The sequence below is a fragment of the Agromyces sp. NPDC055658 genome (assembly GCF_053618155.1).
The window spans coordinates 1-57,671 of the sequence record NZ_JBSHHD010000027.1; the positions used below are offsets into that span (position 1 = coordinate 1).

Below are 57,671 nucleotides of genomic sequence, written 5' to 3' on the forward strand. Positions count from 1 at the left end.
GGCGTCGCCGTGCGGCCTCAGCGCAGGATCTCCTCGAGCGCCGCGCGCTGGTGGCGGTGGCCGACGGTCTCGTAGCCGACCACGACGACGATCGGCGCGCACGCGGCGATGACGATGCCGACGGGCAGGCTCGCGCCGGCCGCGACGGCGACGAGCGCGAGTGCGAGCACGACGATGCTGCCCAGGAAGAGCCCGATGTGGAAGGGGTCGAACCGACCCATCAGGAAGCTGTAGAGCGTGAACAGCGCCGTGAGGAAGATCGCGACCGGCACGACGACGGTGCCGAGTGCCGCGACGTCGTCGATCGACGCATGGCCGGCGATCTCGTTCGCCGCGACGTGCAGTCCCGCGCCCGTCGCCGCGAGCGCCCCGAACACGATCATGTGCCCGTAGCCCCACACGTACGACCGGCGACGGAACCGGGCGAGCAGCTTGCCGGAGGGCATCGTGAAGTAGGTCCACCACAGGCCGAACGCGAGCAGGGTGCCGCCGAACGCGACGAGGCCCGCGTCGAGCGACCATCCCTCCGCCTCGACGGCCGCAGAGATCGCGAGGATCGTGCCGAGCACGACCTCGCCGAGCGTGATGATGACGAGCAGCCCGTAGCGCTCGGCGATGTGGTGCGGATGCCACGGCGTCGAGCCGCCGCCGCGCTCGGCGAGCGGCGGGATCGCCATCTCGCAGATGCCGAGCAGCAGCCAGATCCACAGCGTGAGCGCGAAGGGCAGGTTCACGACGATGAGCACGATCCACGCCGCCTGCACGATCGCGAGATAGCCCGCGTAGCGCAGCGCCGTGCGCCTGGAGGACGGGTCGTGCCGGGCGATGCGCAGCCACAGGGCGATCGTCGCGAGGCGCATGATGACGTACCCCGCGATGATGACGCCGTTGTCGACGTGCTCTCCGCCCTCGATCGAGTGGAAGAACTCGGGCATGCCGAGCGCCATCACGAGCACGCCGACCATCTGCACCATGGTGGCGACGCGCACGTAGGCGTCGTCGTTGTCGTACGCGCTCGCGAGCCATGTGTAGTTGATCCACGCCCAGCAGATCGCGAAGACCGCGAGCGAGAACGCGATGATCGCCGAGGAGAAGTGCCCGAGCTCGAGCAGGTGCGCGGCCTGGGTGCCGGCCTGGCTGAACGCGACGACGAAGGTGAGGTCGAAGAGCAGCTCGAGCGGGGTCGCGGCGCGATGCGGCTCCGACGGGTCGCGCCCGACCATGCGGCGCAGGCGGTGGTCGAGCGGGGGGTGCGCTGGCGTCGTCATGCGCCTATCGTTTCAGGATTTCGCAGGCTCGTCAGGACGATTCGGCCGGGATCGTGCTCAGCGGTGGACGATCCCTTGAAACGGTGTCGTGATGGATGCCTCGGCGCGGGGCCGAGGCACCCATCACGATCGTGTCAGCGGCTGAGCAGGAGCGCCTCGCCCTGCCCGCCGCCGCCGCAGAGGGCGACCGCGGCGTTGCCGCCGCCGCGGCGGGAGAGCTCGAGCGCCGCGTGCAGCGCGAGTCGCGCGCCCGAGGCGCCGATCGGGTGTCCGAGGGCGATCGCGCCGCCGTGCACGTTCACCCGTTCGAGGTCGAGGTCGAGGTCGCGCGCCGACTGCAGCGACACGGCGGCGAAGGCCTCGTTGATCTCGACGAGGTCGAGGTCGCTCGCCGCGACCCCGCCCTTCTCGAGCGCGGCGGCGATCGCGTTCGACGGCTGCGAGTGCAGCGAGTTGTCGGGCCCCGCGACCTGGCCGGCCGAACCCACGAGCGCGAGCCACGGGAGGCCCCGCGACTCGGCCCACTGGCGGCTCGCGACGACGACCGCCGCGGCCCCGTCGGAGAGCGGCGAGGAGTTGCCCGCAGTGATGGTGCCCTCGGCGGCGAACGCCGGACGCAGCTTCGCGAGCACCTCGACGGTCGAGTCGGGGCGAACGCCCTGGTCTTCGGCGACGACCACGGGGTCGCCCTTGCGCTGCGGGATCTCGACCGCGACGATCTCGTCGGCGAAGACGCCAGAGGCCTGCGCGGCGCCGGCGCGTGCGTGCGAGGCGGCGGCGATCTCGTCCTGCTCGGGACGCTCGATGCCGTAGCGCGTGTTGACCCGCTCGGTCGAGGCGCCCATCGACTCGTGGTCGAACGCGTCGGTGAGGCCGTCGTGCGCGGCGTGGTCGACCATCGTCCAGTCGCCGTAGGTCTTGCCGGCCCGGGAGCCGGGCAGCAGGTGCGGCGCGTTCGTCATGGACTCCTGGCCGCCGGCCACGACGACGTCGGCCTCGCCGAGCCGGATGAGGCGCGCCGCATCGGTGATGGCCACGAGCCCCGAGAGGCAGACCTTGTTGACGGTCGTGGCCGGCACGCGCCAGGGGATGCCCGCAGCGACGGCCGACTGCTTGGCGGGGTTCTGGCCCGCACCGGCCTGCAGCACCTGGCCCATGATGACGGCGTCGACGTCGTCGGGGGAGACGCCGGCCCGCTCGAGCGCGCCGCGGATCGCGACGGTTCCGAGCTCGACGGCGGACTGCGAGGCGAGGTTGCCGTTGATGCGGGCGAACGGGGTGCGGGCGCCGGCGATGATGACGACGTCGGGCGTGCTCATGGTGGGTGACTCCTTCGTCAGCAGGTGGGGTGTGCTTCCAGTCTAGGTTCCCCGGGCGGGGCCGCCGCCGCTCGGGCGATGTGCAGAGCTGCACATCGAGGCTGCGATTCTCGGCATCGACGCTGCAGGCGTGCGCATCGAATACTGGGGAGCGCAATCCGGGCGCCGCACCTGTCGCGGGCCCGTCACCACAGCCGTTCACCGTTGAGAGGCACACACACCATGCGGGTTACGAAGAGGTATCTCGCGACGGCCGTCATCGCCGCCGCATCCATCGCCCTGGTCGGTTGCGCACCGACCGCCACCGCGGGCGGAGGCGATGCGTCGGGCGACGCAGCTGTCGTGAAGGTCGCGATGATCACGAGCCAGTCGGGTCCGCTCGCCGCCTACGGCGAGGCCTACACCGCGGGCTTCGAGGCCGGCCTCGACTACGCCACCGACGGCACGGGCGCCGTCGACGGGCGCGAGCTCGACATCGAGTGGCTCGACGACCAGGGCAACCCCGACACGGCCGTCTCGCTCGCGAAGGACGTCATCGGCCAGGGCACGCAGATCATCGCAGGCACCGTCGTCTCGGGCATCGCGACCGCGCTCGCCGAGCAGGCCGAGCAGAACAAGATCCTCTACATCTCGGGCCCCGCCGCGGCCGACGCGATCACCGGTGTCAACGACTACACCTTCCGCTCCGGCCGGCAGACCTACCAGGACGTCGCGACGGCCGGCACCTTCATCGGCGACCCGGCCGGCAAGAAGGTCGTCGTGTTCGCGCAGGACAACGCGTTCGGCCAGGGCAACCTCGCAGGGGTGCAGGCGGTGCTCGGCGGCCAGGGCGCGACGGTCGAGGGCGTGCTCGTCGCCGAGGACGCCACCGAGTTCACGCCCTTCGCCCAGCAGCTCGTCGCCGCCTCTCCCGACCTCGTCTTCGTCGCGTGGGCCGGCGCCTCGTCGGGCGCGATGTGGACGGCACTCGCCCAGCAGGGCGTCTTCGACGCCGCGCCCGTCGTGACCGGCCTCGGCGACGTCGCGACCTACGGTGCCTACGGGGATGCCTCGAGCGACATCTCGTTCCTCAACCACTACTTCGCCGGCGCGTCGGGCACCGACGTCGAGACCGCCATGATCGAGCACCTCGACGAGGCCGGAGCGACGCCCGACCTGTTCTCGCCCGACGGCTTCGTCGCCGCGCAGATGCTCGTGCAGGCGGTCCGCGAGGGCGGCGACTCGGTCGACGGCATGGTCGACGCGCTCGAGGGCTGGACGTTCGACTCGGTCAAGGGCGAGATCACCGTCCGCGAGGAGGACCACGCGATGATCCAGCCGATGTACCAGGCGAAGCTCGTGCAGGACGGCGACGCCTGGGTGCCCGAGCTCGTCGACACCGTCGACGCCGAGACGGTCGCCCCGCCCGTCGCCGGCGAGTGACCGCATGAGGAGCGACCACGCGATGCTCGCACTCGAGGGGATCGGGCTCCGCATCGGCGGGGCCCGCATCCTCGAGGGGGTCTCGCTCGAGGTGCCCGCGGGCCAGATGCTCGGGGTGATCGGGCCGAACGGCGCCGGGAAGACGACGCTCTTCAACGTCGTCTCGGGCGTCGTCCGCCCCACCGCCGGGCGGGTGGTCCTGGACGGCGTCGACGTCACCCGCGAGCCCGTCCACCGACGAGCCACGGCCGGGCTCGGCCGCACCTTCCAGACCTCGAGCCTCTTCCCCGAGCTCAGCGTGCTCGAGAACGTGCGGCTCGCCGCGCAGGCCCGCCTCGGCGGCGCCACGAGCCTCGTGCGCATCCCGCGCGCCGGCGACGCGGCGACGACGCGCGCCCTCGACTGCCTCGAGGAGGTCGGCCTCGCGCACCGCGCCGACGCCGAGGCGTCGGGTCTCGCCCACGGCGAGAAGCGCAAGGTCGAGATCGCGATGCTCCTCGCACAGGACCCGAAGGCGATCCTGCTCGACGAGCCGATGGCCGGCGTCGCCTCCGGCGACGTCCCCGCGATCACCGAGGTCATCCGCCGGCTGCACCGCGGCGGGCGCACCGTGCTCATGGTCGAGCACCACATGGAGGTCGTGCTCGGCCTCGTCGACCGCGTCGCGGTCATGCACCACGGCGAACTGCTCGCCGTCGACACCCCGGAGGCCGTCATGGCGAACCCCACCGTGCAGTCCGCCTACCTCGGGGAGGCGATGTGACCGAGTCGATCCTCGACGTCCGCGGCCTCACCGGGCGCATCGCCGGGCAGCAGGTCATCGAGGACGTCACGTTCGAGGTGCCCGCGACCGGGGTCACCGCCCTCCTCGGGCGCAACGGCGTCGGCAAGACGTCGACCGTGAAGTCGGTGCTCGGCCTCATCGAGCGTTCGGGCGAGGTCCGACTCGCGGGGGAGCGCATCGACGGCCTTCCGACCCATCGCATCGTGCAGCGCGGCGTGGGCTACGTGCCCGAGGACCGCGAGGTGTTCGGCGGCCTCACGGTGGCCGAGAACCTCCGGCTCGCCGAGCGCGACGCGGCACCGCGGCGCGAACTGGTCGAGCGGCTCTTCCCCGACCTCGTCGAGCGCCGCGCGCAGCGCGCGGGCACCCTCTCGGGCGGGCAGCAGCAGATGGTCTCGCTCGCCCGGGCCCTCGTGAACGACAACCGGCTGCTGCTCGTCGACGAGCCCACGAAAGGGCTCGCGCCGCGCATCGTCGACGAGGTCGCCGCGGCCCTCGCGACGGCGGCCGAGACGGTGCCGATCCTCCTCGTCGAGCAGAACCTCCACGTGATCCGCCGGCTCGCCGAGCGCGTCGTCGTGCTCTCGGGCGGCACGGTCGTGTTCACGGGCACGGCGCACGAGTTCCTCGACGACGAGGCGCTCGTGCAGCGCCACCTCGGGGTGCACGACGCGAGCGAGGCCGCCTGATGAGCACCGTCGTCCTCCTCGTCATCACCGGCCTCGGACTCGGGGCCCTGTACTTCCTCGTCGCGAGCGGGCTCTCGCTCATCTACGGGCTCATGGGCGTCCTGAACTTCGCGCACGGCGCGTTCCTCACGATCTCCGCGTTCCTCGGCTGGGAGGCCGGGCGGAGGGTCTCCGACGGAACATGGTGGGGACTCGCCGTCTCTGCGCTGGTCGGCATGGCCGTCGGCGCGCTCGTCGCGGCCCTCACCGAGTACTTCCTGATCCGGCGGCTCTACGAGCGGCACATCGAGCAGGCGCTCGTCACCGTCGGGCTCTCGCTCGCCGCCGTCGCCCTCTTCGAGGGCATCTGGGGCACCGACCCGATCTACACCGCGAAGCCCGAATGGCTCACGGAGACGACCGAGATCCTCGGCGCGAGGATCCCGAACGACCGGTTCCTGCTCATCGCGTGCGCCCTGGTCGTGCTCGGCGGCATCGTGCTCTTCCTGCACCGCACCCGCTACGGCCTCATCATCCGGGCCGGCGTGGAGAACCGGCAGATGGTGTCGGCGCTCGGCATCGACGTGCGGCGGTCGTTCACGCTCGTCTTCGCGATCGGGGGCGCCGCAGCCGGACTCGGCGGGGTGCTCGCCTCGGTCTACTACGGCTACGTGTCGGCCCACCTCGGCAGCGTGCTGCTCATCTTCGCGTTCATCGTGACGGTCATCGGCGGGCTCGGATCGCTCACGGGCGCGGCCGTCGCCTCGGTGCTCGTCGCCGTGCTGCAGCAGTTCGCCAACTTCTACCTCGGCGGCACCGGCGACCTCGTCGTCGTCGTCGCGCTCGCCGTGGTGCTGCTCATCCGCCCGCGTGGGCTCATGGGGAAGGTCGCATGATGTCGAGACGGACCCGTTGGCAGAACACGGCCCTCCTGCCGGTGATCGGCGGCGTGCTCGCCGTCGTGGGGCTCGCCGTGCTGCCGCTGCTCGCGATCGACGTCCCGGGCGTCCTGCCCGGCCCCACCTACACCCCGGGCACCCTGCAGCTCCTCGCCTACGCGATGCTCATCGCCGCACTCGCCCTCGGCTACCGCATGATGTTCGGCCTCGCCGGCCTGTTGTCGTTCGGGCACGCGCTCTTCTTCGCCGCGGGCGCGTACGGCCTCGGCATGACGCTCGAGGCGTTCGCACCGCCCGAGTGGCCCGGCGACCTCATCTTCGTCGTGTCGATCCTCGTGACGCTCGTCGGCGGGCTCGTCCTCGCGATGACCGTCGGCGCGCTCGCCCTGCGGGTCACCGGCATCTCGTTCGCGATGGTGACCCTCGCGTTCGCCCAGGCCGGCTCGGTGCTCATCCGCCGCAACCCCGGCGGGGCGACGGGCGGCGACGAAGGGCTGTCGCTCGACATCGAGCACGTGCCCAGCGCGCTCGTCGGCGTGGTGAACACCCGCAACCTCTACTGGCTCGCGCTCGCGGTGCTCGTCGTCGTGTACCTCGTCGTGCTGTGGGTCGAGCGGAGTCGCGCCGGGCACGTCGCCGCTGCGACGCGCGAGAACGAACTGCGCGTGCGCGTGCTGGGCCTCCGCCCCTACACCGTGAAGCTCCTCGTGTTCGTCGTGGCCTCGGTGCTCGCCGTCGTCGTCGGCATGGCCTACCTGCTGCTGCAGTCGGGCGCGTCGCCGCGCATCGCGACCGCCGACTTCACGCTCACGCTGCTCGTCATCGTCGTGCTCGGCGGAGTCGGGTACCGCTGGGGCGCGATCGTGGGCGGCATCGTCTACACGCTCCTCGACCAGCGGCTCACCGCGCTCGCCGGTTCCGACGCCGTCGCCGGCCTGCCCGCCGTGCTGCGGGTGCCGCTCAGCGAGCCGCTGTTCATCCTCGGCACGTTGTTCGTCCTCGTCGTGCTGTTCCTGCCGGGCGGCATCGCGGGCCTGCCGCAGCGCATCCGGTCGGGCCGCGTCCGGCATCCGCTCGAGGCGGAGGAGGCGACCGATGCGTGAGCACGAGACATCCCACCAGACCCACGACGCCGCGCGGGAGCGCGGCCGACAAGGAGGAAACGTGACCGATCTCACTGGGCGACGCGCCGTCGTCACCGGGGGAGCGAGCGGCATCGGCGCCGCCTGCGCGCGTGCGTTCGCGAGCGCGGGTGCGCACGTCGTGATCGCCGACCTCGACGCCGACGCCGCCGCCGCGCTCGCGGACGAGCTCGGCGGCGAGTCGTGGGCGGTCGACCTCGCCGACACCGCGGCGCTCGCCGGCCTCTCGCTCGAAGCCGACATCCTCGTCAACAACGCGGGCATCCAGCACGTCCGCCCGATCGAGGAGTTCGAGCCCGAGCGGTTCTCGTTCATCCTCCGGCTCATGCTCGAGTCGCCGTTCCTGCTCATCCGCGCCGCGCTGCCCGGCATGTACGAGCGGGGCTTCGGACGGGTCATCAACCTCTCGAGCGTGCACGGCCTGCGAGCGTCGCCGTTCAAGTCGGCCTACGTGGCCGCCAAGCACGGGCTCGAGGGGCTCTCGAAGGTCACCGCGCTCGAGGGCGGCCCGCACGGCGTCACGTCGAACTGCATCGACCCCGGCTACGTGCGCACGCCGCTCGTCGAGAAGCAGATCGCCGACCAGGCGCGGCTGCACGGCATCACCGAGGAGGAGGTGCTGCCGAAGATCATGCTCACCGAGTCGGCCGTCAAGCGGCTCGTGGAGCCCGCCGAGGTGGCGAGCCTCGCGCTCTGGCTCGCGGGGCCCGACGCGGGCATGGTGACGGGAGCGAGCTACACGATGGACGGCGGATGGAGCGCACGATGACAGGCGCCGCCTTCACCGCCGCGGTCGCGGGCGGCGCGCTCGCGGGCGGCCAGTGGCACGAGGATGCCTCGGGGCTGCCGATCCTCGCGGTGCACGGCATCACCGCCAGCCATCGCGCATGGGACCTGCTCGCCGACGGCCTGCCCGACCGCCGGGTGATCGCCCCCGACCTGCGCGGTCGCGGTCGCAGCAACCGGCTGCCTGCGCCGTACGGACTCGAGCAGCACGCCGACGATCTCGCGGGCGTGCTCGACGCGCTCGGCGTCCCGCGCGCGTTCGTCGTCGGGCACTCGATGGGCGCGTTCGTCACCGTGCGCCTCGCCGAGCGCCACCCCGACCGCGTCGCGGGCATCGTCCTCGTCGACGGCGGACTGCCGATCCCGGCGCCCGCGGGCGTCGCGCCCGAGGACCTGCCGGCGCTCCTGCTCGGCCCGGCGCTCGAGCGGCTGGCGATGACGTTCCCCGACCGGGCGGCGTACCTCGCGTTCTGGCGGCGCCATCCCGCGATGGGTCCGTACTGGAGCGACGCGATCGAGGCGTACGTCGACTACGACCTCGAAGGGGAGCCGCCGGCACTGCGCAGCGCGGCGAATGCCGATGCGGTCGCCGTCGACGCGCTCGAACTCGACGGGTCGGCGGGGTACGCCGAGGCGCTCGCCGCGCTGCCCGGTCCGGTCGACTTCCTCAGGGCGCCGCGGGGCCTGCTGGACGGCGCGCCCCTGTACGCCGCGCCGCTCGTCGCTGCGGCGACGGAACGGCTCCCGCAGCTCGTCGTCGACGAGGTCGACGACGTCAACCACTACACGATCCTCATGACGGCCCTCGGCACCGGTAGCGTGATCGATGTGATCCGCACCCGCATCCAGGCCGCGGAGACACAGGAAGGTGCATCGTGACACTCGACAAAGTCGTCGGGTCCGCCCAAGAAGCGGTCGCCGACATCCCCTCAGGAGCCAGTCTCGCCGTCGGCGGGTTCGGGCTCTGCGGCATCCCGATGGTGCTGATCCAGGCCCTGCTGGACGCAGGGGTCGACGGGCTCTCCGTCGTCTCGAACAACTGCGGCGTCGACGATTGGGGGCTCGGCGTGCTGCTCGCGAAGCAGCGCATCGCCAAGATGACCTCCTCGTACGTCGGCGAGAACAAGGAGTTCGAGCGGCAGTACCTCTCGGGCGAGCTCGAGCTCGAGCTGACCCCGCAGGGCACGCTCGCCGAGAAGCTGCGGGCGGGGGGCAGCGGCATCGCCGCGTTCTTCACGCAGACCGGCGTCGGCACGCAGGTCGCCGAGGGCGGCCTGCCGCGGCGCTATCACGCCGACGGCACCGTCGCCGTCGCGAGTCCGCCGAAGCCCGTGCAGACCTTCGAGGTCGCGGGGGAGCCGCGCGAGTTCGTCATGGAGGAGGCGATCACGACGGACTTCTCGCTCGTGCACGCGCTGAAGGCCGACCGGTTCGGCAACCTCGTCTTCGACAAGTCGGCGCGAAACTTCTCGCCGCTCGCGGCGATGGCCGGGCGCATCTGCATCGCCCAGGTCGAGGAGCTCGTCGAGCCCGGCGACATCGATCCTGACGCCGTGCACCTGCCCGGCGTGTACGTCGACCGTGTGGTCGTGGTCGGCCCCGAGATCGAGAAGCGGATCGAACGCCGGACGGTGTCGGTCGAGAAGGCGGCATCGCGCGAGATGCCGGAAGGAGCCTGAGCCATGGCACTCACCCGCCTCGAGATGGCGGCCCGCGCCGCCCGTGAACTCAGCGACGGATCGTACGTGAACCTCGGCATCGGCCTGCCGACGCTGGTGCCGAACTACGTGCCCGAGGGCACGACGATCCTGCTGCAGTCGGAGAACGGCATCCTCGGCGTCGGGCCGTACCCGACGGAGGACGCGGTCGACCCCGACCTCATCAACGCCGGCAAGGAGACCGTCACCGTGCTCCCCGGCGCCGCGTACTTCGACTCGGCCCTGAGCTTCGGCATGATCCGCGGCGGCAAGATCGACGCCGCCATCCTCGGCGCCATGCAGGTCTCGGCGCGCGGCGATCTCGCCAACTGGATGATCCCCGGCAAGATGGTGAAAGGACCCGGCGGCGCGATGGACCTCGTGCACGGCGCCCGCCGACGCATCGTGCTCATGGAGCACGTCGCGAAGGACGGCTCGCCGAAGATCGTGGACGAGTGCTCGCTGCCGCTCACCGGCAAGGGCGTCGTCGACCGCATCATCACGGACCTCGCGGTGATCGACGTCACGGCCGACGGGCTCGTGCTCGTGGAGTGCGCGCCGGGCGTCACCGTCGACGAGGTCGTCGCCGCGACGGAGCCGCCCCTCGACACCTCCGCGGTGGGGTAGCCGTGGTCGACACGATCCTGCCCGGCATCCTGGCCCGGCAGGTGGCCACGCCGCGCCTTCGCGCCGGGGTGCTCGAGCGCCCCGCGGTGCCGGGCGAGCAGTCCGCGACCGTCGTCGTCGTCCACGGCAACGTCTCGTCGTCGTTGTTCTGGCAGCCCGTCATGCTCGCGCTGCCGGCCTCGGTGCGCGCGATCGCGATCGACCTCCGCGGCTTCGGCGACAGCGAGACGCTGCCGGTCGACGCCACGCGAGGGGTGCGCGACTTCTCCGACGACGTCGCATCGGTGATCGACGAGCTCGGCCTCGGCGCCGTGCACCTCGTCGGCTGGAGCATGGGCGGCGGGGTCGCCATGCAGCTCGTCATCGACCGCCCAGAGCTCGTCGCGAGCCTCACCCTGCAGTCGACGGTCTCGCCGTACGGCTTCGGCGGCACCCGGCTCGACGGGACGCTGCTGGTCGACGATGCGGCGGGCACGGGCGGCGGGGGAGCGAACCCCGATTTCGTCGCCCGGCTCGCCGCGGGCGACCGCACCGAGGAGTCGCCGACCTCGCCGCTCACGGTGTACCGGTCGAGCTACGTCGCGCCCGGTTTCGCCTCCGAGCTCGAGTCGATCTGGGTCGCCTCGATGCTGTCGACCGCCACCGGCGTCGACCACTACCCCGGGGATGCCTCGGGCTCGGCGAACTGGCCGGGGTTCGCGCCCGGCGGGCGGGGCGTGCTGAACACGATGGCGCCGACCCACTTCGACACCTCGGCCATCGTCGACGTCGCCGAGAAGCCGCCCGTGCTGTGGATCCACGGTGCACAGGACGCGATCGTCGGCGACGCCTCGTTCTTCGACCTCAATCAGCTCGGCAAGGCCGGCATCATCCCGGGCTGGCCGGGCGACGAGGTCGCACCGCCGCAGCCGATGGTGTCGCAGACCCGCGCCGTGCTCGCCCGCTACGCCGAGCGCGGCGGGGCGGTCACCGAGGTCGAACTGGACGGCTGCGGGCATTCGCCCCATCTCGAGCGGCCGGCCGAGTTCCTGGAGGCGCTCGTCGCGCTCATCGCGACTGAGGGCGAAGGGATGCCTCGGGCTGCATCCGCCTGAGGCATCCACTCGCGGCCGACGCTCGGCCTCGCGCAACTAGACTTGCCTCGTGCCTGCTGTGAATCTCGGAATGCCGAAGGTCCCCGAAGTCCTGGCCCCCCGACGCAAGTCGCGCCAGATCAAGGTGGGCAAGGTGCTCGTGGGCGGCAACGCCCAGGTGAGCGTCCAGTCGATGACCACGACGCCGACGACGAACATCAACGCGACGCTCCAGCAGATCGCCGAGCTCACGGCGTCGGGCTGCGACATCGTGCGCGTCGCCGTGCCGAGCCGCGACGACGCCGAGGCGCTGCCGATCATCGCGAAGAAGAGCCAGATCCCGGTCATCGCCGACATCCACTTCCAGCCGAACTACGTGTTCGCCGCGATCGACGCCGGCTGCGCCGCGGTGCGCGTCAACCCGGGCAACATCCGCAAGTTCGACGACCGCGTCGGCGAGATCGCGGCCCGTGCGAAGGCTGCTGGGGTGTCGCTCCGCATCGGGGTCAACGCCGGCTCGCTCGACCCTCGCCTGCTCGAGAAGTACGGCAAGGCGACTCCCGAGGCGCTCGTCGAGTCGGCCGTGTGGGAGGCGTCGCTCTTCGAGGAGCACGACTTCCACGACTTCAAGATCTCGGTCAAGCACAACGACCCGATCGTCATGGTGAAGGCGTACCGCATGCTCGCCGAGCGCGGCGACTGGCCGCTGCACCTCGGTGTCACCGAGGCGGGTCCCGCGTTCCAGGGCACGATCAAGTCGGCGACGGCGTTCGGCATCCTGCTCGGCGAGGGCATCGGCGACACCATCCGCGTCTCGCTCTCCGCGCCGCCCGTCGAAGAGGTCAAGGTCGGGCTGCAGATCCTGCAGTCGCTGAACCTGCGCGAGCGCAAGCTCGAGATCGTGTCGTGCCCGTCGTGCGGGCGTGCGCAGGTCGACGTGTACACGCTCGCCAACGACGTGACCGAGGGCCTCAAGCACGTCACCGTGCCGCTCCGCGTCGCCGTCATGGGCTGCGTCGTGAACGGCCCCGGCGAGGCGCGCGAGGCCGACCTCGGCGTCGCGAGCGGCAACGGCAAGGGGCAGATCTTCGTGAAGGGCGAGGTCATCAAGACCGTGCCCGAGGCCGAGATCGTCGAGACGCTCATCGCCGAGGCCCAGCGCATCGCCGACGAGATGGGCACCGACGCCCCGGTGGGCGCACCGACGGTCGTCACGCCCTAGCGTCGTTCGGCACGCACTGCGCGTGAGCTGTCGCCCGTTCGGTGCCGCCGCTTGTGGGAGTGCTCACGCCGCGCCGAACCGCACCGTGCCGGTGCCGATGTCGGCCGCCTCGAGCACGACCTCGATCGCGCCGCCCGGCGCGGCGTCGGCCGGCGCGGGGCAGCTCGCCGTCACCGCGGGCGTCTCGAGCTGGAAGACCGCGCGCTCGCCCCTGAGCTCGAGCACGGTCGCGGTGAACCGCTCGCCGACCCGGTCGCGCAGGAGCGCCGCCTCGACCCGTGCGATCGACTCCGCGCCGAGGCGCCCCGCCCGCTGCTCGGAGGCGGCCATGATCGCAGGCAGCTCGGCGAGCGACGCACGCGCCCAGGCGGGCACCTCGCGCCCGGCGACGATCGCCTCGCACACGACGAGGCCCCATCGGTCCACGAGCCGGCGGATCGGCGCCGTCACGTGAGCGTACGGCGCGGCGAGCGCCGCCTGCATCGTCTCCGCGGGCGGTGCGCCGTCGAACGCGGCGTAGCCGGCACCGCGGAAGAGCCCGCTCGCGGCCTGCAGGACCGCGAGCGCCACGGGGTCGGCGCGGTCGAGTCGACGCAGGTACTCGCCGTACGACTCGTCCTCGGGCCACGGAAGCCCGAGCGCGACGGTCTGCCGGCGGAAGGCGGCGAGCCGCTCGTCGTCGGGGCTCGGCATGGTGCGCAGGATGCCGACACCCGCACCCAGCATGATCGACGCGGCGGCCATGCCGGTCAGCAGAGAGAGCTGCGCGTTCCAGTCCTCGACCGGCAGCGGCGTGCGGCGCGCGAGGTCGTAGCCGCCGTCGCTGCGCACGATCTCCTCGTCGGGGGTGTTGAGGCTCGCGCCGCCGCGGCGGCGTTCCTGCTCGATGCGGGCGCGCCCGATCTCGCCGAGGAGGGCGACCGGCGACTCCCGGTCGCCGTCGTCGATGAGCGCCTGCGCCCCGGAGTAGTCGAGGCGCGCCCGGGAGCGAACGAGCGCTCGCTCGACCGCCGTCGTCCCGAGGGTGCCGTCGGCGGCGAGCTCGAAGCGCCACACGTACGCGGTACGGTCGACGCCGGGCAGGAGGGACGCCCGGTCGTCGCCGATGACCGGCGGGTGCAGGGGCACCCGACCGTCGGGAGCATAGAGCGTCTGCCCGCGCTCACGCGCAGCCCGGTCGACCGATCCGCCGGGCCGCACGAAACCGGGCAGGTCTGCGATCGCATAGTGCACGAGGAAGCCGTCGCCTCGGCGCGCGAGGTGCATCGCCTGGTCGAGGTCGGTCGACCCCGCCGGGTCGATCGTCGCGAACGGCAGGTCGCGCAGGTCGCGACCGGGTGCCTCGGGCCGGGATGCCTCGGCCTCGGCCACGACCTCGGGTGCGAAGCCGTCGGGCAGCGCCATCGACGCACGCAGGTCGGCGAGGGACGCGGCGAGCTCGCTCTGCGCGACGGACGGAGCCAGGTGCGGTCGGCGGGCGGGCATGCGCCCAGCCTACGAGTCGCCGGACGGACCGAGCACCCGCGAGAGGTGCCGCAGCACCGCCTCACCCCACTCCGCGGTCTCGTCGTCGGTGGCCTGCGCGAGGCATCCCCACCACGTGTGCGCCCGGTTCACCGCGTGCGTCGTCTCGGCCGCGGCGACGAGCCGGGCCCACTCGGCGTCGTCGAACCGCGCGACGTCGGCCCAGGCCTCGCGGAATCCCGCGACGACGGGCTCTGGGTCGATGCCGCGGTACTCCATCACGGCGCGGGGCACGAGCAGGGCCTCGACCGGGTGCGCCCACTGCGCGTCGCCGAAGTCGAAGAGGCGCAGCCCGTCAGAGGCGTCGTCCGAGGCGAACACGTTGCCGGGGTGCAGGTCGCCGTGCTGGAGGGTCGCGGGCAGGCCGCCCTCGTCGAGCGCCTCGGCGGCGAGCGCCACGCGGTCGGCCGCGGCCACGAGCGAGGCCGCGGTCGCCGCATCGGGCGCCGAGGGATGACCGGTGGGCAGGGCGAGCACGAGCCCGAGCAGCTCGGTGAAGCGGGCCGGCACGGTTCCGGGGGAGCAGTCGGGCACGCCGGCGCCGAGCACTTCGGCCGAGCGCCCGGCCAAGGAGCGCTGCACGCGCGCCCACTCGTCGATGACGCGCGACCAGTCCTCGGCGGCGGGGTCGTGCCGATCTGCGAGCGTCGCTCCGCGGTCGGCGGTGAGCATCCAGCCCCTGGAGGGGTCGGCCGCGATCGGGGCGTCGACATCGCCCGGAAGGAGCGTTGCGAGTCGCGCTTGGAGGGCGGGCTCGAACGACTGCGCGCGGCAGTTCGCCTTGAACCAGTACCGGGCGGCTCCCGACGGTCCTGCCACCTCGACGACGAGTTGCGTCGACCACGGGCGCACCCGCGGCTGTCGGGTCCCGACGACGACGACGTCGCGCCCGGCGAGCGACTCCGCGATCCAGCGGTCGGCTTCGGCCCGCCAGGCCTCGGAGGAGACCTCGACGGAGAACGGTGCGTTCGACTCACCCATGCGAGCACATTAGGCCATGCGCGAGCCGTCGGGTCGAGGCCTGAGGTCAGGGGTGCCTACGCAGTCGCCTACGCAGGATTGCGAATGCGGTCGTCCGCCCCGACCCCTACCGTGTGCGCTGGCGCGGGGCGTCCGCGCCGAGGCACTCGATCGAAGGAGCACGTCATGAAGCATCCGCGTCGCCTGGCCCTCGTCATCGCCCTCGCAGGAGGGCTCGTCCTCCCGTTCGCCGGCGCCGCCGCCGCGAGCGGCCACGGCTGGGTCGACGACCCGCCGAGCCGGCAGGACTACTGCTCGCAGGGGCTGACCTCGTTCGCCTGCGGTCAGGTCGAATACGAGCCGCAGAGCGTCGAGGCGCCCAAAGGGTCGCTCCGGTGCAGTGGCGGCAACCCTGCGTTCGCGATCCTCGACGACGCGACGAAGCCGTGGCCGCGCAAGGGCGTCGACGACACCGTCACCATCCAGTGGCACCTCACCGCGCGCCACGCCACGGAGAGCTGGGAGTACTTCGTCGACGGTGCGCTGTGGAAGCGCGTCAACGACTTCGGCGCCCAGCCGGCCGCGACCGTGCAGCACATCCTCACGGGGCTGCCGGCGGGCGAGCACACCATCCTCGCCCGCTGGAACGTCGCCGACACGACGAACGCCTTCTACAGCTGCATCGACGTGAACGTCGGCGGCCCCTCGAGCGGCGGCGGCTCGGGCGACGACTGCCCGGTCGCGTGGCAGGCCGACCAGGTGTACACGGCCGGCCAGCAGGCGAGCTCGGGCGGCCGCACGTGGGCGGCGAAGTGGTGGACCCGCGGCGAGGTGCCGGGCTCGGGCGGCGAGTGGGGCGCCTGGCGCGACCTCGGGCCCTGCCCGGCCTGACGCGCGAGCACGCCGCGGAGACCTCCCTCCGTCGCGCGATCGCGGCGGCGGGATGCCTCGGGGCCGCGCTGCCCCGAGGCATCCGGCCTTCTCAGTAGAATCGTCGGGTGCCCACACGCCTTTCGAACTTCTTCCTCCGCACGCTCCGCGAAGACCCCGCCGACGCCGAGGTCACGAGCCACCGACTGCTCGTCCGCGCCGGCTACATCCGGCGCCAGGCGCCGGGCATCTTCGCGTGGTTGCCGCTCGGCCTGCGCGTGAAGGCGAAGATCGAGCGCATCGTGCGCGAAGAGATGGAGGCGGCCGGCGCCCACGAGGTGCACTTCCCGGCGCTGCTGCCGCGCGAGCCCTACGAGGTCACCGGCCGGTGGACGGAGTACGGCGACGCGCTCTTCCGCCTGCAGGACCGCAAGGAGGCCGACCTGCTGCTGGCCCCCACGCACGAAGAGGTCTTCACCCTGCTCGTGAAAGACCTGTACTCGTCGTACAAGGACCTTCCGCTCACGATCTACCAGATCCAGGACAAGTACCGCGACGAGGCGCGCCCCCGTGCGGGGCTCCTGCGCGGTCGCGAGTTCACCATGAAGGACGCGTACTCGTTCGACGTCTCCGACGAGGGGCTGGATGCCTCGTACCAGGCGCAGCGCGACGCGTACGAGCGCATCTTCACCAGGCTCGGCCTCGAGTACGTCATCGTGAAGGCCGACGCAGGGGCCATGGGCGGCTCGAAGAGCGAGGAGTTCCTGCACCCGACGCCCGTCGGCGAAGACACCTTCGTGCGCTCGGCCGGCGGCTACGCAGCGAACGTCGAGGCGTTCGAGACGCTCGCGCCCGAGCCGCTGCCGATCGAGGGCCGGCCCGAGGCGCGCATCTTCGACTCGCCGAACACCCCGACGATCCTGAGCCTCGTCGACCACGTCAACGACCACGAGCCGCGCGCCGACCGGCCCTGGCACGCAGCCGACACGCTGAAGTGCGTCGTGCTCGCGTTGACCCACCTCGACGGCACACGCGAACTCGTCGCCGTGGGCATGCCCGGCGACCGCGAGGTCGAGCTGAAGCGCGCCGAGGTGGCGTTCGCCCCGGCCGAGGTCGAGGCCGCGACCGAGTCCGACTTCGCGAAGCACCCCGCGCTCGTCAAGGGCTACATCGGGCCGTGGTCGCCCGAGGGCCCCGTGCTCGGCGAGGAGTCGGCGAGCGGCATCCGCTTCCTCGTCGACCCGCGCGTGGTCGACGGCACCGCCTGGGTGACCGGCGCCAACCTGCACGAGAAGCACGTGCTCTCGCTCGTCGCGGGCCGCGACTTCGTCGCCGACGGCGTCATCGACATCGCCGACGTGCGCGCCGGCGACCCCGCTCCCGACGGCTCCGGCCCGGTCGAGCTCGCGCGGGGCATGGAGATCGGGCACGTCTTCCAGCTCGGCCGCAAGTACGCCGAGGCGCTCGGACTCAAGGTGCTCGACGAGAACGGCAAGCTCGCGACGGTGACGATGGGCTCGTACGGCATCGGCGTCACGCGCATCCTCGCGATCATCGCCGAGCTGCACAACGACGACAAGGGCCTCATCTGGCCGCCGTCGGTCGCCCCGTTCGACGTGCACGTCGTCGCCACCGGCAAGGACCAGGCGGCGTTCGAGGCGGCGGACCGCATCGTGGCCGACCTCGAGGCGTCCGGCCGCGACGTGCTCTACGACGACCGGCCCAAGGTGTCGCCCGGCGTGAAGTTCGGCGACGCCGAGCTCATCGGCGTGCCGACGATCGTGATCGCGGGCCGCGGTGTCGCCGACGGCGTCGTCGAGGTCTGGGACCGGGCGACCGGCGATCGCACCCAGGTGTCGATCGACGGCGTGGTCGCCGCGCTCGACGCCTGAGCCCGCTCGTTCGCCGGGAGCGGGCGCTCGTTCGGCCCGCGCCGGCGGCCGCGGCGCCCAGCGAACGTCGGCTCAGCGCCCCGGCGCGGCATCCGCGAGCAGGCGGCGGAGTTCGGCGGCCGTCTCCTCCGACTGGGCGATCAGCGCCTCGAGCCGCGCACTGAGCTCGGCGGGTGACGCGGCGCCGGCCGCCTCCCGGGCGGCGACGGGCTCGGTCTCGTCGACGACGGCATCGGCGTCGCCCGCCGCCGTCGTGCCCGTGTCGACGGGCGCCTCGACCGCGCCTCCGGCGACGTCGTCCACGGTCGCATCGGCGGGTGCCGTCTCCGGCTCGAGTGCGGCGTCGGCGGCCTCCGCCGCCTTCTGCGGCCCGAGGAAGAGGTTCGCGAGGTAGCCCGTGAACGTGCCGAAGATGCCGACGCCGACGATGATGATGAGGGCGCCGATCAGGCGGCCCGGGTTGGTGACGGGGTACTGGTCGCCGTAGCCGACGGTCGAGATCGTGACGATCGTGTACCAGATCGCATCGGACGCCGAGGTGATGTTGGCGCCCTCGGCATCCTCTTCGACGGCCAGGATCGAGATGCTGCCGAACTGCAGCACGAGCACGCCGAGCAGCAGGAGCGTCATGAGCGTGCTGTTCGCCCGGTCGTGGATGAGCGTGCGCCAGATCGTGCGGAGGCCGAGCTCCCGCAGCAGCCGGATCACGCGGAGCACGCGGAACAGCCGCAATACCTTCAGCTCCGCGAACGGCAGGCTCGCGAGCAGGTCGGCCCACCCGAATCCGCGGAAGAAGTAGCCCGATGCGGACGGTGCCGTCGAGATGCGGTAGATGAAGTCGGCGAGGAAGATCGCGCTGAACAACGCGTTCATGACGGAGAGGATGAGCTGCAGCGACTCCTCCGCGTGGAAGAGGTACATCAGCACGAGGTTCGCGATCGAGAGGATCGAGAGCAGGCCGATGAAGATCTCGTAGGCGGTGTTCTTGAGTTCGCTGCGCTGGCGCTGGATGCGCCGCTTCGCGCGGGAGCTGGGCATTCGGGCGTCCTCCGGCTCTGGCGGCCCATCGGCCGCGCGGTCTCGATCGTGGGCGATACCGATTCTTCAGGATCGCGGGGGCACGGCGTGGGAGGCGCGGCTCGTCGTCCGGGTCGCGCCGGACCCGATCGTTCGGACGGCGTTCATGTTCCGGACACCCCCCATCCCGTGGGGCTTCGGTTTCGGCGTGCAGCCTGCACTCGACCCCCTTGACCGACGGCGTGAGGAACGATCCGTGACGATCACCGACATCCAGCTGCTCCCGATGGCCGACCACGTGCGCGGCAAGCGCTCGGCCGTGACCTGCCATTTCAAGTGCGCCAATGCCTGCATCGGGCCGGAGTGCAACACGACGACCAACGCGCACTTCCGCGATATCGCCTCGGCCGCGCTGACGCGCCGGGCCCTGCTCGGCTTCGGCGCGGCCGGCGCAGTGGGCATCGCGCTCGCCGCGGCGTCGCCGAGCGGCTCGGCGTTCGCCGCTCCCGGTGGCGGGGCGTCCGGCGCGACGGGCGGGCTTCCGTTCGACGCGATCGACCCGGTGCCGATGCTCGTCGACGACGTGACGGTGCCGGCGGGCTACACGTGGCAGCCGATCATCCGCTGGGGCGACCCGCTCTTCTCGAGCGTGCCCGCCCTCGACTTCGAGCACCAGACGCCGGAGGCGCAGGCCGGCCAGTTCGGCTACAACTGCGACTACCTCGACATCCTGCAGGACCGCAGCGGCCGCACGGGCGTGCTCGTGAACAACCACGAGTACGTGAACCCCACCATCATGTTCGCCCCCTCGACCGACGCCGCCGTGCTCGACGAGCGCGCGGCGATCGCGAAGGCTGCGCACGGCTTCTCGGTCGTCGAGCTGCGCCGCTCGAAGCTCGGGCAGCCGTGGCGCTACCTCATCGACGGACGCCGCAACCGCCGCATCACCGCGGACACCGTGTTCGAGGTCACCGGTCCCGCCGCAGGCTGCGTCCTCCTGCAGACCGCGGACGACGCCGAGGGTCGCTGGGTGAAGGGCACGCTCGGCAACTGCGCGGGCGGCACGACGCCGTGGGGCACGGTGCTCTCCGGTGAGGAGAACTTCGACGGCTACTTCGTCTGGGCGGCCGACACCGCCGGGCAGAAGCGCTACCGGGCCACGCCGAGCACGAAGTCGACCTACACGTTCGAACGCATCGATCCGCGCTTCAACGCGAAGGACCCCGGATTCGTCAACGAGCCGAACCGGTTCGGCTGGATCGTCGAGATCGACCCCGAGGATCCGACCTCGACGCCGCGAAAGCACACGGCGATGGGCCGGTTCAAGCACGAGGGCGCGAACGTCATCATCGGCGAGGACGGTCGCGCGGTCGCCTACATGGGCGACGACCAGGCGAACGACTACATGTACAAGTTCGTCTCGAAGCGCGTGTTCGACCCCTCGGGCTCGAAGGCCGCGCGGCGTCGCAACATGACCCTCCTCGAGGAGGGCGACCTCTACGTCGCGAAGTTCACCGGCGACTCGCCCGCGGCCGAGATCACCGGCACGGGTGCACTGCCGAGCGACGGCGCCTTCGACGGCTCCGGCGTGTGGATCCCGCTCACGCAGGACGGCGAGAGCGTCATCCCCGGCATGTCGACCGAGGAGGTGCTCGTCTACACGAGGCTCGCGGCCGACACCGTCGGAGCGACGAAGATGGACCGGCCCGAGGACGTGCAGCCCAACCCGCGCACCGGCAAGGTCTACGCGGCCCTCACGAACAACTCGGGCCGCACCCGCGCGCAGGTCGACGAGGCGAACCCGGTCTCGCTCGTCTCTCCGACCGGGTCGGTCACGGGCAACCGCCACGGTCACGTGCTCGAGCTCACCGAGACGGCAGGGCAGTCGGGCACCACGTTCGGCTGGACCATCCTGCTGCTCTGCGGCGACCCGTCGATCGACGGCGAACGGCCCTACTTCTCGGGGTTCCCCGCCGAGCTCGTCTCGCCGATCTCGTGCCCCGACAACATCGCGTTCGACTCGGTCGGCGACCTCTGGATCTCGACCGACGGCGCGCCGAGCAAGATCGGCTACAACGACGGGCTCTTCAAGGTGGGACTCGAGGGGGAGGAGCGCGGGCGCGTGCAGCAATTCCTCTCGGTGCCGCGCGACGCGGAGACGTGCGGGCCCGTCATCCACGATCGCGAAGGCATGGTGTTCGTCGCGGTCCAGCACCCGGGCGAGGAGGGCACGGTCGCCGAGCCGCATTCGTACTTCCCCGACTACGTGCCGACCCACCGCCGCGACTCCGGGCTGGTCGCGGCGCCGCGACCGTCGGTCATCCAGGTGTGGCGCGGCTGAGGGGGTTCGCCGCGTCATGGGGGGATGCCGCGTGGTCGGGGGGCCACGCGGCATCCGGTTCGTCAGCGGCGTCGGACGGGATGTCTCTGCGGCCGACCGCTGCGGGCGTGGCAGGCTGGCCTCGTGAGTGAGTTCGTCGCGTCGTCGCCCGATGCCCTGCCCGACTCCGTCGGCGAGGCGGTCGCCGCCCTCGTCGCCGAGATCGGCGCCGGGCGGAACCGAGCGCTCATCGAGCGCATCCTCGCGTCGGGGGCGCGGCTCGGGCTCGACGGCACCGACCGGCTCGACCTGAAGATCACCGCGGCGGCCCTCGAGGAGATGCGGCAGGCGTTCCGTTTGTTCGCGCCGTACACCGCCGTTCCCAAGGTCACCGTCTTCGGGTCGGCACGCATCGCCGCCGACGACCCGCTGTACCGCCAGGCGCAGGGCGTCGCCGCCTCGCTCGCCGATGACGGCTGGATGGTCGTCACCGGGGCAGGACCGGGCATCATGCAGGCGGCGGCCGAAGGCGCCGGTCCCGCGCTCGCGATCGGCGTGTCGATCCGACTGCCGTTCGAGGAGAAGCCGAGCGCCGCGATCGCCGTCGACGAGCGGCTCGTCACGATGAAGTACTTCTTCACCCGCAAGCTCATGCTCATGAAGGAGTCGCGCGGATTCGTCTGCCTGCCCGGCGGGTTCGGCACGCTCGACGAGACGTTCGAGCTCCTCACCCTGCAGCAGACCGGCAAGGCCGAACCCATGCCGATCGTGCTGCTCGACGCCGAGGGGGGCACCTACTGGACGAGCCTGCGGCGGTACGTCGAGACCGAGCTCGCACCGCTCGGCATGGTCTCGCCGGGCGACCTCGATCGCGTGCTGATCACCGACTCGGTGGATGAGGCGGTCGCCGAGATCACCGGCTTCTGGCGCAACTACGACTCGCTCCGCTGGGTCGGCGACCGCCTCGTGCTCCGGCTCAACGCCGAACCGAGCGATGCCGAGGTCGCCGAGCTCGACCGTCGCTTCGGGCGGCTGCTCACGAGCGGGCGCTTCGCCCGCACCGAGCCGCTCGCCCCGGAGCAGGCCGACCGCGACGCGCTCGACAAGCCGCGACTCGTGTTCGAGCTCGACCCGCACCGGGTCGGCGAGCTGCACGAGGTGATCCGGGCGATCAACGCGCTGCCCTCGGCGCCCGCCAGGGCGACCCCGCCGTCGGTGCCGGGGGACTGACCGCCGGGTTGCGGATGCCTCGAACGGACCCGTTCCGCGGGTGACGGCGGCTCGCGGCATCCGATAGGCTTGAATGTCCGCTCCGAGGGGAAGCGGCCTGAGAGCTGAATAGAGGAGGCCGGAGATGGATATCGACCTCAGCATGCTTCGCATGGTGGAGCGCGAGAAGGAGATCCCGTTCGAGGAACTGGTGCAGATCATCGAGCAGGCGATCCTGATGGCCTACCTCAAGCACCAGAACCCGAACCAGCACGGGCATTCGAACCCGAACGGCGCCCGCGCCGAGCTCGACCGCAAGTCGGGGCACGTCACGATCTACGTGCCCGAGCTCGACGACGAGGGCAACGTGATCGGCGAGGCCGACGACACTCCGAACGACTTCGGTCGCATCGCGGCGTTCGCCGCGAAGCAGGTCATCATGCAGCGCCTGCGCGACATCGCCGACGATGCGGTGCTCGGCGAGTTCCGCGGCCGTGAGGGCGACATCGTGGCGGGCATCATCCAGCAGGGGCCGAACCCGAAGATGGTGCACATCGACCTCGGGACGGTCGAGGCGATCCTGCCTCCCGAAGAGCAGGTTCCGGGCGAGGAGTACCCGCACGGCCAGCGCATCCGCGTGTACGTCACGAGCGTCGCGAAGGGGGCGAAGGGTCCGTCGATCACGGTCTCGCGCACGCACCCCGCGCTCGTGCGCAAGCTCTTCGCGCTCGAGGTGCCCGAGATCGCCTCGGGTGTCGTCGAGATCGTCTCTCTCGCACGGGAGGCCGGCCACCGCACCAAGATCGCGGTGCGTGCGAACCAGCCCGGTGTGAACGCGAAGGGCGCGGCGATCGGCGAACTCGGCCAGCGCGTGCGCGCCGTGACCGCCGAGCTCGGCGCCGAGAAGATCGACATCGTCGACTGGTCCGACGACCTCGCGACGTTCGTCGCCTCCGCCCTCTCGCCGGCGAAGGTGACGAGCGCCTACGTGATCGACGAGCAGACGCGCGCGGTGCGCGCCCTCGTGCCCGACTACCAGCTGTCGCTGGCGATCGGGAAAGAGGGGCAGAACGCCCGGCTCGCCGCGAAGCTCACGGGAGCGAAGATCGACATCCAGCCCGACTCGATCCTCGAGCAGGGCTGACCGCCGCGAGGCGGTTTCGACCCCGGTCGGTGGCCCCGTCGGCGGGGCATGAGCGCAGAGTGTAAGATGGAACCCGTCAGAACGTGCATCGGATGCCGTTCGCACGCCCCGCGATCCTCGCTTCTGAGGGTCGTTCTCCAGGAATCCCAGGTGGTCGCAGACGATGCGGCCGTGCTTCCGGGGAGAGGCGCGTGGTTGCATCCGACGCTCGAGTGCTACCGCCTCGCAGTCCGGCGTCGTGCTTTCGCGCGGGCGCTCCGCATCCGCGGCGAGGTGAGCACCACCAACGTAGAGAACAGGCTGAACGGCTAGTGATCACCAATGAGTGACAAGTAATGAGCGGCTCGAAATGAGTCCCGTCCGCCATTGATGGTCTGCCCCTGTCCGGGTGCAGGCCCGGAACAGGAGAGAAGTGGCTGCCAAACCACGCGTACACGAGATCGCATCCGAACTCGGTGTCGACAGCAAGATCGCCCTTGAGAAGCTCAAGGAGATGGGCGAGTACGTCAAGGGACCCTCGTCGTCCATCGAACCCCCCGTCGCACGTCGCCTGAAGGCGGCGCTCGAGGCCGACGGCGCCGCGAAGGGCGCCGCACCGGCGGCCCCGGCCGCGCCCGCCAAGGCCGGGGTGAAGCCCGGCCCCAAGCCGGGCCCCAAGCCCCCCGCGGCTCCGGCCCCCGAAGCTCCGGCTCCCGCCGCGCCCGCGCCGGCCGACGCGCCGCTGACGGTCGCCGAGCGCCAGGCCCAGGCCGAGGAGAAGGCGGCGCAGGCCGCCGCCGAGAAGGCCGCTGCCGAGCAGACGGCTGCCGAGAGCACGCCCGCCCCGGCGAAGTCCGGCGATGCGGTGAAGCCCGGCGGCGCCGCGAAGCCCGGCGGCGCGGCTCCCCGCCCCGCCCCGAAGCCCGGCGCCCCGCGCCCCGGCAACAACCCGTTCTCGAGCTCGCAGGGCATGGGCTCCCGCCCCGCCCAGCCGCGCCCGGGCAACAACCCGTTCTCGAGCTCGCAGGGCATGGGCCAGCGCCCGAGCCCCGGCAACATCCCGCGGCCCCAGGCGCCGCGGCCCGGTTCGCCGCGCATCGGCGCCCCGCGTCCCGCGGGCGGAGGCCGCCCAGGCGGGTTCCAGCGTCCCGGCGGTGCCGGAGCACGTCCCGGCGGTCCCGGCGGTGCCGGTGCCGGTGCGGGCGGCGGCTTCCAGCGGCCCGGCGGCGGCTTCGGCGGCCCGCGTCCCGCGGGTGGCGGCGGTCGCGGACGTGGTCCCGGCGGCGGCACGGCCGGTGCGTTCGGTCGTGGCGGCGGCAAGTCGAAGTCGCGCAAGTCGAAGCGGACGAAGCGGGCCGAGTTCGAGATGCGGGAGGCTCCGTCGCTCGGCGGCGTGAGCGTTCCCCGCGGCGACGGCAACACCGTCATCCGTCTGCGTCGAGGCTCCTCGATCTCCGACTTCGCCGACAAGATCGACGCGAACCCCGGTTCGCTCGTGACGGTGCTGTTCCACCTCGGTGAGATGGCGACCGCGACCGAGTCGCTCGACGAGGCCACCTTCGAGGTGCTCGGCGCCGAGCTCGGCTACAAGATCCAGGTCGTCTCGCCCGAGGACGAGGACCGCGAGCTCCTCGAGGGCTTCGACATCGACCTCGACCAGGAGCTCGAGGACGAGACCGACGAGGACCTCGCGCAGCGGCCCCCGGTCGTCACCGTCATGGGCCACGTCGACCACGGTAAGACCCGACTGCTCGACGCCATCCGCAACGCGAACGTCGTCGCGGGCGAGGCCGGCGGCATCACCCAGCACATCGGTGCGTACCAGGTGCACACCGAGCACGAGGGCATCGACCGTGCGATCACCTTCATCGACACCCCGGGTCACGAGGCGTTCACCGCCATGCGTGCCCGCGGTGCGCAGGTGACCGACATCGCGATCCTCGTGGTCGCCGCCGACGACGGCATCATGCCGCAGACGATCGAGGCGCTGAACCACGCCCAGTCGGCCAACGTGCCGATCGTGGTCGCGGTGAACAAGATCGACAAGCCCGACGCCAACCCGGCGAAGGTGCGCCAGCAGCTCACCGAGTTCGGCCTCGTGGCCGAGGAGTACGGCGGCGACGTCATGTTCGTCGACGTGTCGGCTCGCGAGGGCATCGGCATCCAGGAGCTGCTCGACGCGGTCCTGCTCACCGCCGACGCCGGCCTCGACCTGCGTGCGAACCCGAACAAGGCCGCGCGCGGTGTCGCGATCGAGGCGAAGCTCGACAAGGGGCGTGGCGCCGTGGCGACCGTGCTCATCCAGTCGGGCACGCTCAAGGTCGGCGACGCGATCGTGGCCGGTACGGCCTACGGCCGCGTGCGCGCCATGGCCGACGAGAACGGCGACCCCGTGACCGCCGCGACCCCGTCGCGTCCGGTGCAGGTGCAGGGCCTCTCGAGCGTTCCGCGCGCCGGCGACACGTTCCTCGTCACCGACGAGGACCGCACCGCCCGCCAGATCGCCGAGAAGCGCGAGGCCGCCGAGCGCAACGCGCAGCTCGCCAAGGCCCGCAAGCGCATCTCGCTGGAGGACTTCACGCGTGCACTCGAAGAGGGCAAGGTCGAGGCGCTCAACCTCATCATCAAGGGCGACGTGTCGGGTGCCGTCGAGGCGCTCGAGGAGTCGCTCATGAAGATCGAGGTCGACGACTCGGTGCAGCTGCGCATCCTCCACCGCGGTGTGGGCGCGATCACCGAGAGCGACATCGACCTGGCCACGATCGACAACGCGATCGTCATCGGGTTCAACGTGCGTCCCGACGTGAAGGCGCGCGAGCGCGCCGCCCGCGAGGGCGTCGACGTGCGCTTCTACTCGGTCATCTACAACGCGATCGACGACATCGAGAACTCGCTCAAGGGCATGCTCAAGCCCGAGTACGAGGAGGTCCAGTCGGGTGTCGCCGAGATCCGCGAGGTGTTCCGCTCCTCGAAGTTCGGCAACATCGCCGGTGTCATCGTGCGCAGCGGTACCATCACGCGCAACGCGAAGGCCCGTGTCATCCGCGACGGCGTCGTGGTCGGCGACAACCTCGCCATCGAGTCGCTCCGCCGGTTCAAGGACGACGTCACCGAGGTCCGTACGGACTTCGAGGCGGGCATCGGCCTCGGCAAGTACAACGACATCCAGGTCGGCGACGAGATCGAGACCATCGAGATGCGCGAGAAGCCTCGCGTGTGACCGAACGGCCCGGGGCGGCTCGCCGCCCCGGGCTTCGCTCGGAAGGAGCACTGACCACCATGGCTGATCCGGCACGTGCCAGGAAGATGGCCGACCGCATCAAGGAGATCGTCGCCCGGCGTCTCGACAAGGGCCTTCGCGACCCGCGTCTGGGCTTCGTGACGATCACCGACGTGCGCGTCACGGGCGACCTGCAGCACGCGAGCATCTTCTACACCGTGTACGGCACGGACGAGGAGCGTCGCGACTCCGCGCTCGCGCTCAAGGCGGCCACCGGGATGCTTCGCAGCGAGGTCGGCCGCAACATCACGGCGCGGCTCACCCCGTCGCTCGAGTTCATCGCCGATGCGATCCCCGAGAACGCCGAGCACATCGAGGAGCTGCTGCGCGAGGCGCGCACGCGCGACGAGGAGACGACCGCGCTCGCGGCGACCGCCGAGTATGCGGGCGAGGCCGACCCCTACGTCAAGCCGCGCGAGCTCGACGACGAGGCGGACGACGAGTTCGACGAGGCCGAGGCGCGCTGATCGCGGGCGGCTGCCGTCCGGTCAGCCGTGCCGTGGTCCGCGCACGCCGAGCAGTGCGCCCTGCACCTCGGCGACCCGGGCGCGCAGCGCCGCGATGAAGGCGAGCACCGTCGGCTGCCGCAACGCCTCGGGGCGGCAGACCAGCCAGTAGGGGAGCCGCTCCTCGATCTCATCGGGGAACAGCCGAACGAGATCGTCGTGCCGGTCGGCGAGGAACGCGGGCAGCAGGCCGAGGCCGGCGCCGGCGCGGGTCGCGTCGACCTGGACGTACACGTTCGTGCTCGAGACGGTGTCGACCATGCCCTGCGTCGGGCGGCGCGCCTCGTCGAGCGCGTCGACCTGCAGCATCGACTCGATGAAGTAGACGAGCGGGGCGCCCGCGAGCTCGCGCGGTGAGGCCGGGGTTCCGTTCGCCGCGAGGTAGTCGCGGCTCGCGTAGAGCCCGAGCACGTAGTCGGCGACGTGGATCGCCTCGGCCTTCTGCACGTGCGGCTTGCCGACGACGACCTCGAGGTCGATGCCGACGCGCTGCTGCGTCGCACGGCGCTGCGCCGCGACGATCTCGAGCGTGACTCCGGGATGCTCGCGGCGCACCGCCACGATCGCAGGCGACGCGATGAACCCGCTGAACCCGTCGGTCGCCGAGAGCCGCACGACGCCCGTGAGGGTCGTGCCGCCGGGTCGCAGGCCGTTCATCGCCTGCTCGACGGCCTCCGCCGATGCCACGGCGTGCTCGCCGAGCGGTGTGAGCACCCACCCCGAGGCGCTGCGCGCGAGCACGCGCCCGCCGAGGGCGTTCTCGAGCGCGTCGATCCGCCGAGCCACCGTCGTGTGGTTGAGGCCGAGCTCGGCGGCGGCGAGGGTGTAACGGCCGGCCCTGGCGACCGCGAGCAGCACGAGCAGGTCGTCGGGGCTCGGTGCTGGGCGCGGGTCGGAGGCGAGGGTCATCCCTGCATGCTCGCACACCCGACCGGTGCGTGCAGGCGGCGGTTCCGCGGTTCAGGCGTCGGGCAGCGCGAGGCCGCCGTCGACCTCGACGGCGAGGCCGTCGGCGACGAGTCCCGAGACGGCGCGGTCGAGCTGGCCGCGGTCGGCCCAGACGACCGACAGCTCGTCGCGCGTCACGGGACGGTGGGCGGCGCGGAGCTCGCGCATGACGAGGCCGCGCACCTGCCGGTCGGAGCCTTCGAATCTCGCCTGCCGGGGCTTGCGCGGCCCGACGTACGGCGGATGGCCGGCGGCGCGCCACGCGCATCGATCGCGAATGGGACACGCGCCGCACTGCGGCGCGCGCGCCGTGCAGACGGTCGCCCCGAGCTCCATGGCGGCCGCGTTGAACGCCCGCGCCGCGTCATCCGCCTCGGGAAGCAGTGCGGTCATCGCGGCGAGGTCGCGCACCGTCGACGGGGGAGCGGGCTCAGCCCGGCCGTCGACGGCGCGGGCGATCACGCGCCGGGTGTTCGTGTCGACGACGGGTACGCGAACGCCGAACGCGAACGCGGCGACCGCGCGTGCCGTGTACGGGCCGACGCCCTGCAGGGCGAGGAGCGCATCGACGTCACGCGGCACCTCGCCGCCGTGCCGCTCGACGATCTCGACCGCGGCCCGGTGCAGCCACAGCGCCCGGCGCGGGTAACCGAGGCGGTCCCACGCGCGCACCGCTTCGGACGCGGGCTCCGCGGCGAGGCTCGCCGGGGTCGGCCAGCGCTCGACCCACGCCGCCCAGCGCGGGACGACCCGGTCGACCTGGGTCTGCTGCAGCATGAACTCGCTGACCAGCACGGCCCAGGGCGAGACGTCGGCGGCGCGCCACGGCAGCGGACGGGCGGCGCCGTCGAACCACGCGACGACCACGTCGGCGATCGAGGAGGCATGCGCGCGAGGCATCCCTCCAGCCTAGGGCGACCCGGACGCCCCGCGGCTATGCTCGCTCGTATGCGCCTCGTCACCACGCCTCGGGTCGCGTTCCTCCGCGAGCTCGCCGCGGAGATCGCGCAGCGGTACGGCCGCGGCCGGATGATCGTCGCCGTCGACGGTCCCGTGCAGAGCGGCAAGACCGCCCTGGCGGACGATCTCGGAGCGGTGCTCGAAGAGGCGGGGCACGCGGTGTTCCGCGCGCGCATGGAGGGGTTCCATCGTTCCCGCGCCGCACAGGACGCGTTCGGCGACGACACCGCGGAGCGCTACTACCGGTACGGCTTCGACGAGTCGGCGCTGAAGCGCGTGCTCGTCGAGCCGTTCCGCATGGCCGGCTCGACCGCGTTCGTCACGCGCGTGCTCGACCCCGCTCGCGACGCATGGGTCGAGCCGAGGTGGATCACCGGCCCCGCCGACGCCATCCTCGTGCTCGACGGGCGCTTCGTGCTGCGCGAGCGGCTCGACGACCTCTGGGACTACCGCATCGTCGTCGACGGCGAGCCGGTCGATGCCGCCGACCGGCTCGCCTACGCCGATCGCGACCCGCGCGCCGCCGCCGACGCGCTCGTCGATCTCACCGAGCCCGAGCGGCCGATCAGGCGCTGATTCGCACCTCACGAAGGCCTTCTGCGATGTACCCCGATCGGAGTACCCCGTCTTCGGGGGACATCTGTGCCGATCTGTGCCCGAAACGGTAGCGCGTCCCCCTCTTTGAGGACATAATGAACTGATTGCCCAAGCCCCCGGCAGGCAGCGAAACCCGACGCAACACCCGAGCACCACCCGAATTACCCGAACATCCCGCAGAGATCGGCGCGACCACCCGTTCGCGCCGATCGTCGCTGCGCGATCGACCCGACCCCGCGCGTGCACCGCACGCCGCCCGTCGGGTCGATCGCCCAGCGACCGCGCCCTGACGCGCTCTCCGCTCGTTCGCTCCACCCGGTTTTCGCCGCCCCCGCTGGGCCGAACCCAGGAGATATCCCGAATGAGCAAGCTCGGCGTCGGTCTGACGCACGATGCCCACGGCGACGTCCGCATGCGGAAGCGCCCCACTCACAACCCGGTGCGGCGCCTCGCCGCGGCCGTGGCCGCGCTCGCGCTCGGCGCGGGCCTCGCGCTCGTCGGCGTCGCCGCCCCCGCGTCGGCGCACCACAACACGATCACGGCCGAGGCCGTGTGTTCGACGGACGGCACGACGGCCGACATCACGTGGACCGTCGCGAACTCCGAGGATCTCCAGGAGACGATCACGAAGTCGTCCGACGAGTCGATCGTCGCGACCGGGACGACGATCCCGGCGAGCGGCGAGGTCACGTTCGTGCAGCAGGGCGCCGCGCTCGGCGAGACGCACGAGCTGAAGCTGTCGGCGAAGTGGTCGAACAACCAGAAGGCGAACAACGCCGGCGCCATCACGCTCGACAGCGCGCTCTGCGGCGACGGGGGCGGCGAGGGCGAGATGAAGGTCTGCCCGAGCTACCTCCCGAACGGGACCGACAAGATCGACACGACCGGCGACCCGAAGACCGTGACGGTCACGGCGCCCGACGGCAAGCTCATCGACTACTACTGCGTGAAGGCCGGCTCCGTCAAGAACGGCAACGGTCCGCAGATCATCGACGTCGAACCGCCGGCGAAGACGGTGACGATCACCTACCCCGGCGGCAAGGCGATCAGCCACTACTCGGTGCACTACGTCGACGAGCCCGGGCAGCCGCAGATCGTCACGATCGAGGCGGCGCCGTCGCACATCGACCTGTGCGGCATCGGCAACGACACGTTCCAGCTCCCCTCCGACACGCAGGCGATCGACTGGTCCTTCATCGGATCGGTCGCATCCGGTGAGGTCACCGTGAGCGCCGCGGCGAAGCTCGGCTACATCTTCGCCGAAGGCGCGAAGACCTCGTGGACGTTCACGTTCACCGACGAGCCGTGCGAGGAGGAGCCCGAGGTCGTCACGATCGACGTCGTTCCCACGTCGGCCGACCTCTGCGGCACCGCGAACGACGGCTACACCCTGCCGAGCGACACCGACGCCATCGCCTGGTCCGAGTCGGGCTCGGTCGCCGAGGGCGAGGTCGTGGTCACTGCGACCGCCAAGGACGGCTACCGATTCGCCGACGACGCGACGACCTCCTGGACGTTCGCCTTCACGGACGAGCCGTGCGAAGAGGAGCCCGAGGTCGGCGTCATCGAGGTCGTCCCGACCATGGTCGACCTCTGCGGCACCGCGAACGACGGCTACACGGTTCCGAGCGACACCGACGACTACAGCTGGTCGACGACCGGTTCTGTGGCCGAGGGCAAGGTCGTCGTGACCGCGACCCCGGCCGAGGGCTACGTCTTCGAAGAGGGTTCGCAGAGCGAATGGACGTTCGTCTTCACGAACGAGCCGTGCGCCGAGCAGCCCGAGGTCGTCACGATCGAGATCGGGCCGCGGTCCGTGGACGCGTGCGGCACGGCGAACGACGGCCACTACCTCCCCGAAGACACCGACGCCATCACCTGGAACGTGACCTCGGTCGAGCCCGGCGTGGTGACCGTCACCGCGACCGCCAACCCCGGCTACGTCTTCGCCGAGGGCGTGCAGACGAGCTGGACGTTCACCTACACCGACGAGCCCTGCCGCGCCACGCTCGAGGGCTCGGTCGCGACGGGGGTCTGCGAGGCGAACGCGCCGTGGATCTTCTTCACCGTGCAGCTCGACGACCCCGACGGCACCGTGCAGAACCGTGCCGTGCAGCTGGTGCTGAGCGACGGAACGAACACCGAGACGCTCGAACTGGGCGAACTCGATGAGGACGGCACCCTCGAGGGCCGCACGCTGTGGCCGGGCGCCTCGGTCGACGACGAGGGCAACGCCGACGGCTGGCCCGGCTGGGAGCAGCTCGAGGACGGGACGTGGGCCGAGACCGACGGCAACTTCGCCTGGACCCGCGACCTCACGAGCGCCACGCTCGTCGTGAACCCCGAACTCTCGGTCGCGCTCAGCTACCCGCCGGCGACGCCGGACTGCGTGGCCGCTCCGCCGGTGCCCGAGACCCCGGGCGAGCCCGGTGGCGAGGGCGAGGCGCCGTCGACCCCGACCGCGTCCGGTGGCTCCGACCTCGCCGAGACCGGCTTCGCCGGCACCTCGATCGCGATCGTCGCGGGAGTGATCGTGCTCGCGGGCGCCGCCTTCGTGGTCGTCGCACGCCTGCGCCGCAAGAAGGCCTGAGGCCCGAGCGGCGCTGATCAGGCGCACTGAAGGAGGGGGTCCGGTTCGCCGGGCCCCCTTCGTCGTCGCTCGGACCGGGCGGGCTGCCTCGGGCGGCAGGCGCCCGAGGCATCCGCGTCAGACGGGCACTGCCGCGAGCACGCGCTCGTCGGGAAGGGGAGCGCCCGCCGCCTCGACCTCGTGCACGAGTGCCGTGAGCGCTCGACTCACGGGCGCGTCGCGGCCGACGGCGGCCGCCTCGCGCACGACGGCGCCGTTGAGGAAGTCGATCTCCGTCGGCTGCCCGCGACGTACGCTCTGCTGGGTGGAGCCGAGGTTCGGCACCGAACCCATGCGCACGCGCATGAGCCACGGCAGCACCTGCCCGAGTGCGAGCGGCAGCCGGGCGAAGAGCCGCAGCCGCCGGTCGCCCAACCCTTGGAGTGAACCGAACCGCACGCCGCGTGCGATGCCGACGCGCACCGTCTCCCGCATCGACGCGGCGACCACCCGGCGCAGCCTGCGATCGTCGATGACCGCCTGCACGCTGCGGCCGACGATGGCGGGCACCGCGTTGACCATGTTCACGACGAGCTTCGTCCACTGGGCGCCTCGGAATCCGGCGATCGCGACGACCGGCACGGCGTCGGAGAGGATGCGCGCCAGGCGAACCGACTCGGCGTCGGGTTCTCCGTCGCCGCGGCCGAGGTAGCTCGTCGCCGGCGTCGTCACCCGCACGACCCCCGGCTCGGTGTAGTTCGCCGCGATGATCGAGAGCAGGCCGACGCACATCGACGCCGGGAGCAGGCGCTCCGCCGTCGCGACGCCGTCGAGGCCGTTCTGCACGACGACGACGGGGACGCCGTCGACGAGCGCCGCATTGGCCTCGATGGCCGCGGCCGCGTCCTGCGCCTTCGTGCAGACGAGCACCAGATCCGGGCGCACCGACAGCGTCTCGGCGGCCGCGACGCGCACGTGCGCATCACCGTATCCGCCGCTCAGCCGGATCCCGTGCTCCCGGATCGCCGCGAGCCCCGCGCCCCGCGCGGTGACCTCGACGTCGTGTCCCGCCCTGGCGAGCAGCGCCGCGAACGTCCCGCCGAGCGCGCCCGCGCCGATGATGCCGATCTTCACGGCATCCAGCGTAGGGCCGCGGACCTCGTCGGCCCGCCGGGCGGCGCGGCCGCCCCGTCGGCCGCGGCCGTCCCGGCTGTTAGCCTTTAGGGCGTGAACAGCGGCATCCTCCTCGTCGACAAGCCGCAGGGAATCACCAGCCACGACGTGGTCGCCCGCATGCGCCGGCTCGCCGGCACCCGCAAGATCGGGCACGCGGGCACGCTCGACCCCATGGCGACCGGCCTGCTCGTGCTCGGCGTCGACAGTGCCACCCGGCTGCTGCACTACCTCGTGGGCCTCGACAAGGAGTACTTCGCGACGGTGCGCCTCGGCTTCGGCACGACGACCGACGACGCCGAGGGCGACCCGCTGCCGCGAACGCCGGAGGGCGATGCCGTCGTCGCGGCGCTCTCCGAGGCCGGCGACGGCGGCGCCGAGGAGATCCGCACCGCCATGCACGCCTTCACGGGCGAGATCGACCAGGTGCCGAGCTCCGTGAGCGCCGTCAAGATCGACGGCAAGCGCGCCTACCAGCGGGTGCGCGACGGCGAGACGGTCGAGATCACGCCCCGCCGGGTGACGGTGTCGGCCTACGACCTGCTCGCGGCCCGGCCCGCGGGCGACGGATGCCTCGACCTCGACGTGCGCGTCGAATGCTCCTCCGGGACCTACGTGCGGGCGCTCGCCCGCGACCTGGGCGCTGTGCTCGGCACTGCGGCCCACCTCACCGCGCTGCGACGCAGCCGCATCGGCCGATTCGCGGTGGACGAAGCCGGAACGCTCGAGGGATTCGACGTCGCGGAACGGCTCATCGCCCCCGCCGACGCGGCCCGGCGCGCCCTCCCGGTCCTCGACATCACCGACGGCGAGGCCGTCGACCTCGGCCACGGCAAGCGCATCGCCGCGGGGGCCACTGCCGCCGAGTCATCCGAAGCCGTCGCCGCGATCGCGCCGGGCGACCGCCTCGTCGCGATCGTCGAGCGCCGCGGCGCGCAGTGGAAGGTCGTCACCGGATTCCCGCAGGAGCAGAGCGCATGATCGACTGGTTCACCTGGCTGCAGCTCGCGGTCGCCGTCGCAGCCGGCCTGCTGTGCCTCGCGCTCGGCCTCGCCGGACGCAAGCCCAGCGACCTCAGCCTGGGATCGGTCGCGGTCGTCGAGGTGCTGCTCGTGGCGCAGGTCGTGATCGCGATCGTCGCGCCGCTCGTCGGCAACGCACCGACCGGGAGCGCCCTCGAGTTCTGGGTGTACCTCGTTGCGGCCGCACTCGTGCCGCCCGCCGCCGCCTTCTGGGCACTGCTGGAACCGAACCGGTGGTCGACGGTCGTGCTCGGCGTGGCGGCGCTCGCGGTCGCCGTGATGGTCTATCGCATGTACCAGATCTGGACCGTGCAGGGCATCTGAGGTCCTGTGCTTCTGAGAGAATCGAACGTCATGGAACGACTGCAGAGCGCCCCCTCCCCGACCGGACCGGCCGGCACCCGCACCCGCATGAGCGGCGTCGGTCGCGTGCTCGTCGCCGTCTACGGGGTGCTCGCCCTCGCGGCGCTCGGCCGGTCGTTCGTGCAGATCGTGTCCAAGTTCGACGAGGCCCCGCTCGCGTACGCGCTCTCGGCGCTGGCGGCGGCCGTCTACGTGGTCGCGACCATCGCGCTCGTGCGGCCGGGGCGGGCCTGGTACCGCGTCGCCTGGGTGACGCTCACCTTCGAGCTCACCGGCGTGCTCGTCGTCGGCGCGCTGAGCATCATCGATCCGGCCCTCTTCCCGCACGACACCGTGTGGTCGTGGTTCGGGCGCGGGTACCTGTTCATCCCGCTCGTGCTGCCCGTGCTCGGCATGTGGTGGCTCGCGAAGCACCGGCCGGTCGAGGCGGGCGCCGCGTGAAGACCTTCAAGGGACTCGATGCGGTGCCGCACGGCTTCGGGCCGACGGCGGTCACGATCGGCAAGTTCGACGGCGTGCACCGCGGCCACCGCGAGATCATCGCGCGGCTGCGCACGATCGCCGAAGCGCAGGACCTGGCGACGGCGGTCGTCACCTTCGACCGCAACCCGCTCGCGCTCCTCGCGCCCGACAAGTGCCCCGAGTCGCTCGTGAGCAACCGGCAGAAGCTCGAGCTGCTCGCGACGACGGGCCTCGACGCCACCGTGCTGCTGCCGTTCGATCGTGCGCTGGCGTCGGTGCCGGCGACGGAGTTCGTCGAGCGGGTGCTCGTCGACACCCTGCACGCGAAGGCCGTGCTGGTCGGCCGCGACTTCCGCTACGGCGCCCGCGGCGCGGGCGACGTGGCGCTCCTCGCCGACCTCGGCGCGACGTTCGGGTTCACGGTCGAGGTCGTCGACGACGTCGCCCCCGACGGAGAACGTCGCGTCTCGTCGAGCTGGGTGCGCGAGCTCCTCGCCGAGGGCGACGTGCGCCGCGCGACCGAGCTCCTCGGCCACACGCCGACCGTCTCGGGCATCGTCGTGCACGGCGCCGCCCGCGGGCGCGAGCTCGGGTTCCCGACCGCGAACCTGACGCCCGAGTCGGAGGGGCTCATCCCGGCCGACGGCGTATACGCGGGCTGGCTCACCGACGCCGGCACGCGCTATCCGGCGGCGATCTCGGTCGGTGACAACCCGACCTTCGAGGGCGTGCCGAAGAAGCAGGTCGAGGCGTACGTGCTCGACCGCGAGCTCGACCTCTACGACCACGTCGTCGACGTCGAGTTCGTCGAGCGGATCCGTGGGATGGTCGCGTTCACGACCATCCCGGCGCTGATCGACACCATCCGCGACGACGTCGAGCGCACGCGCGGCATCCTCGGCCTGTGACCGGTGCCGCACGGCCGCTCTGGGCGGGACGCGCCCTCGCCCTGATCGGCATCGCGCTCGTCGCGTTCAACCTGCGCACCGGCGTCGCGTCGCTCTCGCCGATCATCGTACGGGTCGAGCACGAGATCGCGTTGGCGCCCGTCGTCGTGGGCCTGCTCGGCATGCTGCCGCCGCTCTGCTTCGCCGTGTTCGGCATCGCGACGCCCCCGCTCGCGAAGCGCTTCGGGCTCGAGCCGCTGCTCGTCGGCGCGCTCATCGCCCTCACGGCGGGTCTCGCCTGGCGCGGTCTCGCCGACTCGGCGCTCGCCCTCGTCGCGGCCGGAGCCGTGATCTTCGCCACGACCGGAATCGGCAACGTGCTGCTTCCGCCGCTCGTGAAGCGGTACTTCCCCGATCGCATCGGACTCGTGACGACGATCTACGTGACGGCGATGTCGATCAGCACGTTCGTTCCGCCCCTCGTCGCGGTGCCGGTCGCGGATGCGGCGGGCTGGCGCGTCTCGATCGGCGCCTGGGCCCTCGTGGCGGTCGTCTCGGTCGTGCCCTGGATCGCGCTGCTCGTGCACCCGAAGCGGGACGCCCGCGACGCGCTCCCGGAGGAGCCGGCCGCGGGCGGTCTCGGGCGCGTCGTGCGTTCCCCCGTCGCGTGGGCGCTCGCCGTCATCTTCATCGTGAGCTCGTTCAACGCCTACTCGGCATTCGCCTGGCTGCCCCGGGTGCTCGTCGACATCGCGGGTGTGACGCCGGCGCAGGCCGGCGCCCTGCTGTCGCTGTACGCGGCGATGGGGCTGCCGGCGGGCATCGTCGTGCCGATCGTCGCGGCCCGGTACGGCCGGGTCCGCCTGCTCGTCGCGGTGTCGATGGCGGCCTTCGTGCTCGGCTACCTCGGGCTGCTGCTCGCGCCCGAGACGGCCACCTGGCTCTGGGTGGCGCTCGCGGGGATCGGTCCGCTGATGTTCCCGCTCGCACTCGTGCTCATCAACCTGCGTTCGCGCACCCACGCCGGCGCGGTCGCGCTGTCGGGCTTCGTGCAGTCGATCGGGTATCTCGTGGCCGCCGCGGGGCCGCTGCTGGTCGGCTTCGTGCACGCGACGACGGGCGACTGGACGGTGCCGATCATCCTGCTGCTCCTGTCGATCGTGCCCGGTGCGATCGCGGGCGTCGTCGCCGCGAAGCCGCGCTACGTCGAGGACACCGGCCCGCGCTGACCGCCCGCACGGCGGCCGAGCGGCGCCGGCGGTCGGGAACCCCCCTCACGCTCCTGCGGTGCCACGCGCCGACGGCAGCTGAACCCGTGCCCGGGAGACGGCGTCCGGGGGCGCGTCGGGCATGCTCGACGCGCCGCGAACCGGTGCGGCGTCAGACGACGAGGTCGGGACGGTGCACGAGCGCGGCCGCGCCGATGAGCGGGCCCTCGTCGGAGAGGCCCGAGGGCACGATGTCGACCCTGGTCGCGAAGCTGAACGCGGTGCGCTCGGCGACGGCGGCGCGGGCATGGTCGAACAGCACGGGGGACACCCGGGAGAAGCCGCCGCCGATCGCGACGAGATCGAGGTCGAGCAGGTTCGTCGCCGAGGCGATCGCCTGGCCGATCGCTCGGCCCGAGCGTTCGACGGCGGCGATGGCGACCGCATCGCCAGCCGCGTGGGCGCGGGCGAGATCTTCGCCCGTGGTGCCCTGGAAGCCCTGCGAGCGCGCCCAGGACACGGTTCGCGGACCGGATGCGACGGCCTCGAGGCAGCCGCGGCCGCCGCACGCGCACCGGTCGTCGAAGCCGCCGACCTCGATGTGGCCGATGTGGCCGCCGTTGCCGGTCGGGCTCGCGACGGCGCGACCGCCGATCACGATGCCGCCGCCGACTCCGGTCGAGACGACCATTCCGAGCAGGTTCTCGGCCTGCTGGCCCGCGCCGACCCAGTGCTCGGCGAGGGCGATGCACAGCCCGTCGATGCGGAGGGTGACGGGAACGCCCGGCACCGCCTCGACGAGCAGGTCGCGCAGCGGGTGCCCGCGCCAGGCCGGCACGTTCAGCGGCGACACGCGACCGGTCGCCACATCGATGGGCCCGGCCGACCCTGCGCCGACGCCGACGAGCCCGGCATCGCCCGGCAGGGAGGCGAGGGCGTCCGCCACGACCGCGCGCACGGCGTCGTCGAGTTCGGCCGCTGCGGCGGTCGGGCCGGTGGGGCGGCGGTGGCGGGAGCCGGGCAGGAGGCGGCCGGTCTCGTCGACGAGGGCGGCTTCGACCTTGGTGCCGCCGAAGTCCACGGCGAGCGCGAGGGGCGTGGGCATTGCACCAGCATAGGCGCGCAGCATCCGTGCCCGGAATGCTCATATGAGCAGGAAGGCCCGCGAGTGTTGCCGCTGAGCACCGCGCTGCCTACGCTGGGAGGGAGGCGGACGGAGGCGCATGGACGAGATCGACGAACTCCTCTCGATCAGGGCGGCCGAGCTCTACTACGAGGAGAACAAGACGCAGGACGAGATCGGGCAGGCACTGAACCTCACCCGGTGGAAGGTCGGTCGACTTCTCGCGCAGGCGAAGCACCGGGGGTTCATCCGCATCGAGATCGTGCACCCGCGCGCGAGGCGTCTCCCGATCGAGCGACGCCTGCGCGACGAGCGCGGCCTCGACGACGCGATCGTCGTGTCGTCAGCCGGCGTCGCATCGATCGAAGAACTGCAGGCCCGCACGGCCCAGGCGGCCGCCGACTACCTCACCGCGCTCCGGCCCGTTCCGCGCACCCTCGGCGTGAGCTGGGGGCGCACCCTGTTCGAGATCTCGCAGCACCTGCGCAACGGCTGGGCCACCGGCGTGAACGTCGTGCAGATCAACGGCGGTGTGAGCCTCAACCGTCGCGCGGGCACCGCCGCGGCGACGGCGGTCTCGATCGCGCAGAAGGGCGGCGGCCAGGCGACGCTCCTGCCGAGCCCCGCGATCCTCGAGCGGCTCGAGACGAAAGAGGCGATCGAGTCCGACCGCGTCGTCGCCGGAGTGATCGAGCTCGCCAGGTCGGCCGACGCGTACCTCTTCAGCGCCGGCGCGGCCGACCACAACTCCGTGCACGTCGAGAGCGGCTACCTGTCGCCGACCGACGTCGACCTGCTCGTCGCCAAGGGTGCGGTGGGCGACGTCGTGGGGCGCTACATCGACTCCGACGGCAACATCGTCGACCCGGCGCTCGACGCGCGCACGGTCGGGCTCACGCTCGACGAACTCCGCGCCGCACGGCTCGCGATCGCGGTGGTGGCCGGCCCGGCCAAGCACGCCGTGGCCGACGCCGTCGTGCGCAGCGGCCTCTGCTCGGTGCTCGTCACCGACGAGGCGACCGCACTCCATCTCCTCGACGGCTGACGCCGTCCACCCATGAACGAAAGCCAGGTCACCCCCATGTCAGCTCCGGTCAACCCCGGCACCGCGCTCGTCACCGCGCGCGAGCGAGCGCTCGCCGTGCTCGGCGGCGAGCCCGACGACCAGACCCTGGGCCGCTACCTCCACGGCATCCCCGGGGTCGACGCGGTCGGGCTCGAGCAGCGCGCCGCCGCCCTCGGCACCCGGTCGATCAAGACGACCTCGAAGCGCTGGGCGCTCGACAAGATCATCTCGCTCATCGACCTCACGACGCTCGAGGGCGCCGACACCCCGGGCAAGGTGCGCTCGCTCGTCGCGAAGGCGATGAACCCCGACCCGGCCGACCCCACGGTGCCGCGCGTCGCCGCGGTGTGCGTGTACGGCGACATGGTGCCGTTCGCGATCGAGGCCCTCGGCGCCGCGCACGGCGACCCCGACGACGGGCTCATCTCGGTCGCCGCGGTCGCGACCGCCTTCCCGTCGGGCCGCTCGTCGCTCGAGATCAAGCTCGCCGACACCGCCGAGGCGGTCGCCGCGGGCGCCGACGAGATCGACATGGTGATCGACCGCGGCGCCTTCCTCGCCGGCCGATACGGCGAGGTCTTCGACCAGATCGCGGCCGTGAAGGAGGCCTGCCGTCGCCCCGACGGCACGAGCGCGAGCCTCAAGGTGATCCTCGAGACGGGTGAGCTCGTGACGTACGACAACGTGCGTCGCGCGTCGTGGCTCGCGATCCTCGCGGGCGGCGACTTCATCAAGACCTCGACCGGCAAGGTGGCCCCGGCGGCGACGCTGCCGGTGACGCTGCTCATGCTCGAGGTCGTGCGCGACTGGCACCGCCTCACCGGCCACCGCGTCGGCGTGAAGCCGGCGGGCGGCATCCGCTCCTCGAAGGACGCGATCAAGTACCTCGTCACGGTCGCCGAGACCGTCGGCGAGGAGTGGCTCGTGCCGCACCTGTTCCGCTTCGGCGCCTCGAGCCTCCTCAACGACGTGCTGCTGCAGCGGCAGAAGATGACCTCCGGGCACTACTCGGGCGCCGACTACGTGACGATCGACTGACTGGACTGAACATGAGCTTCCTCGACTACGCGCCGGCCCCCGAGTCGCGCGCGATCCTGTCCCTCCGCGACAGCTACGGCCTCTTCATCGACGGCGAGTTCGTCGACGGCCGCGGTACTCCCTTCCAGACCATCTCGCCCTCGAGCGAAGAACGCATCGCCATGATCGCGAACGCGAACGAGGCCGACATCGACGACGCGGTCGCCGCGGCCCGTCGCGCCTACGACCGGGTCTGGTCGAAGATGAGCGGCCGCGACCGCGGCAAGTACCTCTTCCGCATCGCGCGCCTCGTTCAGGAGCGAGCCCGCGAGCTGGCCGTCGCCGAGTCGCTCGACAACGGCAAGCCCATCAAGGAGTCGCGCGACGTCGACGTGCCGCTCGTCGCCGCCTGGTTCTTCTACTACGCGGGCTGGGCCGACAAGCTCGACCACGCCGGTCTCGGCGCCGATCCGCGTTCGCTGGGCGTCGCCGCGCAGGTGATCCCGTGGAACTTCCCGCTGCTCATGCTCGCGTGGAAGATCGCGCCGGCGCTCGCCGCCGGCAACACGGTCGTGCTGAAGCCGGCCGAGACGACGCCGCTCACGGCGCTCATCTTCGCGGAGATCCTGCAGCAGGCCGACCTGCCCGCGGGCGTCGTGAACATCGTCACGGGCGCGGGCGACACGGGCGCGGCGCTCGTCGCCCACGAGGGCGTCGACAAGGTCGCCTTCACGGGGTCGACCGCAGTCGGCCGCGCCATCGCGAAGCAGATCGCCGGCACCGACAAGCGCGCGACCCTCGAGCTCGGCGGCAAGGCCGCGAACATCGTCTTCGACGACGCGCCGATCGACCAGGCGATCGAGGGCATCGTCAACGGCATCTTCTTCAACCAGGGCCACGTCTGCTGCGCCGGCAGCCGCCTGCTCGTGCAGGAGAACATCCACGACGAGGTCGTGGAGCGGCTGAAGACCCGCCTCTCGACGCTGCGCCTCGGCGACCCGCTCGACAAGAACACCGACATCGGCGCCATCAACTCGCGCGAGCAGCTCGACCGCATCCGCGCGCTGAGCGACGCGGGCGTCGAGGAGGGCGCCGAGCGCTGGAGCGTTCCGTGCGAGATCCCCGAGAACGGGTTCTGGTACGCGCCGACCATCTTCACGAACGTGCAGACCTCGAGCCGCATCGCGCGAGAGGAGATCTTCGGTCCGGTGCTCTCGGTGCTGACCTTCCGCACGCCGCAGGAGGCGATCGCGAAGGCCAACAACACGCCGTACGGCCTGTCGGCGGGCATCTGGACCGACAAGGGCAGTCGCATCCTCGCGGTCGCCGACCAGTTGCGCGCGGGCGTGATCTGGGCGAACACGTTCAACCGCTTCGACCCGAGCTCGCCCTTCGGCGGCTACAAGGAGTCGGGCTACGGTCGCGAGGGCGGCCGGCACGGCCTCGCCGCCTACCTGTCGCCCGCCCCGATCGGCCGTTCGGCCGCGCAGGTCACGGCCGGCCGGTCGGGCGCGCAGCGCCGCATCGAGGGCGCGGATGCCTCGGCCGAGGCATCCGCGTCGAAGCCGAAGCCGCGCGCTCGACGAGCGGGCGCCGCGAAGAAGGGAGCCGCGAAGTGAGCCGCCTCGCCGTGCCGAAGACGTACAAGCTCTACATCGGCGGCGCGTTCCCGCGCAGCGAGTCGGGGCGCACCTACGAGGTGGTCGCGGCCGACGGCCGCTTCCTCGCGAATGCCGCGAAGGCGTCGCGGAAGGACGCGCGCGACGCGGTCGTCGCCGCACGCGGCGCCGTCGCCGGCTGGGCGGGCGCGACCGCGTACAACCGCGGCCAGGTGCTGTACCGCATCGCCGAGGTGCTCGAGGGCCGTCGCGCCCAGTTCGCCGCCGAGATCGAGGAGGCCGAGGGCGTCTCCCGCGCCGTCGCCGCCGCGCAGGTCGACGAGGCGATCGACCGCTGGGTCTGGTACGCCGGCTGGGCCGACAAGTTCGCCCAGGTCGCGGGCAACGCGAACCCGGTCGCGGGCCCGTACTTCAACATCTCGGTGCCCGAGCCGAGCGGTGTCATCGCGATCATCGCACCGCAGGACTCGTCGCTCGTCGGCTTCGTCTCGGCGCTCGCGCCGGCGCTGGTGGCGGGCAACTCCGTCGTGATCGTGGCGAGCGAGCGCTTCCCGCTGTCGTCGATCAGCCTCGCCGAGGTGCTCGCCACGAGCGACGTGCCGAAGGGCGTCGTGAACGTGCTCACCGGCTCGCCCGCCGAGATCGCGCCATGGCTCGCGAGCCACGCCGACGTCAACGCGATCGACCTCGTCGGCGCGGGCGGGCTCGACTGGGTCTCGCTCGAGATCGACGCGGCCGACACGCTCAAGCGCGTGCTGCGTCCCGAGAACGGGCCGGATGCCGCGGCTCCCGCCCTCGGCCGCATCACGGCATTCACCGAGACGAAGACCGTCTGGCACACGAAGAGCCTGCGCTAGGCGGCGCGCGATGTCGGGCCGGCGAGGCGCGTCGGACGAGCGGGGTCGACTCGTCTCCGACCCGTTCGAGTACCGCGTCGCGAAGGACGGCGCGGTCCTCGTGTCGCGCGGCGGCCGCGTCGTCGTGACGGTCGGCGGCTCGACCGCGGCCCGGCTCACGGCCGGGCTCGAGCGAGCCGAGGCCGCAGGCGACGACATCGCGGCGCAGCACCTGCTCGCCCGGGTCACCGGCAACTACCGCCGAGGCAACGAGCGGCGGTGACGGGTGCGCCGCGGTCGCGCTCGGCGGCCGCCGCCGATCTCCCGCGCACGAGCGCGTCGATGCAGGCGACCGTGCCGGCGGAGGGGTGAGTCCGCTCGCCGACCGGCCCGTTGCGCGGTGGTGCGCGTGCGGCCGCGGCATGCGCGCGGCACGAGGCATCCTCGGCCGAATCGCATGGTAACGAAACGGTAACGGTGGTGCTAAAGTTTCCTGCACCGGTCGCCCGACGAAGCGTGATCGGTGGAAAGGCCCGAACCCGTGACGCACGCCTCGCGTGCGGTCGCCCCGACGACCGCACGTCGGCGGCCGAGTGCCGCCGCACCCGCGACCCCGACCCGATTCCGATTCATCGCCGCCCTCGCCCACCCGCCCCGACGTACGCTCCGCGCCGTCCTCGCGGCGGTCGCCGTGGCGGTCATGGCGACGGTGCTGTTCATCGCCCAGTCGCCGCCCGTCGTCTACGCGATCGACGTGTTCGGCGCGCTCCGCCAGCCCGGCGAGCCGGCGTTCACCGTCGGGCATCGCGGTGATCGGGCGACCGCGCCCGAGAACACGATGCCCTCGCTCGAGCTCGCGATGGACGAACTCGAATTCGTCGAGACCGATGTGCAGCTCAGCCGAGACGGCGTGCCGGTGCTCTTCCACGACACGACCCTCGAGCGCATCACCGGCGACCGTCGCAGCGTCGGCGATCTCGACCTCGACGAGCTCGAACGCCTCGACGTCGGCGGTTGGTACGCGCCCGAGTACGCCGGCGCGAAGATCCCGACCCTCGATGCGTTCCTCGCGGAGCTCGCCTCGCGCGACCAGGCCCGGGCGCTCGTCGAACTCAAGGCCGACTGGAGGCCCGACGAGGTGCGGCTCGTGACCGACCTCGTCGAGCGTCACGGCCTGCGCGGCCGGGTCGTGTTCCAGAGCTTCAGCATCGAGACGCTGACCTCGCTCCAGGCCGCAGCGCCAACGCTGCCGCGCATCATGCTCATCCGCGAGCTGCCGGCGAACCCGGTGCCGCTCGCCGAGCACCTCGGGCTCATCGGGTTCGCCACGACCGTCGACTCCGTCACGGCCGTGCCGGGGGCGCTCGAGCGTGCGCACGAGGCCGGGATCGCCGTGCTCTGCTACACGCTCAACAAGCTCGAGCACTGGGAGGCGGTGAATGCGCTCGGGGTCGACGGCATCATCACCGATGAGCCGAGCGAGCTCGACGCCTGGCTCGCCGAGACCGCGCCCGGCACCTGAGGTCGAGTCGGGCCGGTGGCGCTCGGCGGCAGCGCTCGCACCCGCGGCGGGATCGCGGTGCGAGCGTTCAGCCGCGGTTGGAGAGCTCGAAGATGCGCACGAGCTCGGCGACCGCCGCCTCGCGCTCGTCGCCGCCCGCCTCGTACTGGTGGGTGACGTGCGTGCGCAGGTGGTTCTCGACCAGCAGCTTGTTGAGGGACCCGAGCGACTTCTGCACGGCGAGCGACAGGGTGATGATGTCGACGCAGTAGTCGTCGTTCTCGATCATCTTCTCGATGCCGCGCAGCTGGCCCTCGATGATCTTCGTGCGGTGCAGGGCGCGCTTCTTGATGTCCTCGATCACCATCTCAGGATAGCGCGTTTGCACCCGATACCCCTAGGGGGTATATTCGAGCCCATGACCACGCTCGACGACTCCCAGGTGCGCACGATCGACCTCGACATCGAGGGTATGACCTGTGCGAGCTGCGTGGGGCGCGTCGAGAAGCGCCTCGGCCGGCTCGACGGCGTCGAGGCCGCCGTCAACCTCGCGACCGAGCGGGCACGCGTGCGATTCCCGTCGACGACCTCGATCGACGCGCTCGTCGACGCGGTTCGACAGGCGGGCTATACGGCGACCCCGGTCGAGCGCGATGCGGGGCGGGATGCCGCGGCGCCGGCGCGGACGGGGGAGTCGCCGATCGCGGCCGAAGGGCCCCGCACGTCCACCGCGACGCGCTCGCCCCGAACGGCGGAGGCGCCGGCGCGCGGCGCCGGCGCCGAGACATCCATCGCGGACGACCCGCTGCGCACCCGGCTGATCGTCTCTGCGGTGCTCACGGTGCCGGTCGTCGCGATCGCGATGATCCCGGCGCTGCAGTTCACCTACTGGCAGTGGCTGTCGCTCGCGCTCGCCGCACCGGTCGTCGTGTGGGGCGGCTGGCCGTTCCACCGCGCCGCCTGGGTGAACCTGCGGCACGGCTCGCTCACGATGGACACCCTGGTCTCGCTCGGCACGCTCACGGCGTTCGCCTGGTCGCTGTGGGCGCTCTTCCTCGGGCACGCCGGCATGCCCGGCATGACGCACGAGTGGACCTTCGGCGTGCGGGGCACGCCCGGCGGCGACGTGTACCTCGAGGTCGCGGCGGGCGTGATCACGATCATCCTGCTCGGGCGGTACATCGAGGCGCGCTCGAAGCGCCGCGCCGGCCGCGCGCTGCGCACCCTGCTCGAACTCGCCCCGCGCGAGGTGACCGTGCTGCGCGGTGCGGCCGGCGCGGCGGTCGAGACCCGCGTGCCGATCGCCGACCTCCACCCCGGCGACCGCTTCGTCGTGCGCCCGGGCGAGCGCATCGCCGCCGACGGCACCGTCGTCGACGGCGAGGCGAGTGTCGACGAGTCGATGCTCACGGGGGAGCCCGCGCCGGTCGACGCCGCGCCTGGCAGCGAGGTCACGGCGGCGACCATCGTGCACGGCGGCAGCCTCGTCGTCGAGGCGTCGCGGGTCGGCGCCGACACCCGGCTCGCCCAGATCGCCCGCCTCGTCGAAGACGCGCAGCTCGGCAAGTCGCGCGCGCAACGGCTCGCCGACCGCATCTCCGCCGTGTTCGTGCCGATCGTGATCGCGATCGCCCTCGGCACCGCGATCGCGTGGATCGCGACCGGCAGCCCGGTCGAACAGGCGATCACCGCCGCCGTCGCCGTGCTCGTCATCGCGTGCCCGTGCGCGCTCGGACTCGCGACGCCCATGGCGATCCTCGTCGGAACGGGACGCGGGGCGGAGCGCGGCATCCTCATCACGGGGCCTGAGACCCTCGACCGCATCGCCGGCATCGACACGATCCTGCTCGACAAGACCGGCACGCTCACGACCGGGCGCATGCGGCTCGGCGAGGTCGTGACGGCCGGGTCCGTCGTCGTCGCCGCCGGCGGAGGCGGGTCGGCCCGCATCACGGGCGACGGTGAGCGAGCGGCGGATGCTGCGACCGACGCGACGACGGCGCTCGCCGTCGCCGCCGCGCTCGAGCAGCGGTCCGAGCACCCGATCGCGCGCGCCGTCGTCGCCGGCGCCGCCGAGCGCGGCGTCTCCGTGCCCGCCGTGCGCGACTTCCGCGCCCACGCGGGCCTCGGAGTGACCGGCGTCGTCGACGGGCGGAGTGCCGCGGTCGGTCGACCGGCGTTCCTCGAGGAGTCGGGGCTGCGCCTGCCGACGGAGCTCGCGCGCCGCATCGCCGACTCCGACGCGACGGCCGTCGCCGTCGGCTGGGACGGCGAGGTGCGCGCCGTGCTCGAGGTCGGCGACGCCACCCGACCAGGCGCCCGCGCCGCGATCGACCGGCTGCGGGGCCAGGGGCTGACCCCGGTGCTCCTCACGGGCGACGCCGAACGACCCGCCCGTCGCATCGCCGCAGAGCTCGGGATCGACGAGGTGCACGCCGGCGCGAGCCCCGAGGGCAAGCTCGCGGTCGTCACCGGCCTGCAGTCCGGCGGCCACAAGACGGCGATGGTCGGCGACGGCGTGAACGACGCCGCAGCGCTCGCCGCGGCCGACCTCGGCATCGCGATGGGCGGCGGCACCGACGCGGCGGCGAGCGCGAGCGACCTCGCGCTCACCCGCGACGAGCCGGGAGCCATCCCCGACGCGATCTCACTCGCGCGCGCGACGCTGGGAACGATCCGCGGCAACCTGTTCTGGGCGTTCGCCTACAACGTCGCGGCGATCCCGCTCGCCGCCGCCGGGTTCCTCAACCCGATGATCGCGGGCGCCGCGATGGCGTTCTCGAGCGTGTTCGTCGTGCTCAACAGCCTGCGGCTGCGCCGCGCCTGAGCTCCGAGCCCGGGCCGACGTCCGAGCACGCGCCCGACGGCGACGAGGCGGCGGACTCCCGCGCGCTCTGGGGATCACCACGCACGATGCGGGCCGCTAGCGTGGGAGGCATGCCGCTTCGTCGTCCGCTCCGCCGGGCCCTCACCGCCGTGGTCGCCGCGATGGTCGTGACCGGGCCGTTGCTCGTCGGCGTCGGGGCCGGCCATGCGGATGCGGCGCCGTCGGCGCCGTCGGCGTCGAAGGCCTCGTCCTCCGCCGCCGGCCAGGGCGGAGCGCCGGCGCCCGTCTCGGCGATCGGTCCTCGCGCAGGCGTCGACGACTTCACGTTCTCGTCGTTCGACGCCGTGTACGAGCTCTCGCTCGACGCCGAGGGGCGCTCGATGCTCGGGACCACCGAGACCCTCGTCGCCGAGTTCCCCGAGTTCGACCAGAACCGGGGCATCCGCCGCGCCATCCCGCTCGACTACGACGGCCACCCGACCGACCTCGTCATCGAATCGGTCACCGACGGCACCGGTACCCCGCGCGCGTTCGAGACGGAGACCGACGAGGACGGCGAGTTCCTGCTCGTCACGATCCGGGCCGACGACTTCGTGCACGGCAGGCAGACGTACGTCATCGACTACCGCCAGCGCAACGTCACCCACGTGCCCGACGACGCCGCGATCGACGAGTTCTACTGGGACGTCAACGGCACCGGGTGGGCGCAGCCGTTCGGCGTCGTGCGCGCCGAACTCCGGTTCGGGGGAGCGCTCGCCGACGGCTTCACCGGCGCGGTGGCCTGCTACCGCGGCTGGAGCGGTTCGAGCACCCCGTGCGACGGCATCACCACCGACGAGGGCGCCGACGGTGAGACGGTCGTCGTCGCGCAGGCGGCGTCGATCGGACCCTACGAGAACCTCACGATCGCGGCGGGCTTCCGCGCGGGCACCGTCGTGCCGCGCGACGACGCCTTCTGGTCGTCGCCCGCCGCGGTCGGCGGCGGCATCGCGGCCCTCGTCGCCGTCGGCGCCGCACTCGCAGCCCTCATCGCCCGGCTCACCCGGTGGCGCGACCATCCCGGCCGCGGCACGATCGTGGCGCAGTACGAACCGCCAGAGGGCGTGTCCGCATTCGTCTCCGCAGATCTCGTTGGACAGCCCGGCATGGGGGTGACCTCGACCATCCTCGAGCGCGCCGTGGCCGGCGAGGTGCGCATCGTCGAGACGGGTCGGCGCCGTTACGCCGTCGAGTACGTCGGCGGCACCACGCCGGCCGACGAGCACGCGAGCGCCGTCACGCGGTCGCTGTTCGGCTCTCCGCCCGCGCGCGGCGCCGTGCGCGACCTGAAGTCGCGCGACACCGCGCTCGGGCGACGCCTGCTCGCGATCCGGCAGCGGGTGACGAAGGGCGTCGTCGCCGCCGGTCTCCGCCGCCGCCCCGACCGCGGCCTGCGCGTGCTGCTCGGGCTCATCGCCGTCGTCGCGGCCGCGTTGAGCGTCGTCCTGGGCATCGTCGCCCTCGAGGGCGTCATGGGCGGCGCATGGCCTGCGATCTGCTTCGTCGTGGCGCTCGCCGCCTCGCTCATGACGCTCGGCCTGGTCATCGACGTACGCCCGCTCACCGAGCACGGGCGCGAGCTTCGCGACCACCTCGAGGGCCTCCGGCTCTACATCCGGCTCGCCGAGGCCGACCGACTGCGCGTGCTGCAGAGCCCGAGCGGTGCCCTGCGGGTCGACGCGACCGATCAGCGCGCCGTGCTGAAGCTGAACGAACGCCTGCTGCCGTACGCCGTGCTGTTCGGCCTCGAGCGCGACTGGAGCCGCGAACTCGCCGTGCTCTACGAGCGCGAGGGCAGCGCTCCCGAGTGGTACTCGGGCCGCGACGGCTTCAACGCGGCGTGGTTCGCGGCAGGCGTCTCGTCGTTCTCATCGGCGTCGAGCAGTTCGTGGTCGGGCTCGAGCTCGAGTTCGTCGTCGAGCGGCTCGGGCGGCGGCGGCTCCTCCGGCGGTGGCGGTGGCGGCGGCGGGGGCGGCGGCGTCTGAGCCCCGCTCGCCTCGGTCACTCGTCGTCGGCCGCGGGCACCCGCTCGTCGCGCAGGTCGACGCGGCGCTCGGCGTCGACGCCCGGCAGTTCATCGTCGAGCGCGTCGTCGAGCGAGCGTTCGTCGTCGTCGTGCGCCTCGTCGGCCTCATCGAACTCGGTGTCCTGCGACACCGTGAAGTCGTCGTCCTCGGGCGCGAACTCCGCGCCCGCCCCCGCGAGCTCGTCCATACTCCAAGGGTAGGCGGGTCGGCGCCTCAGGGGTAGCCCTCCGCCATATGCTCGCCCCATGGCCGACTGGATGCTGGCGGGTCTCGCGGGCCTCATCGCGGGCGGCGCACTGCTCGCCGGCGCCGTCATCGCCTGGTTCGTCGACGTGCCGACGCGCATCGTCGCCGGCATCATGGCGTTCGGTTCGGGCGTGCTCGTCTCGGCGCTCGCCTACGATCTCGTACTCGAGGCGCAGGACGAGGGCGGTTTCTGGCCGACGGTCGTCGGCTTCGCGGTCGGCGCCGTGGTGTACGTGCTCGCGAACCGCCTGCTCGACCGGTTCGACCAGCGCAACCCGCGCGGCACCGGGCAGGACCCGGGCACCGGCACCGGTATCGCGATCGGGGCGCTGCTCGACGGCCTCCCCGAGTCGGCGGTGCTCGGGCTCAGCATGGTCGGCGGCGCAGGGGTGAGCGTCCCGGTGTTCGTCGCGGTCGTCATCTCGAACCTGCCCGAAGGACTCAGCTCGACCGCCGAGCTGAAGGCGAACGGCCGTTCGCGCGCCTACGTCTTCCTGCTGTGGACGGGCATCGCCCTCGCGAGCGGGCTCGCCTCGCTCGCCGGCTACACGCTGCTCGACGACGCATCGGGCGAGCTCACGGCGTTCATCACGGCGATCGCAGCGGGGGCGATCCTCGCGATGATCTGCGACACGATGATCCCCGAGGCGTTCCGCACCGCACACGCCTTCACGGGGCTCCTCGCGACCGCGGGCTTCCTGCTGAGCTACGCCGTGCATGTCGCCGGGTGAAACCCCGGTTTCCCGTTCTGAGCCCCGGTCCCGCTAGAATGGGCACCGCGCCCGACGAATCCGTTCTTCGGCCGACCGTGCGAGCCCCGCTCGCCGCTGCTCGGTTCGGGATTCGGCGTACCGCGTCGCGCGGCCTCCGAGCCGTGGCAGTCGGCCCGATCACCCATCGGTGCCGCAGGGGGCGTGCCGGGCTCCGGCACGAACGAACGGGAGAACAATGGCCCAGCAGAGGCAGCGGCAGCGCACGCGTTCGCGCGACGACGACGCGCCCATCATCCCGATCCTCGCCCGCAAGGTGCGAGAGGTCGAGCAGAAGGCGCAGAAGGGCAAGCTCGGCCCGACCAACCGGCAGAAGTTCCAGGTGATCGCCCTGCTCATGCGCGAGGAGCGAGCCCGGGTGAAGGCCGACTCCGAGATCGCCGACGCCGCCCGCGCCGAACTGCTCAAGCGCCTCGACGGCATCGCGCAGATCCTCGCGAAGACCGCGGCGCGCGACACGAGCCTCATCCAGCTGCTCGAGCCCGACGCCTCGATCTCGACGGTCGCGCAGCGATTCCGCCGCGACTGGCTGCTCGAGTCGGGCGCCGAGCTCAGCCCCGACGAGCTCATCATCACCCGTGAGGCCGAGCCGGTCGTGCCGCAGCTGTCCGAGAACCAGGTCGTGCCGCGCTCCGTGAAGTCCCGCCAGCTCGCGAACCCGTTCCTCGCCCCCGACTTCTCGAAGGCCGTCGCGCCCGTCGTGCCCGTGCGCCGGCTCGCGAACTGGGAGCTGCTCGGCCCCCTCTTCAAGGCGTTCGAGCAGGGCTCCGGCGGCCAGGCCGCCACGATGGAGCTGCCCGAGGCGCCGAAGGTCGACCGGCTCGCACCCCGCGGCCTCGAGCTCATGAAGCACCAGGCGCGCTTCGTCGAGAGCGCCCGCAACGGGCACCGCACGTTCCTGCTCGCCGACGAGCCCGGCCTCGGCAAGACAGCCCAGTCCGTGCTCGCGGCATCCGTCTCGAACGCCTACCCGCTGCTCGCGGTCGTGCCCAACGTCGTGAAGATGAACTGGGCTCGCGAGGTCGAGCGCTGGACCCCGCACCGTCGCGCGACCGTCATCCACGGCGACGGCGACACCCTCGACGCCTTCGCCGACGTCGTCGTCGTGAACTACGACGTGCTCGACCGGCACATGGCGTGGCTCTCGACGCTCGGTTTCCGCGGCATGGTCGTCGACGAGGCGCACTTCATCAAGAACCTGCAGTCGCAGCGCTCGCGCAACGTGCTCGCGCTCGCCGACCGCATCCGGCGCGCCACGCCCGGCGGCGACCCGCTGCTGCTCGCGCTCACGGGCACCCCGCTCATCAACGACGTCGACGACTTCCGCGCGATCTGGCAGTTCCTCGGCTGGATCGAAGGCGACAAGCCCTCGCCCGAGCTCCTCGGCAAGCTCGAGGAGACGGGGCTCACCCCCGCCGAACCCGGCTTCTACGCCGAGGCGCGGCGCACCGTCATCGACCTCGGCATCGTGCGACGTCGCAAGGTGGATGTCGCGGCCGACCTTCCGGCCAAGCGCATCGCCGACCTCCCCGTCGAACTCGACGACGAGCTCGGCCGCTCTGTGCGCGCCGCGGAGCGCGAGCTCGGCAACCGCCTCGCCTCGCGCTTCCGTGCGCTCGTCGAGGCGCGCCACCTGCGCATCGGCGACCTCGACGAGGACACCCGCGACCAGTTCATCCGGGCGGTCGCGAGCGCCGAGCTCGAGGAGTCGAAGTCGGCGAAGTCCGGCGAGAACGTGTTCACGATGGTGCGGCGCATCGGCCAGGCGAAGGCCGGCCTCGCGGCGGACTACGCGGCGCAGCTCGCCCGGTCCGTCGGCAAGGTGGTGTTCTTCGCGAAGCACATCGACGTCATGGACCAGGCCGAGGCGGCGTTCGCGTCGCGGGAGCTCCGCACCGTGTCGCTCCGCGGCGACCAGACCGCCCTGCAGCGCCAGGCCGCGATCGACGCGTTCAACAAGGACCCCGAGGTGCACGTCGCCGTCTGCTCGCTCACCGCGGCCGGCGTCGGCGTCAACCTGCAGGCCGCGTCGAACGTCGTGCTCGCCGAGCTCAGCTGGACGGCCGCCGAGCAGACCCAGGCGATCGACCGCGTGCACCGCATCGGCCAGGAGGAGCCCGTGACCGCGTGGCGCATCATCGCCGCGCACACGATCGACGCCCGCATCGCCGAGCTGATCGACTCGAAGCAGGGCCTCGCGGCGCGCGCGCTCGACGGCCAGGACGTCGAGCCGGGCTCGGCCGATTCCGTGCAGCTCGACGCTCTCCAGCACCTGCTGCGCCAGGCCCTCGACGGGGCGCTCTGACGCGGACTCGGTGCAGCACGGTGCTTCTGCACGCCCGTGCCGGGCGCGCGGACGGGGCGCTCTGACGCGGACTCGGTGCAGCACCGTGCTTCTGCACGCCCGTGCCGGGCGCGCGGACGGGGCGCTCTGACGCGGACTCGGTGCAGCACGGTGCTTCTGCACGCCCGTGCCGGGCGCGCGGACGGGGTGCTGTGACGCGGACTCGGTGCAGCACCGTGCTTCTGCACGCCTGTGCCGGGCGCGCGGACGGGGTGCTGTGACGCGGACTCGGTGCAGCACCGTGCTTCTGCACGCCCGTGCCGGGCGCGCGGACGGGGCGCTGTGACGCCGGTGCCGACGCGGTTGGCGTGATGCTTGCGCCATTTGGCGACCTCGATTCGAGTGCCCGACCGAAACGTCTCACCAGAGTCGAGGTTCGCTAGACTTCCGAACGTCGTGCCCCGATGAAGCGGCTCCACCGACGATTCCCCCCTCACCCCCAAGGAGTCCAGCGAGCATGAAGATCGGCATCCTCACCTCCGGCGGCGACTGCCCCGGCCTGAATGCGGTGATCCGCGGCGCCGTGCTCAACGGCGTGATCTCGCACGACACCGAGTTCGTCGGGTTCCGCTGGGGCTGGAAGGGCGTAGTCGAGGCCGACATCATGCCGATCACCCGTCACGACGTGCGCGGCCTCTCGAAGCAGGGCGGCACGATCCTCGGCTCGAGCCGTACCAACCCGTTCGAGGGCGAGGGCGGCGGCCCCGAGAACATCCAGCGCATGCTCGACGAGCACGGCATCGACGCGATCATCGCGATCGGCGGCGAGGGCACCCTCACGGCCGCCCGCCGGCTCCACGACGAGGGCGGCATCAAGGTCGTCGGCGTGCCCAAGACGATCGACAACGACCTCGCCGCCACCGACTACTCGTTCGGCTTCGACACGGCCGTCGAGATCGCGACCGAGGCGATCGACCGCCTGCGCACGACCGCCGACTCCCACGGCCGCTGCATGGTGCTCGAGGTCATGGGCCGCCACGTCGGCTGGATCGCGCTGCACTCGGGCATGGCCGGGGGAGCGCACGCCATCCTCATCCCCGAGCAGCCGCAGTCGATCGAGCAGATCTGCGAGTGGGTCGAGTCGGTCCGCGACCGAGGCCGTGCCCCGCTCGTCGTCGTCGCAGAGGGGTTCACGCTCGACGGCATGGACGAGGCGCACTCGCACAAGGGCCTCGACGCCTTCAACCGCCCGCGGCTCGGCGGAATCGCCGACATCCTCGCGCCGATGATCGAGGAGCGCACCGGCATCGAGTCGCGCGCGACCGTGCTCGGCCACATCCAGCGCGGCGGTGCGCCATCGGCCTACGACCGCGTGCTCGCGACCCGCCTCGGCATGGCCGCCATCGACGCGGTCTACGCCCACGCATGGGGCTCGATGGTGACGCTGCGCGGCACCGACATCGAGACGGTGTCGATCGCCGAGGCCGTGGGCACGCTCAACCGGGTGCCGCAGTCGCGGTACGACGAGGCGCGCATCCTCTTCGGCTGAATCCGTGTACGACGTCTGCGTCTGCTACCTGCTCCGCGAGCGCGACGGGGTCACCGAGGTGCTCCTGGGCCGCAAGAAGCAGGGTCTCGGCAAGGGGCGCATCGTCGCACCCGGTGGCAAGCTCGAGCCCGGTGAGACCGCGGCGGATGCCTCGGTGCGGGAGATCCTCGAAGAGGTCGGCCTCGTCGTGGCCGCCGAGGACCTCGAGCCGCGCGGGCTCATGACGTACCACTTCCCCAACCGCGAGAGGTGGAGCCAGCGCTCCCACGTGTTCGTCGCCCGTGCCTGGCGGGGCGAGCCCGAGGCATCCGACGAACTCGACCCCGAGTGGTTCGCGCTCGAAGCGGTGCCGTACGAGGCGATGTGGGACGACGCCCGGCTCTGGCTGCCGGGCGTGCTCGCCGGCGGGCTGGCCCGGCGCACCTTCGTCTTCGGCGAGGATCTCGCGACGGTGGTGTCAGAGGGGCCTCCCGTCGCGTAGGATCGACGCGGCCCTGAACTCCAGGTGAACCGCTCCCTCTCGCAAGAAAGACGCCGGTGGATACGCCCCTCATCGTCGTGCTGGTCATCGCACTGGCGCTCTTCTTCGACTTCACGAACGGCTTCCACGACACGGCGAACGCCATGGCGACGCCGATCGCGACCGGTGCGCTCCGGCCGAAGGTGGCGGTCGCCCTCGCGGCGGTGCTGAACCTCGTCGGCGCGTTCCTCTCGACCGAGGTCGCCATGACGATCTCGGGCGGCATCATCAAAGAGGGGCCGGGGGGCGTGCTCATCACGCCCGAGCTCATCTTCGCGGGCCTCATCGGCGCGATCGTGTGGAACATGATCACCTGGCTGCTCGGCCTGCCGTCGTCGTCGAGCCACGCCCTGTTCGGCGGGCTCATCGGCGCAGCGCTCGTCGGCTTCGGCGTCGGCGCGATCGACTTCTCGGTCGTGCTGTCGAAGGTGATCCTGCCGGCGCTGCTCGCCCCGCTGACCGCGGGCCTCATCGCCTACATCGCGACGAAGCTCGCCTACGCCATCACGCGCCGCCACGACGGCAAGCCCGACGGCCGCGACGGCTTCCGGCACGCGCAGATCTTCTCCTCGTCGCTCGTCGCACTCGCCCACGGCACCAACGATGCGCAGAAGACGATGGGCATCATCACGCTCACGCTCGTCGCCGCGGGCGTGCAGGCGGTCGGCAGCGACGTGCAGCCCTGGGTCATCGTGACCTGCGCCGTCGCGATCGCGCTCGGCACCTACATGGGCGGCTGGCGCATCATCAAGACGCTCGGCACCGGCCTGACCGACGTCAAGCCCGCGCAGGGCTTCGCCGCCGAGACGGCGACCGCCGCGACGATCCTCGCGTCGAGCCACGTCGGCTTCGCGCTCTCGACCACGCAGGTCGCCTCGGGCTCGGTGATCGGCTCCGGCCTCGGTCGTCGGGGTTCGAAGGTGCGCTGGCGCACCGCCGGCCGCATCGGCATCGGCTGGCTCATGACCCTGCCGGCCGCCGGTGCCGTCGGCGCGCTCGCCGCGTTCGTCGCCCTGCAGCTCGGCGTCGTCGGCATCATCATCGACACCGTCGTCGGCGTCGCCGTCATCGCCGGCATCTTCCTCTGGTCGCGGCGCAGCGAGGTCTCGGCGAACAACGTCGTCAGCGAGGTGGCCGACTCCGGCCGCGCCGTCAAGATCAAGCGCAACCCGAAGCCGAAGAAGAAGGTCAAGAAGTGATCGACTGGCTGGCATTCGTCCTCGTCCTCGTGTCCGCCCTCGTCGGCACCGCGGTCGTCGTCTCCGCGTACTCGCTCGGCATCCGGCTGCTCACCATCTCGGGACGCACGCCGATCGTCACGCCCGCAGAGTTCACCGACGCCATCACGATCGTCACGCCCGCCGAGATCAAGGCCGCGGAGAAGCGCGCCAAGAAGGCGGCGAAGAAGAGCCCGCTCTCCGAAGGCCAGAAGCGCGCCGCCCTCGTGGGTGCGTGGGCCTGCTTCGCGGTGAGCGCCATCGCCGTCGTCTACGGCATCTACCTGATCGTCGGCGACCACGTCATCAAGCTGCTGGGCGGGTGATGCCGGCGGGGCGACCCGCCGCACCCGGTCACGGCCATGACGTCATGACAGTCCACCCGTCGTGCGACCCTGCCGCACGTCCCTCATCGAAGGTTCCCGGATGACCACTGCAACGCCTCCCACGACCGACCCGACCGAGCCCGCCGGCGAGAAGCCGGTCGGTGCGTTCGACCGCTACTTCGAGATCTCCGCGCGCGGCTCGAACCTCCTAACCGAGGTACGCGGCGGCATCGTCACGTTCGTCACGATGGCCTACATCGTGATCCTCAACCCGATCATCCTGTCGAGCGGCACCGACATCGACGGGCAGCAGCTCGACTTCATGCAGCTCTCGGCCGTCACGGGGCTCACCGCCGGTGTGATGACGATCCTGTTCGGCGTCGTCGCGCGACTGCCGTTCGGCTTCGCGGCGGGCCTCGGCATCAACTCGTTCCTCGCGGTGTCGGTCGTCGGGCAGGTGACCTGGCCCGAGGCCATGGGCCTCGTCGTCATCAACGGCCTCATCATCGTGGTGCTCGCGGCGACCGGTCTGCGCCGGTTGATCTTCGATGCCGTGCCGATCCAGCTGAAGCTCGCGATCACCGTCGGCATCGGCCTGTTCATCGCGTTCATCGGCTTCGTCGACGCCGGCTTCGTGACGGCGACCGGTGTCGGTTCGCCGCCCGTGGGCCTGGGCGTCGGCGGTTCGGTCGCGACGGTTCCGTCGCTCATCTTCGTCTTCACCCTGCTGCTCACCGGGCTCCTCGTCGCGCGCAAGGTGCGCGGCGGCATCCTCATCGGCCTCGTCTCCGGAACCGTCGTCTCGGTCGTCGTCGAGGCGATCATGAACCTCGGGCCCAGGGTCGCCGGCGGCGAGGTCGTGAACCCCGGCGGCTGGGGCCTCTCGGTGCCCGAGCTGTCGGGATCG

The 57,671-nt window shown here is 72.0% G+C and carries 52 protein-coding genes (1 of these 52 running past the window's edge); 41 read left to right on the forward strand and 11 right to left on the reverse strand.

Going from position 1 to position 57,671, the window contains the following annotated elements; genetic code table 11:
• Positions 1-17 precede the first annotated feature (17 nt).
• Positions 18-1,268, reverse strand: a complete 1,251-nt coding sequence (locus tag ACWGPE_RS13365; RefSeq protein WP_452048884.1) for a low temperature requirement protein A — start codon at positions 1,266-1,268, stop codon at positions 18-20.
• 134 nt (positions 1,269-1,402) lie between these two features.
• The gene (locus ACWGPE_RS13370; RefSeq protein ID WP_231431442.1) at positions 1,403-2,587 is read right to left on the reverse strand and encodes an acetyl-CoA C-acetyltransferase; all 1,185 of its coding nucleotides are present in this window, start codon (positions 2,585-2,587) and stop codon (positions 1,403-1,405) included.
• Between the two features lie 222 nt (positions 2,588-2,809).
• On the opposite strand from ACWGPE_RS13370, the gene ACWGPE_RS13375 reads away from it, so the two are divergent.
• From ACWGPE_RS13375 to ispG, 11 genes are all read left to right on the forward strand, one after another.
• Positions 2,810-4,009 carry a substrate-binding domain-containing protein gene (locus ACWGPE_RS13375; RefSeq protein WP_452048885.1) on the forward strand — a complete coding sequence of 400 codons (1,200 nt, stop codon included), beginning with the start codon at positions 2,810-2,812 and terminating at the stop codon, positions 4,007-4,009.
• 4 nt (positions 4,010-4,013) lie between these two features.
• Positions 4,014-4,772: an ABC transporter ATP-binding protein gene (locus tag ACWGPE_RS13380; RefSeq protein WP_452048886.1), complete on the forward strand. Its 759-nt coding sequence runs from the start codon at positions 4,014-4,016 to the stop codon at positions 4,770-4,772.
• Complete coding sequence (locus ACWGPE_RS13385; protein ID WP_231431439.1) at positions 4,769-5,482, forward strand: ABC transporter ATP-binding protein; 714 nt, start codon at positions 4,769-4,771, stop codon at positions 5,480-5,482. Before ACWGPE_RS13380 ends, ACWGPE_RS13385 begins: the two co-directional genes overlap by 4 nt.
• On the forward strand, positions 5,482-6,357 hold the full coding sequence (locus tag ACWGPE_RS13390; RefSeq protein ID WP_231431438.1) for a branched-chain amino acid ABC transporter permease: 876 nt from the start codon (positions 5,482-5,484) through the stop codon (positions 6,355-6,357). The genes ACWGPE_RS13385 and ACWGPE_RS13390 overlap by 1 nt, the downstream gene beginning before the upstream one ends.
• Positions 6,354-7,463 carry a branched-chain amino acid ABC transporter permease gene (locus tag ACWGPE_RS13395; protein WP_452048887.1) on the forward strand — a complete coding sequence of 370 codons (1,110 nt, stop codon included), beginning with the start codon at positions 6,354-6,356 and terminating at the stop codon, positions 7,461-7,463. Before ACWGPE_RS13390 ends, ACWGPE_RS13395 begins: the two co-directional genes overlap by 4 nt.
• 61 nt (positions 7,464-7,524) lie before the next feature.
• Positions 7,525-8,271, forward strand: coding sequence for a 3-hydroxybutyrate dehydrogenase (locus tag ACWGPE_RS13400; protein WP_452048888.1), 747 nt, complete (start codon positions 7,525-7,527; stop codon positions 8,269-8,271).
• Positions 8,268-9,167 (forward strand): alpha/beta hydrolase, encoded by a 900-nt coding sequence (locus tag ACWGPE_RS13405; RefSeq protein WP_452048889.1) that lies wholly within the window; start codon positions 8,268-8,270, stop codon positions 9,165-9,167. Before ACWGPE_RS13400 ends, ACWGPE_RS13405 begins: the two co-directional genes overlap by 4 nt.
• Positions 9,164-9,967: a CoA transferase subunit A gene (locus ACWGPE_RS13410; RefSeq protein WP_231431435.1), complete on the forward strand. Its 804-nt coding sequence runs from the start codon at positions 9,164-9,166 to the stop codon at positions 9,965-9,967. Before ACWGPE_RS13405 ends, ACWGPE_RS13410 begins: the two co-directional genes overlap by 4 nt.
• Before the next feature lie 3 nt (positions 9,968-9,970).
• The gene (locus tag ACWGPE_RS13415; protein WP_452048890.1) at positions 9,971-10,612 is read left to right on the forward strand and encodes a CoA transferase subunit B; all 642 of its coding nucleotides are present in this window, start codon (positions 9,971-9,973) and stop codon (positions 10,610-10,612) included.
• Between the two features lie 2 nt (positions 10,613-10,614).
• Positions 10,615-11,706 (forward strand): alpha/beta fold hydrolase, encoded by a 1,092-nt coding sequence (locus ACWGPE_RS13420; RefSeq protein WP_452048891.1) that lies wholly within the window; start codon positions 10,615-10,617, stop codon positions 11,704-11,706.
• Positions 11,707-11,776: 70 nt separating this feature from the next.
• Positions 11,777-12,907, forward strand: coding sequence for a flavodoxin-dependent (E)-4-hydroxy-3-methylbut-2-enyl-diphosphate synthase (gene ispG, locus ACWGPE_RS13425; protein WP_231432358.1), 1,131 nt, complete (start codon positions 11,777-11,779; stop codon positions 12,905-12,907).
• 63 nt (positions 12,908-12,970) lie between these two features.
• On the opposite strand, the gene ACWGPE_RS13430 is transcribed toward ispG, so the two are convergent.
• A complete protein-coding gene (locus ACWGPE_RS13430; RefSeq protein ID WP_376931102.1) occupies positions 12,971-14,392 on the reverse strand; it encodes an RNB domain-containing ribonuclease in 1,422 nt (473 codons plus the stop codon).
• A gap of 9 nt (positions 14,393-14,401) precedes the next feature.
• A complete protein-coding gene (locus ACWGPE_RS13435; RefSeq protein WP_452048892.1) occupies positions 14,402-15,412 on the reverse strand; it encodes a phosphotransferase in 1,011 nt (336 codons plus the stop codon).
• A gap of 165 nt (positions 15,413-15,577) precedes the next feature.
• On the opposite strand from ACWGPE_RS13435, the gene ACWGPE_RS13440 reads away from it, so the two are divergent.
• On the forward strand, positions 15,578-16,282 hold the full coding sequence (locus tag ACWGPE_RS13440; RefSeq protein ID WP_231431430.1) for a lytic polysaccharide monooxygenase: 705 nt from the start codon (positions 15,578-15,580) through the stop codon (positions 16,280-16,282).
• A 107-nt stretch (positions 16,283-16,389) separates the two neighbouring features.
• Positions 16,390-18,153 (forward strand): proline--tRNA ligase, encoded by a 1,764-nt coding sequence (locus tag ACWGPE_RS13445; protein WP_452048893.1) that lies wholly within the window; start codon positions 16,390-16,392, stop codon positions 18,151-18,153.
• Between the two features lie 72 nt (positions 18,154-18,225).
• Here ACWGPE_RS13445 and ACWGPE_RS13450 read toward each other — a convergent pair whose 3' ends face one another.
• Positions 18,226-19,191, reverse strand: a complete 966-nt coding sequence (locus ACWGPE_RS13450; protein WP_452048894.1) for an ion transporter — start codon at positions 19,189-19,191, stop codon at positions 18,226-18,228.
• 265 nt (positions 19,192-19,456) lie between these two features.
• Here ACWGPE_RS13450 and ACWGPE_RS13455 point away from each other — a divergent pair, with 265 nt between their 5' ends.
• The 6 genes from ACWGPE_RS13455 (at position 19,457) to rbfA (ending at position 27,569) form a co-directional block, all read left to right on the forward strand.
• Entirely contained in the window at positions 19,457-21,511 is a 2,055-nt protein-coding gene (locus ACWGPE_RS13455) for a PhoX family protein (protein WP_452048904.1), read from the forward strand.
• Between the two features lie 123 nt (positions 21,512-21,634).
• Complete coding sequence (locus tag ACWGPE_RS13460) at positions 21,635-22,720, forward strand: LOG family protein (RefSeq protein WP_231431427.1); 1,086 nt, start codon at positions 21,635-21,637, stop codon at positions 22,718-22,720.
• A 124-nt stretch (positions 22,721-22,844) separates the two neighbouring features.
• Positions 22,845-23,843, forward strand: a complete 999-nt coding sequence (nusA, locus tag ACWGPE_RS13465) for a transcription termination factor NusA (RefSeq protein ID WP_231431426.1) — start codon at positions 22,845-22,847, stop codon at positions 23,841-23,843.
• Between the two features lie 66 nt (positions 23,844-23,909).
• Positions 23,910-24,155, forward strand: a complete 246-nt coding sequence (locus ACWGPE_RS13470) for a YlxR family protein (protein WP_231431425.1) — start codon at positions 23,910-23,912, stop codon at positions 24,153-24,155.
• Between the two features lie 100 nt (positions 24,156-24,255).
• Positions 24,256-27,042 carry a translation initiation factor IF-2 gene (gene infB, locus ACWGPE_RS13475; protein ID WP_231431424.1) on the forward strand — a complete coding sequence of 929 codons (2,787 nt, stop codon included), beginning with the start codon at positions 24,256-24,258 and terminating at the stop codon, positions 27,040-27,042.
• Between the two features lie 59 nt (positions 27,043-27,101).
• The gene (gene rbfA / locus ACWGPE_RS13480; RefSeq protein WP_231431423.1) at positions 27,102-27,569 is read left to right on the forward strand and encodes a 30S ribosome-binding factor RbfA; all 468 of its coding nucleotides are present in this window, start codon (positions 27,102-27,104) and stop codon (positions 27,567-27,569) included.
• 21 nt (positions 27,570-27,590) lie between these two features.
• Here the strand turns inward: rbfA and ACWGPE_RS13485 are convergent, their stop codons facing one another.
• Positions 27,591-28,517 (reverse strand): LysR family transcriptional regulator, encoded by a 927-nt coding sequence (locus ACWGPE_RS13485; protein WP_275506691.1) that lies wholly within the window; start codon positions 28,515-28,517, stop codon positions 27,591-27,593.
• Positions 28,518-28,568: 51 nt separating this feature from the next.
• Positions 28,569-29,456, reverse strand: a complete 888-nt coding sequence (locus ACWGPE_RS13490; protein WP_275506692.1) for an HhH-GPD family protein — start codon at positions 29,454-29,456, stop codon at positions 28,569-28,571.
• Positions 29,457-29,504: 48 nt separating this feature from the next.
• Between ACWGPE_RS13490 and ACWGPE_RS13495 the strand changes: the two genes are divergently transcribed.
• A complete protein-coding gene (locus ACWGPE_RS13495; protein WP_452048895.1) occupies positions 29,505-30,092 on the forward strand; it encodes a hypothetical protein in 588 nt (195 codons plus the stop codon).
• 382 nt (positions 30,093-30,474) lie between these two features.
• Complete coding sequence (locus ACWGPE_RS13500) at positions 30,475-32,703, forward strand: InlB B-repeat-containing protein (protein WP_275506693.1); 2,229 nt, start codon at positions 30,475-30,477, stop codon at positions 32,701-32,703.
• Positions 32,704-32,820: 117 nt separating this feature from the next.
• On the opposite strand, the gene ACWGPE_RS13505 is transcribed toward ACWGPE_RS13500, so the two are convergent.
• On the reverse strand, positions 32,821-33,816 hold the full coding sequence (locus ACWGPE_RS13505) for a ketopantoate reductase family protein (RefSeq protein ID WP_452048896.1): 996 nt from the start codon (positions 33,814-33,816) through the stop codon (positions 32,821-32,823).
• 93 nt (positions 33,817-33,909) lie between these two features.
• On the opposite strand from ACWGPE_RS13505, the gene truB reads away from it, so the two are divergent.
• From truB to ACWGPE_RS13530, 5 genes are read left to right on the forward strand one after another with little or no spacing between them, the layout of a single operon-like run.
• Positions 33,910-34,836, forward strand: a complete 927-nt coding sequence (gene truB / locus ACWGPE_RS13510; protein ID WP_452048897.1) for a tRNA pseudouridine(55) synthase TruB — start codon at positions 33,910-33,912, stop codon at positions 34,834-34,836.
• Entirely contained in the window at positions 34,833-35,201 is a 369-nt protein-coding gene (locus ACWGPE_RS13515) for a hypothetical protein (protein WP_231431416.1), read from the forward strand. Before truB ends, ACWGPE_RS13515 begins: the two co-directional genes overlap by 4 nt.
• A 30-nt stretch (positions 35,202-35,231) precedes the next feature.
• Complete coding sequence (locus ACWGPE_RS13520; RefSeq protein WP_452048898.1) at positions 35,232-35,681, forward strand: hypothetical protein; 450 nt, start codon at positions 35,232-35,234, stop codon at positions 35,679-35,681.
• Positions 35,678-36,610, forward strand: coding sequence for a bifunctional riboflavin kinase/FAD synthetase (locus ACWGPE_RS13525; RefSeq protein WP_275506696.1), 933 nt, complete (start codon positions 35,678-35,680; stop codon positions 36,608-36,610). Before ACWGPE_RS13520 ends, ACWGPE_RS13525 begins: the two co-directional genes overlap by 4 nt.
• Positions 36,607-37,818 carry an MFS transporter gene (locus tag ACWGPE_RS13530; protein WP_231431413.1) on the forward strand — a complete coding sequence of 404 codons (1,212 nt, stop codon included), beginning with the start codon at positions 36,607-36,609 and terminating at the stop codon, positions 37,816-37,818. The genes ACWGPE_RS13525 and ACWGPE_RS13530 overlap by 4 nt, the downstream gene beginning before the upstream one ends.
• 151 nt (positions 37,819-37,969) lie before the next feature.
• Here ACWGPE_RS13530 and ACWGPE_RS13535 read toward each other — a convergent pair whose 3' ends face one another.
• A complete protein-coding gene (locus ACWGPE_RS13535) occupies positions 37,970-38,902 on the reverse strand; it encodes an ROK family protein (protein ID WP_231431412.1) in 933 nt (310 codons plus the stop codon).
• A gap of 118 nt (positions 38,903-39,020) precedes the next feature.
• On the opposite strand from ACWGPE_RS13535, the gene ACWGPE_RS13540 reads away from it, so the two are divergent.
• The 6 genes from ACWGPE_RS13540 to ACWGPE_RS13565 all read left to right on the forward strand — a co-directional run bounded on the left by ACWGPE_RS13540 (position 39,021) and on the right by ACWGPE_RS13565 (position 44,980).
• Positions 39,021-39,965, forward strand: coding sequence for a sugar-binding transcriptional regulator (locus ACWGPE_RS13540; protein ID WP_231431411.1), 945 nt, complete (start codon positions 39,021-39,023; stop codon positions 39,963-39,965).
• A 36-nt stretch (positions 39,966-40,001) separates the two neighbouring features.
• Positions 40,002-41,024, forward strand: a complete 1,023-nt coding sequence (deoC, locus tag ACWGPE_RS13545) for a deoxyribose-phosphate aldolase (RefSeq protein WP_231431410.1) — start codon at positions 40,002-40,004, stop codon at positions 41,022-41,024.
• Positions 41,025-41,035: 11 nt separating this feature from the next.
• A complete protein-coding gene (locus ACWGPE_RS13550) occupies positions 41,036-42,622 on the forward strand; it encodes an aldehyde dehydrogenase family protein (protein ID WP_231431409.1) in 1,587 nt (528 codons plus the stop codon).
• On the forward strand, positions 42,619-43,479 hold the full coding sequence (locus tag ACWGPE_RS13555) for an aldehyde dehydrogenase family protein (protein WP_452048899.1): 861 nt from the start codon (positions 42,619-42,621) through the stop codon (positions 43,477-43,479). Before ACWGPE_RS13550 ends, ACWGPE_RS13555 begins: the two co-directional genes overlap by 4 nt.
• 10 nt (positions 43,480-43,489) lie before the next feature.
• Entirely contained in the window at positions 43,490-43,741 is a 252-nt protein-coding gene (locus tag ACWGPE_RS13560) for a hypothetical protein (protein WP_231431407.1), read from the forward strand.
• Between the two features lie 258 nt (positions 43,742-43,999).
• The gene (locus tag ACWGPE_RS13565) at positions 44,000-44,980 is read left to right on the forward strand and encodes a glycerophosphodiester phosphodiesterase (protein ID WP_231431406.1); all 981 of its coding nucleotides are present in this window, start codon (positions 44,000-44,002) and stop codon (positions 44,978-44,980) included.
• A gap of 67 nt (positions 44,981-45,047) precedes the next feature.
• Here the strand turns inward: ACWGPE_RS13565 and ACWGPE_RS13570 are convergent, their stop codons facing one another.
• Positions 45,048-45,323, reverse strand: a complete 276-nt coding sequence (locus ACWGPE_RS13570) for a metal-sensitive transcriptional regulator (RefSeq protein WP_275506703.1) — start codon at positions 45,321-45,323, stop codon at positions 45,048-45,050.
• 54 nt (positions 45,324-45,377) lie between these two features.
• On the opposite strand from ACWGPE_RS13570, the gene ACWGPE_RS13575 reads away from it, so the two are divergent.
• The gene (locus tag ACWGPE_RS13575) at positions 45,378-47,786 is read left to right on the forward strand and encodes a heavy metal translocating P-type ATPase (RefSeq protein WP_452048900.1); all 2,409 of its coding nucleotides are present in this window, start codon (positions 45,378-45,380) and stop codon (positions 47,784-47,786) included.
• A gap of 110 nt (positions 47,787-47,896) precedes the next feature.
• Positions 47,897-49,810, forward strand: a complete 1,914-nt coding sequence (locus tag ACWGPE_RS13580) for a DUF2207 family protein (RefSeq protein WP_452048901.1) — start codon at positions 47,897-47,899, stop codon at positions 49,808-49,810.
• Between the two features lie 16 nt (positions 49,811-49,826).
• Here the strand turns inward: ACWGPE_RS13580 and ACWGPE_RS13585 are convergent, their stop codons facing one another.
• Positions 49,827-50,039, reverse strand: coding sequence for a hypothetical protein (locus ACWGPE_RS13585; RefSeq protein WP_231431403.1), 213 nt, complete (start codon positions 50,037-50,039; stop codon positions 49,827-49,829).
• Positions 50,040-50,097: 58 nt separating this feature from the next.
• Between ACWGPE_RS13585 and ACWGPE_RS13590 the strand changes: the two genes are divergently transcribed.
• The 7 genes from ACWGPE_RS13590 to ACWGPE_RS13620 all read left to right on the forward strand — a co-directional run.
• Complete coding sequence (locus ACWGPE_RS13590; RefSeq protein WP_231431402.1) at positions 50,098-50,829, forward strand: ZIP family metal transporter; 732 nt, start codon at positions 50,098-50,100, stop codon at positions 50,827-50,829.
• Between the two features lie 217 nt (positions 50,830-51,046).
• Positions 51,047-53,173, forward strand: coding sequence for a DEAD/DEAH box helicase (locus ACWGPE_RS13595; RefSeq protein WP_452048902.1), 2,127 nt, complete (start codon positions 51,047-51,049; stop codon positions 53,171-53,173).
• Between the two features lie 496 nt (positions 53,174-53,669).
• Positions 53,670-54,701, forward strand: a complete 1,032-nt coding sequence (locus ACWGPE_RS13600; protein WP_231431399.1) for a 6-phosphofructokinase — start codon at positions 53,670-53,672, stop codon at positions 54,699-54,701.
• Positions 54,702-54,705: 4 nt separating this feature from the next.
• Entirely contained in the window at positions 54,706-55,182 is a 477-nt protein-coding gene (locus tag ACWGPE_RS13605; protein ID WP_452048903.1) for an 8-oxo-dGTP diphosphatase, read from the forward strand.
• A 56-nt stretch (positions 55,183-55,238) separates the two neighbouring features.
• Entirely contained in the window at positions 55,239-56,420 is a 1,182-nt protein-coding gene (locus ACWGPE_RS13610; RefSeq protein ID WP_231431397.1) for an inorganic phosphate transporter, read from the forward strand.
• Entirely contained in the window at positions 56,417-56,764 is a 348-nt protein-coding gene (locus ACWGPE_RS13615) for a peptidase (RefSeq protein ID WP_231431396.1), read from the forward strand. Before ACWGPE_RS13610 ends, ACWGPE_RS13615 begins: the two co-directional genes overlap by 4 nt.
• Positions 56,765-56,864: 100 nt before the next feature.
• A protein-coding gene (locus ACWGPE_RS13620; RefSeq protein ID WP_231431395.1) for an NCS2 family permease crosses the window boundary here: on the forward strand, positions 56,865-57,671 show its 5' portion. 672 nt of this gene lie beyond the right edge of the window; the window shows 807 of its 1,479 coding nt (coding positions 1-807); its start codon is at positions 56,865-56,867; its stop codon lies off the right edge, out of view.

Coding starts and splice junctions, on each gene's coding strand:
- ACWGPE_RS13365 (WP_452048884.1), bottom strand. CDS start 1,268: ATGACGACGCCAGCGCACCCCCCGCTCGACCACCGCCTGCGCCGCATG.
- ACWGPE_RS13370 (WP_231431442.1), bottom strand. CDS start 2,587: ATGAGCACGCCCGACGTCGTCATCATCGCCGGCGCCCGCACCCCGTTC.
- ACWGPE_RS13375 (WP_452048885.1), top strand. CDS start 2,810: ATGCGGGTTACGAAGAGGTATCTCGCGACGGCCGTCATCGCCGCCGCA.
- ACWGPE_RS13380 (WP_452048886.1), top strand. CDS start 4,014: ATGAGGAGCGACCACGCGATGCTCGCACTCGAGGGGATCGGGCTCCGC.
- ACWGPE_RS13390 (WP_231431438.1), top strand. CDS start 5,482: ATGAGCACCGTCGTCCTCCTCGTCATCACCGGCCTCGGACTCGGGGCC.
- ACWGPE_RS13395 (WP_452048887.1), top strand. CDS start 6,354: ATGATGTCGAGACGGACCCGTTGGCAGAACACGGCCCTCCTGCCGGTG.
- ACWGPE_RS13405 (WP_452048889.1), top strand. CDS start 8,268: ATGACAGGCGCCGCCTTCACCGCCGCGGTCGCGGGCGGCGCGCTCGCG.
- ACWGPE_RS13415 (WP_452048890.1), top strand. CDS start 9,971: ATGGCACTCACCCGCCTCGAGATGGCGGCCCGCGCCGCCCGTGAACTC.
- ispG (WP_231432358.1), top strand. CDS start 11,777: ATGCCGAAGGTCCCCGAAGTCCTGGCCCCCCGACGCAAGTCGCGCCAG.
- ACWGPE_RS13430 (WP_376931102.1), bottom strand. CDS start 14,392: ATGCCCGCCCGCCGACCGCACCTGGCTCCGTCCGTCGCGCAGAGCGAG.
- ACWGPE_RS13435 (WP_452048892.1), bottom strand. CDS start 15,412: ATGGGTGAGTCGAACGCACCGTTCTCCGTCGAGGTCTCCTCCGAGGCC.
- ACWGPE_RS13440 (WP_231431430.1), top strand. CDS start 15,578: ATGAAGCATCCGCGTCGCCTGGCCCTCGTCATCGCCCTCGCAGGAGGG.
- ACWGPE_RS13450 (WP_452048894.1), bottom strand. CDS start 19,191: ATGCCCAGCTCCCGCGCGAAGCGGCGCATCCAGCGCCAGCGCAGCGAA.
- ACWGPE_RS13455 (WP_452048904.1), top strand. CDS start 19,457: ATGGCCGACCACGTGCGCGGCAAGCGCTCGGCCGTGACCTGCCATTTC.
- nusA (WP_231431426.1), top strand. CDS start 22,845: ATGGATATCGACCTCAGCATGCTTCGCATGGTGGAGCGCGAGAAGGAG.
- ACWGPE_RS13470 (WP_231431425.1), top strand. CDS start 23,910: ATGGAACCCGTCAGAACGTGCATCGGATGCCGTTCGCACGCCCCGCGA.
- rbfA (WP_231431423.1), top strand. CDS start 27,102: ATGGCTGATCCGGCACGTGCCAGGAAGATGGCCGACCGCATCAAGGAG.
- ACWGPE_RS13485 (WP_275506691.1), bottom strand. CDS start 28,517: ATGACCCTCGCCTCCGACCCGCGCCCAGCACCGAGCCCCGACGACCTG.
- ACWGPE_RS13490 (WP_275506692.1), bottom strand. CDS start 29,456: ATGCCTCGCGCGCATGCCTCCTCGATCGCCGACGTGGTCGTCGCGTGG.
- ACWGPE_RS13495 (WP_452048895.1), top strand. CDS start 29,505: ATGCGCCTCGTCACCACGCCTCGGGTCGCGTTCCTCCGCGAGCTCGCC.
- ACWGPE_RS13500 (WP_275506693.1), top strand. CDS start 30,475: ATGAGCAAGCTCGGCGTCGGTCTGACGCACGATGCCCACGGCGACGTC.
- ACWGPE_RS13515 (WP_231431416.1), top strand. CDS start 34,833: ATGATCGACTGGTTCACCTGGCTGCAGCTCGCGGTCGCCGTCGCAGCC.
- ACWGPE_RS13520 (WP_452048898.1), top strand. CDS start 35,232: ATGGAACGACTGCAGAGCGCCCCCTCCCCGACCGGACCGGCCGGCACC.
- ACWGPE_RS13535 (WP_231431412.1), bottom strand. CDS start 38,902: ATGCCCACGCCCCTCGCGCTCGCCGTGGACTTCGGCGGCACCAAGGTC.
- ACWGPE_RS13540 (WP_231431411.1), top strand. CDS start 39,021: ATGGACGAGATCGACGAACTCCTCTCGATCAGGGCGGCCGAGCTCTAC.
- deoC (WP_231431410.1), top strand. CDS start 40,002: ATGTCAGCTCCGGTCAACCCCGGCACCGCGCTCGTCACCGCGCGCGAG.
- ACWGPE_RS13550 (WP_231431409.1), top strand. CDS start 41,036: ATGAGCTTCCTCGACTACGCGCCGGCCCCCGAGTCGCGCGCGATCCTG.
- ACWGPE_RS13560 (WP_231431407.1), top strand. CDS start 43,490: ATGTCGGGCCGGCGAGGCGCGTCGGACGAGCGGGGTCGACTCGTCTCC.
- ACWGPE_RS13575 (WP_452048900.1), top strand. CDS start 45,378: ATGACCACGCTCGACGACTCCCAGGTGCGCACGATCGACCTCGACATC.
- ACWGPE_RS13580 (WP_452048901.1), top strand. CDS start 47,897: ATGCCGCTTCGTCGTCCGCTCCGCCGGGCCCTCACCGCCGTGGTCGCC.
- ACWGPE_RS13585 (WP_231431403.1), bottom strand. CDS start 50,039: ATGGACGAGCTCGCGGGGGCGGGCGCGGAGTTCGCGCCCGAGGACGAC.
- ACWGPE_RS13590 (WP_231431402.1), top strand. CDS start 50,098: ATGGCCGACTGGATGCTGGCGGGTCTCGCGGGCCTCATCGCGGGCGGC.
- ACWGPE_RS13595 (WP_452048902.1), top strand. CDS start 51,047: ATGGCCCAGCAGAGGCAGCGGCAGCGCACGCGTTCGCGCGACGACGAC.
- ACWGPE_RS13600 (WP_231431399.1), top strand. CDS start 53,670: ATGAAGATCGGCATCCTCACCTCCGGCGGCGACTGCCCCGGCCTGAAT.